The sequence below is a fragment of the Granulicella arctica genome, assembly GCF_025685605.1.
Lineage (GTDB): Bacteria > Acidobacteriota > Terriglobia > Terriglobales > Acidobacteriaceae > Edaphobacter > Edaphobacter arcticus.
Genome location: NZ_JAGTUT010000001.1, coordinates 1,094,914 through 1,152,584 on the forward strand (window position 1 = coordinate 1,094,914; position 57,671 = coordinate 1,152,584).

Consider the following 57,671-nt stretch of genomic DNA (forward strand, 5'->3'; position numbering starts at 1 on the left):
CCGGGGAGATGGTTTACAAGCCCCTTGCGGAGGAAGTGGCTCTGGTTCAGGGTTATGGCTGGCTAGGCCCGGTCTTAATAAGATATCTCGTCGCCGTCGAAGCGTTGGGAATGTGGGAATCCCGAAGGGATTTCCAAGAGGAGTGGGAAGGGTGGAAAACCGGCTTTATGGTTTTCCATGCTTTCCACTCCTCGGCATTTCCAACGCTTGCTTTCATGGGCGAAGCCCGGGCCGAAATCGCATGTCGTCGACATTGAACTCACCGACTTCCAAAGAGCAGAAATACACTCGGTAGAAGTTCTCCTCTACTTTTTCAAGCGCAATATCTTCACCACGGAAGACCTCGCTGATAAAGACCCTGCTCTTATGCCAACTGATGTCTCCCGCATCGTTCACACGCCGTGTCTGGAAGTGAACTGGGTACTGATGAGCCTTCGTGTACCGTGGCAGGAGCCGCGAGCTCGGGACGTAAATGCTGCCTGGAGTCTCGTTCCCCAAAGCTTCATGAGGACGCTCATGGTTGTAGACGCGAACGAACTCATCGAAGCGCTTCTGCTGCGCATGGAGTGTTTTCGCCGACGGGTTGGTCGTATCCTGCTTGAGCGTGCGGTGCATGCGCTCATGGCGGCCGTTCTGTTGCGGCTTGCCTGGCTGAATGCGCTCATGCACGATCCCAAGCCGCACCCAACTCAGCGACAACCGCGAAAGCCCCATCACACCAAGTCCAGAGAACGGATTTCCGTTGTCCGTGCGAATCCGTTCGGGAACACCGTACTCGCGCATGGCGGCCTCGCAGATCGCAAGGACGTGCGCAGTATCCATGCGAGCCACTGCCTGACAACGGATCAGATAGCGACTGTAGGCATCGGTGATCGTGAAGGGATCACATCGGTTCCCGTCGCCAGTGCGGAACCATCCCTTGAAGTCCATGCACCATAGCTGGTTCGGAGCGGTGACCTCGGCGAAGGGCTCTGAGTACGGGGTCGTTCTACGTCTCTTGCGAACAGGGTTGGTGAGTCCCGCCCGGCGCAGAATCTGACCTACGGTGCTTGCCGCCGGCCACACGACGTTCGGGTTCATCTTCTCCAGACGAGCCTTCAGCTTCCGCGCTCCCCACGATGGAAAGCGCTTGCGCAATGCAAGGATCTCGTTCTCGACCTCCAACGACGTTGCGTGAGCACAGCCGTGGGGCTTGCGTGAAATATCCAGCAAGCCTTCCGGCCCGACTTCGTTATATCTCTTGATCCACTTATATGCGGTTGGGCGAGAGATGCCGTACTCGTGGCACAGGTCCGTAACAGACATCTCTTCCTTCTGATAACTCGATAAGAACTGCAAGCGCTGATCCACAATACGACTCTCTTTCCAAGGCATGAACGTATCTTCTTGCGTTCAACCAATGCTTAAGAGCCCTCAGACCTCCGTATCTGTAAACGATGTCTCCGGTCTTTCGTGTAAACCATGTCCTCGGTACCTACTGAGGGCTCTGCCCTGGCGCAGCGCAAGGGGTTTCCCAACAGTCTTCCGCGCTGCGCTTGTGCAGACCTTCGCTTCGCTCGTCCTCCGCTTTGCTCCGGATGGGAGATACCCCTCCCCTTGCGCTTTGCCGCCCCGCCTTCGCCAGGAGGCGTTCGGCATGTAGGTACATGCCACGCATGGCATGAAAAGCAAAAGCAACCGCAAAGGAGAGACACCATGAGCAACGCAGCCACCATCCCCACCGTCACCCCGTCCACGCAAAACCCCAAACAGCCGCAGCCACGGCAGACAGCGAAAGAGATGATCGCCGCCAACGTCCAGAGCCTCATCGAGCAGTTAGAGGCCGGACACTCGGACGCACTCACTGCGTACCTGAATGCGATGAGCCGCTTTCATTCGTATTCCTTCGGGAATGTCTTGGAGATCGCGAGACAGCGCCCGACAGCCACAAAAGTCGCGGGCATGTATGCGTGGAACCAGTTAGGACGCCGCGTGAAGAAGGGCGAGAAAGGCATTCGCATTCTCGCTCCCATCATCGGTCTCAAGCGCAAATCCGATGAAGAGGCAGAGAAGGACATCACCAAGCAGAACACCCGCGTCCTTGTTGGCTTCCGCAATGCCTATGTCTTCGATGTGGAGCAGACCGAAGGCGTCGAGCTTCCCGCGATGCGCGAAGTGTACGGCGACGTAGGCGAGAACCACGACCGTCTTGTTTCGTTCATCGAACGTCAGGGCATCGAGCTTGTCTATACCGAGAAGATCGCCCCCGCGCTTGGCATGAGCTACGGCGGACGCATCGCCATTCTTCCCGGACAATCGGAGGCCGAAACCTTCGCGACTTTGCTCCATGAGCTGGCGCATGAGATGTTGCACAAGGCCGAGCGGCGCACTACCACAACCAAGGTTGTGCGCGAGACAGAGGCCGAAGCTATCGCGTTTGTTGTCGGCAAAGCCGTAGGGCTTGAGGTTGGAACCGCGAGCGCCGATTACATCGCTCTCTATCATGGCAACGCATCATTGCTGATTGAATCGCTGGAAGTCATTCAGCAGACCTCCGCTGTCATCCTTGCCGCCTTGGAATCGTCCGCAGCCGAAGAGACGATGCCCGATGCAGAACTGGCGAAGGTGGCCTAATGCAGACCATCCTTCAAATCCTCAAGATGGCCGGAGGGTGGCACCCCGGCCTCTATCTCAAGATCGACAACGCCCCGTATATGGAGGTTGTCATTGAGGCGATGGACGAGTCCGGCCCGATGGGACTTCCCGCGCTTTCCGTCGCGCACTATGGCGAACAGAACGGCGACCTCATGCGCGACCCGGAGATGTGCTTCGAGCTAGGCATGGCCGGAGGCCCGCACCTGTCCGCATTCTATTTTCGTAACGATTATCTCGGCGTGGAGCAGTGGAGCCGGAACATCGTGCGTGGCCACTATGTCCACCTGATCGCTTTGCATGAGCAGCACCAGCGATTCGCAAAGACATGGGATAACAACCTGCGCTTGCAGGGATTCGCAGAGGCTTTCACGGACAAGTGCATTCGTGGCTAGTCCGCTCCCTTGGGGCGGAACAGCCAGCGTGTCTCCGCTCCGCACCTTTCACCCTCAGCCGCTCGAAAGGAGCACACCATCATGGAAACGCAAATCGTCAATGCCACGGAATACCTCAACGTAACACTTGCTTTGCTGAGTGAGTCCAAGACCAATCCACGCCGCACCTTCGAAGAAGTTTCCTTGAAAGAACTTGCATCGTCCATCCGTACCCAGGGCGTACTCTCGCCCTTGCTGGTTCGTCCTCTCACTGAGAATGGCTTCGAGATCATCGCTGGAGCACGACGTTACCGCGCCGCACAGATGGCCGAAGTCCCGACCGTGCCCGTCCGCATCGTTCATCTCTCCGATGCAGCCGCGTTAGAAGCTCAATTGGTGGAGAACCTTGTCAGGTCCGAAATCCACCCAATGGAAGAGGCGCAGGGGTTCCGCGCCTTGCTGGACTTGGAAGACCCCAAGTACAGCATCGAGCAGATCGCGGCGAAGGTGGGCAAATCTCCCGTCTTCGTGGCTTCGAGGTTGAAATTGAGCGACCTCGTACCCGCAGCGGTCGATGCCTTCTATGCCGATGAGATCGGCGTCGGTCATGCGTTGCTGTTGGCAAAGCTGCCCGCCGACCAGCAGGAAGCCGCACTCTCGGCTTGCTTCAAAGAGGTCTACAACGGCGGATCGAAACCCGCTCGTATCCTGCTGCCCGTCCGCAACCTGCAATTCTGGATTGACTCGAACATTCTGTTAGTTCTGAAAGACGCGCCGTTCAACAAGCGGGACGCACCACTTGTCCCGACCGCTGGTAGTTGTGCCGATTGCCCCAAGCGGACAGGCCACAACAAGCTGCTGTTTGGCGACGACCTCGGAAGGCAGGGCGACCGCTGTACCGATCCAAATTGCTACGCTGCCAAAGTCTCAGCGCACGTCGCGCAGACCATCGCCGCGAAGCCGGAGTTGGTACAGATCAGCTCAGCCTATGGCGCACAGAGAGAGGGCAGCACAGTATTGCCACGCAACAAGTACACCGCCATACGGGACGACAAGCCGAAATCGAAAGACGATGCGAAGCGGCCCGAGTTCAAAGTGTGCAAGTTCACCACCGAGGCAATCATTACCGAAGGTGGCGACGTTGGCTCCATCCACAAGGTATGTGCCAATCCATCCTGCCCCGTCCATCATCCGAAGCAGCCAACCAGCCGCAACGATGAGAAGTGGAAGGCCGAGCAGGACAAGCAGCGCAAGGAACAGGCCATCGCTAGCGCGACTGGCCTCCGCGTCCTCGCCGCTGTTCCCGTTCGTCTCTTGAAGCGTGACCTGCTCTTCATTCTCGAAAAGCTGGTAAGCATCATGGATGAGAACCGCGTCGAGATGCTGGCACGGCAGCATGGCATCCGGCAGAAGCGGGACGATGGAGGCATCGGCAAGACTCTGACTGCCTTTGTTCGTCGAGCCGATGAAGGCACGCTCTCCCGTCTGATGGTTGAGGCAAGCATTCTTCTGGCGTCCTTGCGGGGGAATCCCGCTACGATCCTCAAGGAAGCTGCCACCGCCTACAAGGTAGACACCGAAGCCATCGCCGCAAAGGTGAAGCAGGAGTTCGCAGTGAAGGACAAGGCGAAGAAGGCAGCGCAACCAGAGGCCAAGGTCGCGAAGAAAGCTGCTTAGTTGCGACAGGCAGACGGGCGGCGAACCTGCCGCCCTTGCTTGCGTTGTATCCGCCACAAAACGGCGGCAGGGAGACACCTCGACGGTTTCTCCCTGCACCCACTTCCATCTTCCTTCCGGCCTTCCGCCCGCCGGCTCCGCGGCAGAAGACGTTCCCCCTTCTGCACTTTCGCCTTTCGGCTTGCGACGCCGACCCCATATTAGAGAGAGCAACCAACCTATTACAGGAGCATTGATGCACCCTGCATATCTATCCAGCTCGATCCCGTCACTTGTGAGACAACTCCTCGGTCATCCAAATCTCGAGGTGAGCACGCAGCTCCCGAAGCGGAACAACTCCCTCCTCGAGTACCGCCTGATTAAAGCGACGCAGATCGAAGCGAGCTCTTAATCTTCTCTGTGCCTCGACTCGAAGTGCCCTGATCTCCAATCCGCCAGTATCGTAGGAAGTAAGTTGACCGGGCATTACAGCCGTACGGTCTACGTAATCGTTGGCTACGTCCGCCGAGAAGTGGCCCGAAGACACCATGTAGTCCACCGCCTGCTGTCGCGTCCAGTGGAACGCGTGAAGGCCCGGGTCCACGACCATGCCGCGTGCCCGCCACAATCTTCGCATCACCTTAGCGTCTTCCGAACCGTAGACCTTAGCCTCTTCGGCCATTGCTTCCGCGTAGCGCGCCCACCTTCTGCGTACGCGTCGTTATCGATCAGCTTCGATAAGCATGTTGGTGGTTGCAGTTCGCGTGCCAAGCCCTTTTGTAGATAATGCCCAGGCACTCCTTCGTGTACTGTATTGATTTCAGCATCGGACCGCGTCTCACTACGCCAATCACCGAGCCTGATCAGAAAAAACCGCAGGTTTGTTGGGATCGGGTTGTCCTTGGAAGCGAGACCCGACACCCGCACTCTCTTCAAAGGGATATAACGGCTCGGCAACTCATCACCCGGATGCCACAACAGGGCATTGTCATTCAGCCGCCGTCAACCTGTTCCGGGGGGCGTCCCGAGCCGAAGAGATCTGTGTAGAACGAGTGAAGGATTTTCGGTTCGCTCAGTCAGTCGAAACATTTGAGCGAAGTTCAAAGGCCTTCAGGGTGCGCGCTAAGGAGCGCGCCAAGGTCACAATGTCCTTTAGGAACTCCTTGATTGAGCCCACGTCTGTAGCGCCTGGAGCACTGGGCGAAGTGCGAGACCGTCCTTAGTCAATCCGTACTCCACCTTGGGGGGCACGACAGGATAGACCTTCCGAGAGATCACCCCGTTCTCTTCTAAATCTCGCAATTGCTGAATGAGCATTTTCTGTGAAATTCCCTCAACGGCCCGGCGAAGATCGGAGAACCTCAGAACGGGCGCCGTGAAGAGGTGGTAGATGATCAGTGTTTTCCAGCGGCCTTCGAGAACTCGAAGAGCATCTTCGAGTTCTTGGGCGGAGCAGGTATGAGAGAGGAGCACTGGGCCTTTACGTTTTACGGTAACCATTTGGTTAGTATTACACTTTTTAGTACGTTCTTGTATTAGGTATACCAATGACCTAACCTAATACGTAACAGGTGACCCGCTCTGCTGTCGATCTGTCGGCTCGGCGCATTATTCTTTGGAATGGGTCGTTAGCAAAAACCTGATTACAGGAAGGAAGCAAGAATGACAAACAACACCTCGAACACAGAATTACTCGTGCGGCAACTTCTGGATCGGCAAGACATTCAAGACACCATCTCGCGGTACTCGCAGGGACAGGATAGCCACCAGGGAGCGGACTCCAACATCCTTGAGCAGTGGGACAACACGTTCGCGAAGGACGGAACGGTCGATTACAGCGTTGCAGGCGGAACCAAGGGCTCGTATCGGGATCTCGCCAAGTGGATGCGGGGAGAGGGCGCTACGTCGGGTAGCATGAGCGGCTTCTCCAACTGGCAACACATGCTGAGCCTGCCAGTCGTCTCTCTCACTGGCGACACCGCGAAAGCACGGACCGACTTCTTCGCAACCCACCGTGGCAAGAAAGAAAACGAGTTCAACGTTCACTACAACGCTGCAGGTGCCTTCCACGACGAACTCGTACGCACGACTGATGGCTGGCGTATCAAATTTCGTCGCCTTGAGGTGTACTTTGGCGATCCGTTACAGATCGCAAAAAACGGCTAAGACTAACTGTAAGGGTGCGCTTCGGCCTCTTGGAAGGGCCGAAGCTTTTCTTTAGCCATCGTGTTCGAGCAATGACGGGCTGCGAATGCGCGTTTCACGTCGCAGACATGCGCCGTTCGTTCAGCGTGTGACGCTTCAACACAATCAATGCACGCTACACGGTCATGTCGTATGGACCTCGCGTATAGGAGCAATACGGGCCATGGATCAAGATTGTGTATTGTATGCAAGAGGAATTACCCCGGTTCTAGAGCTTCTCAGTGGTAAATGGACGCTGCAAATACTGTGTGCGTTGCGATTTGGCCCCGTACGCCTGAGCCAGCTCACGCGGCTCACGCCAACGGCTTCCAAGAAAGCATTGCGGGCCGCACTGAGAGCTCTTGAAGCTTCTGGATTTGTCATTCGCCATGATCTAAGCAAGACGGTTCTCCACGTTGAGTATGATCTCAGCGAAAACGATAGACCGGTCATCAGTGGCCTGCTGGATCACTTAGCGGTGTGGGGTCATGTACTGGAAAAGCGAGAGTCGGCGCGAATGGCCCCTTTGTCGCCCACCTAAGAACGCCTATTCAGTATAGATGACATGAATACGTGTCTCGTCTTTACTAAGGTTTCTTTTATCGCAGCTGAGCTACGACTCCGGCGGTTCGTAATCAATTTTGCCGTTATCCGTTTTGTAGTTGTAGTTATGGGCGCGGCAACTTCCATAGGGAAGGCACTCGACCTTCGGCTGCATACCTGCCAATGGAGGTAGCCCTCGTTCGTAAGGTTAAAGATCTCATTCGGAGCAGAAGGCGTTCGCCTGCCACTCTTTAGCTTTGGCAAGAATGTCAGCGGATGTCACTGGCTACACGGCACGATGAAAGACCTCTGATCCAGAAAACGGAGTGAAAGCGCCATCTCCTTCGAGAGGGCGGCATTGAATCCAATCATCATGGTCAGGTTTATAGAATTTTCAACGGAGTATCGGCATCAGCTCTTTGAACTCGTGAATTCAGTGCTTCTGCTATATGGCTTCAAGAAGAGAAAGCAATAGGCTATTTCGCGGTGTCGGTATGTTGTGCTGTCGTCCGTGGCGGACTATGGCACCGATGCGAGCGTCCGTCTCCATCGAGCGGCCAGCAAGGCGGTCGGCTAAAAGCGAGTTCACCAAGTCAACGGGGTAGTTGCGGTATTGCGCGAGCACTTTCTGTGGGAGGTCCTCATCGAGGATTGCTCCTACCGCCCGGCCGACGTCTACGCACTCACGGACTACCTCGAGCGTTGCGTCTCCGATCGCCACATCCCAGAAGACACCAGCCGGTTTGCCCAAAAGCGCCGAGATCGAGCCGGCAGAGTTGACACAAAGCTTGCGCCATGCGGCAGAGACAAAGTCAGCAGTCAGGGTTATCTGTGCGGCTGAGCCCTGAAGCAGGGCTGCGAAAGAACGGCCCAGTACATCTGACTGTATGAAAAGCTCAACTGGCCCACGTTGGTGGACGCTCTCGGGTGCACGGCGCTCGGCTGGGCAATCGATGATGACAGGGACGATCAGCTCCGCTGGTGAATAGGGGGCAAAGCGTTCACGATGCTCCACTCCATTCTGAATCACTGCAACGGGAACACCTTGTTTGCAGAGATGTTTGACCCACGCCCCGGCACCGCGAGCATCATAAGTCTTGGTGGCCACGATGACCCAATCCACAGGCTCCACCTGTGACGGGTCGGTATGGTTCGTGTAAGAAATGTTGTTTCTACCTTCAGGAGTCTCGACATTGAGGTATGCGAGAGGCCGACGCGTGCAGAGTACAAGATCGTGCCGTTCGATGGATTCCAGTAAAGCCGCGATCACAGATCCGATTGCGCCCACTCCCACGATTGCGATCCGCGCCATAGCACCATTATGCCAGGAGAAACGCTCGGTTTGATAGGACGCAAGCAAGCATCGACTGAGATTTCTCTCTCCAAATCCGAAGAGGTATTACGTCGCTCCATCATCGATTTTGATTGCCTTGATCCTCGAGCCGCTCTGATGAAATGAGGTCATAGTCTCTGGTCTCTCGAATTGAGAGCAGCCCGAAGAAGGTAACCACTGCCGCGGCGGAAAGATAGTAGCCAACGTACTGGAGCCCGTACGACCTAGCCAACCAAGTGGCAATGTAAGGCGCTAGCGAGGCTCCCACAATACCGGCAAGACTAAAAGCCAGAGAACTTCCGGTATAGCGGATCGAAGTTGGAAAAAGTTCAGAGATCACCGTTCCGAGTGGACCCCATGTGAGACCCATCAGCGATAGCCCTAAACCCATCATCAGAACCGCGCCGGTCGTACCGGCTGTAAACATCGGAGCCATTACTAAACCGAAGATGCCGATTAGCAGAGTGACCCACAACATCACTCGGCGCCGTCCATGTTCTGCCAACAGAGCTGAAATCGGGATCGTTGCCGCGAAGAACGAGACATCAAACAATTGCATCAGCAGAAACTTGCCTCGGCTATAGCCAAGTATTGTCGTACCCCAGGACAGAGCAAAGATCGTCATGAGATAGAAGAGAACAAATGTCGCAAGACACACGGTGATTCCGGCAATGAGCGACTTAGCATGCTGGCGAAACAGTGACAGCATCGGCAACTTAACCTGTCTCTTCTGCTCAAGAGCCTTCTGGAAGACAAATGTTTCTGTGATGGTGAGCCGCACATAGAGACCGAGAAACACCAGAACAGCACTTGCCAAGAACGGAAGTCGCCAGCCAAAGCTAAAGAATTGGCGATTGGTAAGGCATCTGGAGAGCAACAGGAAGACCCCGCCTGAGAGAAGAAATCCTATGGGCGCACCAAGCTGTGGGAACATGCCGTACCACGCACGCTTATTAGGTGGCGCATTCTCAATAGCCAACAGCACCGCCCCACCCCACTCTCCACCGAGGCCGAGACCTTGTCCGAAGCGGCATAGAGCCAGAAGTAGTGACGCTACAAAACCGATAGTGTGGTAGGTGGGTAAGGTACCAATGGCGACGGTCGACAGCCCCATTGTGGAAAGCGCGACGACCAGGGTCTTCTTACGGCCAAAGCGATCACCAAAGTGACCGAACATCGCTGAGCCGAGAGGTCGTGCCAAGAATGCAATCGCGAAAGTGGCAAGCGAGGCCAGCATAGAGGACGCTGGATCGGAAGCCGGAAAGAACAGCTTGGGGAAGACGAGCACGGATGCCGTTCCATAGATATAGAAATCGAAAAACTCGATCGTGCTGCCGATCAGGCTGGCAAATAGAATCTGGTGCGGAGAATTAGTCAACTTACGCGATGAAGCAACAGCATTGAACATGAGTTTCAGATGCGGACACATTCAGCTTGGATGAGCCTTGGCACGTCGCCGGACACAAGAAGCCCAAAGATTGGGCCCATCACCGAAATTCTGTATCCTTCTCGCATCGCCTGGACTGTCTGGCGAGATGAAGAGTGCCTCGTATCTGTGTTTACAACCCGTTTGCGTAGATCGCGAGGTACGAAGCCAAAGCCATCATCTGAACGAGTCTGCTGGCCCTTCGTTGATGACCCTGTTGACCACCGCTCTAGATATCAACGGGAGATGGTCGCAATGTCTTTGCGCTCATGACATACCATGCGCTGGCCCAGTCTTCTTGATCTGGGTGTGTGGTTCGTCTTTTGCGCCACCGGTCATGACGCAGACGACGACGAACTTTTGCCGACATCGATACCGGCGCATCGCTCTAGGATCGCTTCAATCACCTACTCCTCCAATGCGGACAAGCAGCCGGCGCCGAGTTGGGCATATTGTTCTACGGGCTCAGAAGAGGCACCAGTCAGGTGCACGTGAGCCGCCGACGGGTCAGATTATCATTCGGGTTCGAACCACCAATAAGTCCGCGATCCTCTTCCTGTTCGCCGCTGAAGTCTCCACCACACCCACGCTTCATGTCAAAGGGAACCCTTCTCATCCTTAGGTGCGGCTGCATCGCGGTCATCGATGATTATCATGCGTGAAACGATGATGTCTCCTTTAAACTTCTCGTTGGTTGAACGGGTTTAGGTATGCTCTCTGTAGGAGACGGCGGGCTGATCGCAGCGAGCGCGAAGGCTGACAGCATGAAAAGGTAACTGTGCGCAGGGATAGTCGTTTTTAGGGTCAATGTTTAGCCTCCAGTTTTGCGGCTTCCAGGAGACCTAAGATCGCAGCATGATCGAAGTATTGGCCATGCAGCCACACTGCCTCAATCTGAGTTGTGTTGTGAATGTCGGCAAGCGGATCGGCACGGAGCAGGACCAGATCGGCGCTTTTGCCCGCTTCAACGCTTCCCAACTCAGATGTCCGATGCAGAAAGCGAGCAGGATTGATCGTTGCGGTTTGCAGGGCGGCGAGCGGCGAGAGGCCTGAATCGACCATGAGCGCTAGCTCGTCATGAAGGCTGAAACCCGGTAAGCAATAGGGATTCATCGCATCCGTCCCAGCCAGGAGCGGAACGCCAGCCCTGTACAGGCCGCCCACAATCTTCTCGTCCACCCCGAAGATGCCTCGTGCCATTTGGTAGTCCGAGTTGTTCCAGCGCCTGATCTGCGGCTGTGTTCTCTCGTCCCATCTGCTTCTTGATTTACGACCAACGTAAACCAAGCGGGGATCTGAGGTCATCTTGGAATCGTCCAGCCTTCCCCACATGCGATTTACAGTCAGAGTCGGTACCTGCCAAGTATCGTTTTGACGAAACTCGGCAAAGAGAGTCTGGCACTTTGCCTGATTGAAGCTGCGGTAGCCCTCAGCCTCAACCCTGAGCCGATCGAGGAAGAATCGTGCATGTTCGATTGCGGCGTTCAAGCTCTCCTGTTTGCTCGAACAGGCCAGGGCAATCCCTGTAAGGTGTTCGATCGAGCGCTGACCGGCCGCTGATGCCTCCTGTGCGGTTATGGCCTCCGGAACATGGCCTTCAAAGTCGATATGCTGCAGCTTCGCCTCATCTGCTAGGGCGAAGTAGGCGTCGCGTGGAACGCCGTCATATACCTTGATGAAATCAGCGCCGCCAGCTTTGATGTCATCGACTGTGTGGCGCGCATCCGCAGGCTTCTTAACGACGATCGAGCCGGGCCACATTGGAGAGCTGCCGTCGACGATTGCGCTTGCCAAATAAATAAAGGGCGAGGGTTTCTTTTCGGAGAGCTCAACTCGTAGAGCTGCCGTGTCCCGCTCCCCGGCCATCATGCGGACTCCCGTTACGCCATTCGCAATGTAAAGGGGAAGCTCGCCCGTCTCATGAATGTGGACATGCATGTCCCATAAGCCAGGAATGAGAAAGCCTCCGTGGGCATCGACCGCGCCCGGAGATGCACCATCTGAAGGCTCTGTCGACGCGACAGAGAGGATCCGGCCTCCTTGAAGTTTGACCGTCTGCTCCTTGGCCTCTTCGCCCGTCACTACGTTTATGACGGTGACGTGATGGATCAGGGTCACAGGCGAGGAGGCGTCCTGGGCAAGAATTCCAGAAGCTGAGATGGCCAGCGTCAGTAGTAGTCGCTTCACCCGTCCTCCTAAAGTGTCCTTCATCAACAGAATTAGAACGACGCCCCTGATAATCGCACACTGTTCTGTGCCTTTTGGCTATGAAAAAGGTGTCTTATATAGAGGCATTTACTAGAGTGGATTATTCTCCAGGAATTCCCAAGGGCGCACGAAAAGTACGAGCTCTCCTGGAACAGAGGTGCCAGTAGTCTTCCTGCATCGGTTTGGCTTTGCGACCGGCTGCACTATCCCCCTTAATAAAATTTCGCTCACCTTGAAGTCATTGTGAACCAATCCGCCTGGCTCATCGGCGCAGGCGACGTAGAGCTTTGTGTTGTGAGTTAAGATCGTGGAGTCTTTCGAGATGCTTATAGCTGCAACGCCGTTTTGATCGGTTTGGACGTCAATCTCCCGATAGCCGGGGGAAACTTCAAGTCCAACTTTAGTGAGCTTTAAAGGGTTTCCATTCAGGCCGTTGAGCAGTTTAATGCGAATCACGGATTGTGGTTGTTGAGCAACGGTGACAGAGACGCCCAAAGCAAACGCAGCTATGCTGAACAGCAAGTTCCGAATCACGGTGCCCCCATTTCTACCATCGTCTGCCAGATGCATGCGCAACATGCAAAACATCAAACTAAAGCAATTGTCTCGGCCACTCTTACCTAAGTCAAACCCTTCGAATCGATTCACAAGCCTCTGGGACAGACCTCAGCAGCAGCTGCGCTCTGGCGTCGTCACGCTTTCTTGTCGATGAGCTCCATCTCCCCCGATACTTCGCGCGGATCCGGCTCGTCCCAAAGCACAATTGCCTTTGGAAGCGTAATCGCCATGACGATGAGCTGAAGCAGCAGCGCCACTACGTCCTGCGTCTTCGTCAGGGGATCCGGATGAATTGAATAGACTCCTGCCATGCTCGTCATATACGTGCCCAGCAGCATCAGTGTTCTCCGCGACGCACGGTCTCGCTCGCCGGCCTCGCGTTCATCTGGAAGCCAAGGACGATGCTCCCGGCTTCCGCTTCGCGGCATCAGGTATGTCCCGACGCGGTATCTTTTTAAAAGATCCTCTTGTTGTTGCGCCGAGCTTTCCTCAAATCCTGTTGTCCCATACCTGTATCGTGCCCACTCATCCAGGCTGCCAACCATTAACATTTCTGCAGGCGCCTGCTTCGGCACAAAGAAACTTTTGACGAGGGCGCCGTCACGAAAAACACCTAAAAAGACTAAGACAAACGACATCACCCACATCACCCAGTATGGATGTCCGAAGGCATCCCATATTTGTGCTTGTATCGACAGCATCGCCACACCAAAGACTGTATATGACGCCACCACAGCGACTCGCCGCCGCCAACGTGCCTGCATGTCAATCCCTAGAATCCGAAGGTTCGCTGTATTGGTGTTCAGCATGGCTACACCTCCTTTGGCCCACCCATCACCAAATGCGGTTCACCGAGAACGTTCGGCATCATCCACACTCGAATCAGCTCGGGCAATGACAGCACCGCGATGACGATTCCAGTAGAAGCGAGCGCGCCGAACAGCAGTTCAATCCGTGCTTGCCCAATCGGCATGGACAAACCTACTGCCCACCAGACCAAGACCAGCCCCGGCAAGCCGGGTCGAAGTAGCCGATACGCATGTTCCTCCGCGTCCCGCTGCATTGCTGCTTCTCGCTCATCCTGCACTTTTCCTTCGGACTGGAGTTCGTGACGCATCTGGTGCTTCACTCGGTCCTTCTCCATCTCGGTAAGTTCCCCAAACGTCTTCCCGTAAGACCATCTTGCCCGGTCCTCTTCCGTTGCGATCGAAGACATGCGACGTATGAGTCGCAACAGGAATAGTCCCAGACCCAAGGCCAGCAGGCAGTCAAGCGCTGCCCCCATTCCGTAAAGGCGGCTGCTGTCCCTTAGCGAAGAGAGATTGAAGATTCCAATTAGGAAGAAGCCCACTGGGCCAACAGTCGAAAGGACCACCAGCCAGCGCCATTGTCTTCGAGTTCGCGTCTTCCTCGGCTGCCTTGAAATGAAGCCTGCCTTCGGTTCAGTCATAGCTACGCCTCCTTTTTCTCCATCATGTACACCTGTTCGCTCAGCGGCCGAAATGGATCCGGAGAAAACACCGCCTCCACCGGGAGTTTGAAGAACCGACTGATTTTGAACGCCAGTTCCAGGGACGGCGTGTAGTCGCCTCGCTCCAGAAATCCGATCGTTTGGGTATTGACGCTCACTGCCTGTGCCAGTGCCTGACGGCTCAACGAACGTTCGGAACGAAGTACGGCAATGCGGTTATAAAGCATGAGTTCCTTAGGAACAATACTATATTGCTTATACGCAACACGCAAGCTGCTTTTAATCATCTGCTGATCCCACAGCTCGATTCACTGCACCGGCAGGCAGTCCCAAGCGCGCCCGGCCATCCAGGCACTGTGTACCCGTAGAAGGCGTGCTCGCAACCGCTACATGAGAAGAGAAGAGGACGAGTTGTACAGACAGATTGCCTCATGTGAGTTTTGTGGCGCTCTCCAGGAAAAGAAAGTCTGCCTCTTCGCATGTCGAGAGAACGGTGAGGATCGCAAGCGTGCCAACCATAAACCTAGCTTAGGTGCTCACTCATGTGACGATGACGAACGAAATAGAATTGCGCCATGCGAGATGATCTTTTGGGTCAATCCTCAGCGCGTAAGCCGAAGAAGATGGAATCACCTAGAGTGTTGTGTCGTGGAATATATTTGAGGGCAGCGATGAACAAGAAGACCACTTCTGTGATGATCGTGATTGCCTCAACCATTCTTCTTTTCAGGAGCGCGGCATCTCAGGGTGCCAGCAGCGCGAGATCGGAAACCCCGAACGATCTCGCATGGGCTCGTGCATTTGCCTCGCCGGAAAAGAAGGATGGGGATAACAAGTGGGATCCACATTTTCGCGCGTTGATGCGAGGTTCGTTTCCTCAACGACAAAGCTTCTGGCGGGATCATGGGAAATTTCCATCCGTACCGGAGTTGGTGGAGGAGTTTATCGGCGTCCCCGGAGGCGTGTCGGTCGATGAGGACCGTTACGTGACAATGGATGGATGCGTACCCCATGCGTGCAGTGCGCGCGGCATGGTTTGGATTGATACGCGTGGAAGCGGTAAGCCCCTTGTGATCTTCGTCGCGCCCGAAGATGTGAGCACAGCGAATTCAGAAAAACGCGCCCCTCAGCATCTTTGGCTTTATGCCAGTGATCAACTGAATTGGCAGAAGATGCCCCCCGAGTTTGTGAAGAGTCTGGCACGCTGGTACGGAGCCTATCAGGCGACCTGGGCCAGGTATTACCGGATGAATGTGCTCATGCTGACACTGGTCGAGCCAAACGGTCTGACTTACGATCTTTCGCCTACCCTATTCGCGCTCGATAGCCAAACGGACTGACCGACGCGTTGACGAGTTTGCCGCTCGTGTCGTTCGATGCGCGCGGCATCTTCAACCACATCGCCGGCGGCCCTTCGACGGCAACATTTGTAGGTTTGTCGCGCATGATAATGCGCATTATCAGGCGTGAAAAGCACAAAGAAATCTTGGTGGAGCCTTCACGCTAGCGTGAACAAAACCAAGATGGACGCACCTATCGCGAGCGGCACGAGGAGAGCGGAAACAGCGGCCTTGGTCCCCGAGACCCATTGGTCGCGTACTGCTCGGAGCAGGAGGATGGTCATGATGGGGAGATTGATCAACACTGCCGTAACCACTCCGGGAGTGTACGATCTCAAAATCAGCGTTGCCGGAATGTGGGGGACAAAAACATTGACTAACATCGCGACTATATAGCCAAAGAGCAAATAGGCCCAAATGCTCCTCCTGCCGCCTTTTGCGCTCAACGTCGTGATCGCAAACGCACCCAAAGTGAGGAAAAGCAATCCGCCCCGGATAGCGTCTGCCGACGGGTGCAGTGGAATTTGGCACGTGTGATGAGAAACCCATGAAGGCATGAACACAGCTTCTTCGCTGTTATGGATAGCGACCGCGAAAGGGAACAGCCGCTGCATCCTGCGAAAAGACATGTATCCCATTCGATCACAAAGACCATTAATTCGCCTCTTTGGTTTCATAAACCAAAGAGCACCCCAGATCGCATTAGAAGACGTATGGAATCAATCTCCAGGGTGCGTCGCATGTAGTCCCGGTAGGGCATCCCCAAACCTTGAGCGTCTGCCTGTTCTTCAATGTGAATGAGGTTGGTTAGCTGCTCAATCGCCCGTCGACACTTCGGTGGGCTCGTCGCTTAGCCATCTCCAGAGGTTATGTTCGCGCGGCCGACCTCCCATCATGTACATACCCGCCGCCAAGCCGAGCGCCTGGAAGATGGGGCGGACGGCGTCGAAGGACGCTACGATCTGGGGAAGCGCTGAAGAATGAGCCCAGAAGACGAACTCGCAAAATCCCTGTGCGATCATAACCAGGATTGTAGGCAGGAAGAAGGCCAGGACAAGCCAAATGAAGCCAGGGTCGTGTGTCTGGCGGTGTTTGCGCGCAGCTACGAGACCGACCAATACGTAAGCGAATACTGTCAACCAAGAGAAAAGATCGTGCAGCATAATCCACCCCGCGTGTAGAGGTTACTCCAAACCGATCTCCCTACGGCAGTGGGCGAGCGGTGCTCCCATCATACTGACTAATTCGATCGTTTCCTTTGCACCGTTAGAGCCTGGAAAGTCCATATAGGCGACGTCGAGGTTTCCGAATCAACGGAAAGCTGTCGTATTCGGCTGAAACGGAGGTTTCAGAGAAACAGCCCATAGATCCGGCCAAGAGAACTTGGTTGCCATGAGGACAAACATGCAACCATTTACAAACGGTACCGTACTGGTGTACTAATACGGTTATGTTGTCGTTGCACATCTCGGCAAGCTCCGGTGTACCCGTCTATTTGCAGCTGGAGCAGCAAATTAAACATAGCATTTCTTCAGGACTTCTCCAGCCGGGCGATCAGCTCCCATCCACGCGCCGAACTGCTGCCGAACTTCGCATCAACCCGAATACCGTAGCGCGCGCTTTTCAGAACCTGGAACGGGACGGAGTGATTCGCACGGTTCCCGGAGGCGGCACTTTCGTGGGGGAAGCAGCCGCAGCAGGCCAAGGTCTTCTCAAGTCTGAGAAACTGCGCCGCTTACGTCCTCTTGCGAACCAGCTTGCTGTCGAGGCAGCGCAGCTTCGTGTTGTTCGCGAGGATGTTGCGAGATTACTGAACGAAGCTTTTGATGCCCTGCATTCTTCAACTGATAGAAGCCGAAAGCCAAAATCAAGCGCTACTGCGGAGACGGATTCATGACCAGCTTTGCTATTCAGACTCGATCCCTAACCAAGACCTACGGACACGGCACCCGCAAAGTTTGTGCCGTCGATGACTTGTCTCTTAATGTGCCAAGCGGTTCTATCTACGGGCTATTAGGCCGCAATAGTGCGGGCAAAACTTCTACCATCCGCATGGCTCTCGGACTCGCCCGCCCCACCTCCGGGTCGCTTGAGGTCTTCGGCCTGCAGCCGTTTGACGACCCCGATCGAGTGACAGTGCTCCAACAGGTCGGCTATGTGCCTGAAGATAAGGGACTGTCTGTGGGAACTCCACGTCGACTGTTTGAGACCAATCGCGCCTACTATCCTAATACCTGGTCCGACGCGCTGGCTCGCACCCTTATTGAGCGGCTGGAGCTTCCACTTGATACGCCGGGGTTAAAACTCTCTCTGGGAAACAAGACCAAGGCCGCACTGATATGCGCTATTGCTCAGCGCTCTCCGCTCCTGATCCTTGACGAACCCACGATCGGCCTTGATCCCGTCGTCCTTGACACTTTGCTCAGTATCCTTGTGGAAGAATGTACGAGTGAAGGTCGTACGATCTTCCTTTCCAGTCATCAACTGCACGAAATAGAACGGATCGCGGACTGGATTGGCATCATGGATTGCGGCCATCTTATGCTGGAAGGCCGGCTTGACGATATTCGCGCTCGCTTCCGGCGCCTTACAGTCTCCGGCAGTTCTTTGCCACAGAGCGGCCCATCCATTGTCTCCGTCCGTCCGTCCGGACGTGGCATCGAATACATCCTTCAGCAAGATCCTGAAGCATTTGCTGCCGATCTCGCGAGCAATGGTGCCACCATCCTCGACAGCGCCCCACTCTCCTTGAATGACATCTTTCTCGAGCTATGCCGTACACGAGACGGTAACGAGGTTGAGGCATGAGCCTTTCGCCACATTTGTTCACCGCAATCGCGCTCTTCAGTCCCATGTACCTATTCATTTTCATCCGCCGCGTGCAGCTGCGGCGGGCCATCCGCATGCAGGAGCTACAGGGCGATAAAGAAACACGTCCATTTACGCCAGGGCGCACCACATCTTCTAGTCGTCTGCTTCACCGATTTACTTTGCCGGAACGCGCTTATCTATCCGCACAGCGCAATCTGCTGCTTTGGGTCTATGGAGTCATGGCCTACGCATCCTTTGTAGTCCTAGCTAGCGGTCTGTTGCCTGGGAATGTCGATCGTTATGGCCTGCAGCAAAGTCTTCCCGAGCGCGTCTGGTACAGCTATCTCACCGCCTATGGGAGCGCAAGCACTTACCTGTGGATTTTTTCGTTTATCGCGGCAATCGTGGCAATCTTTGGTTTCGTCACGAGCGGACCAGCCTTTCTGCGCACACGCCCTGTATCGCTACGCTTTTTGTTTTGGGGTCGAGTGGGCGGCATTTATGTAGCTTTACTCTTCGGCATCGCAACTGGAGCTTTGGGCTCTTTACTAACTCTGCTTGTTGTTCACGGGCCCGTTTGGAAGCATCTTTTCGACGCTGCCCGCGATATGGCTCCGAACAGTCAGCATTTACCCGCTGCCGTCCACCTCAATGGGCTTCCCGGCACGATGTATATGACGGTCGAGCAAAGCCATCACCTGATGCTTTCGCTTCAGACCTCGGCTCTGTGCCTCGGTCTCGCTCTCATTACGGGGAGTGCGGTGATGTTCAGTTTTATCGTTGCGGCCTTCGCGCTGCCGCCTCGCTTGTTTGGCACAGCGGCTTTGCGCTCTTTCATCCTTATCATTGCAGTGATCGGTGTACAAGTTGCCGCGATTCTCTCGCCACGTTTGGCTCGTGTGACTCGCACTTTGTTCCTTTCCACACAGCTCGGCCATCCTCCACCATACTTAGGTTTCGTCTTCGCGATCACGCTCTCGTTTATGTTTCTCGTTCTTGCGCAGCAAGCAGCCAAACGTCGTGAATTGTGACTGATCGATGCCTATAGCGGCGTGAAGCTCGCACGCATCGTGCTTCACCAAACTTCCTATCGAGGCCTTCCATGCGGATTTCTCCATTTCTGCTTCCCGCTTACAAACCGTTTCTGGTGGCAGCCGTCGTCTGCCTTGCATGCGCACTTTTTGGCATACTCAGCACCTCTGCAGGCAGCTTCTGGGATCTTGGCGTGCTCTGGCATACCGCATCTCATCGCAGGGTCTCCCCGGCCGACACCCATCTTCTACTTGGATCATTGTTTGGAATGGAAGTTCTGGCTGCCCTTATCCTTGGAGGCAGTTCTAGCATCGGTGTCACTAATCTTCCAGCGGATACCGCCCGAGCACGCTTTTTGCTCACGCGTCCGAAAAGCCGTTCGAGTGTGTTCTTTGCTCCATGGCTCCTAGCAATGGCAGGCCTCTTCTGCATTCCCGCCTTGATCGCGTTCGTCACCATTGGTTGGCTCGCGCTCGTGCATGCTCCCGTGCTGGATCACCTGGTCGCTATTGCCCAGATCATCCCGCCCTATGTAGCTCTGAGTGGCGCGCATCCAGGCCTTATCGCCCTGCTTGCCTCATTACACATGGGGGCACGTTACCTCGCTGGCTTTTCACTCGGCATATGCATTGTTTCGCTCCTTCATGCTAAACGCTGGCTCATCTTTAGTAATAACGCGGCGATCAGATCGTGTGCTTCCTTCAGCACCTCACTTATCTACTTCATTCCGGCGTTGATTATGTTTTCTAAACCTATAGCTTCCGTGCTTCTACTCTTGCCGGGCAGCTTCACTTTACCCTCAGTCCTGAACATTACCCTGCATCTTGGCTTTGCCGTCGTCTTGTGTGTCTTCACGCTACGCTTCATCCACAAGGTTGAGATTTGAGCACTGCGATGTTTGAATGCTCGTTACCATCGGTACCAGGAATTCCGGAGCGGCAGTGGGTTGGGCTCGTCCGAGGGCCGACCTCGCCAGGGTGAGGTCGAAGCTGCCGGTCATGCACTGCCCAACTGCGTCCTCACAGCTACATCCAGCAGATCGGCCTGATCCTTCAGGCCCCAGGCACGAAACTGCTCCCCTGCTGTTTTGCCTTGCCGGTTCCGCAGCGTCGGGTCGGCACCAGCATTTAGCACAACTTCATCTCTAAGCGATCAATATCGACATACCGCATTTGGCCGTTTGGCGCCTACCCTGGATGGTAGATCGCTCATCATGCTGTGGCATATCGCGCGTGTCTATTGCGGCCTGATCACCATGACTACGTTTTGCTGCGCACATGACCGCCGATGACGAAGGCGACATTCGGGATGCCGGTACGTTATGCCGGACAGGAGGCCGCAAAATAGTCCTGTCTCCAGTTCAAGCACATTGGCCTATCTCGCCGCTGTCGCAACTTCGGCACACCCGTGCGTCGCGCACATCGCCAGCTGCACCCAGATCTACGAGGAGAGGAACCGCATGCGGACCACCAGAAGTGAAACTCGAAATCGTGCGGGCTGCATCGCGCGCCGCTATGCGTTCAAGCTGAAGAGACAGAGAGGAGTCGCGAAGAAGCAGTACAGATTTAGCTCTTACCGCTGAAGAAAATCCTGGGCTTCCAGCCAGCGGCGATACATCTCTGGCCAGTCTTCTTCACCAAGAATTCCTTGCGCAAGACCGGCACCATGCTCTCCATGAGGGAAGAGGTGAGCATCCACCGGAACATTTTTCTGGCGGAGCGCTGAGACGAACAGAACGCTGTTCTGCGGGCTGATGCGTGCGTCATCCATGCTCTCGAAAAGGAAAACCGGTGGGGTGCGGTCGGTGACATTCTTTTCGCCTGAAAGGTAAATCTGCAGATGGCGCAGCTCACCGCCATCGAAGTCTCGCAGAAGATTGTTATAGGAACCAGAGGGCGGAACATCCGCCGGGTCCATCGATATGACCGGGTAGCCCAGGCCAAGCAAGTCAGGGCGGCCTCGCTGCTCGTCGACGGTGTCATGAATTGGAAGATCAAAGTCGCTGGCTGAGTGAAGCGCAAGGGTACTGGCTAGATGTCCTCCGGCGGAGAAGCCGAAAACTGCGACATGAGAAGGATCGATACCCAATTGGGCAGCTCGGGCTCGGATAAGCTTTACCGCGCGTTGCCCATCCCACATCGGTGTCGGATACCGATAAGTCCCGTCAGACTGAACTAGACGGTAGTACAGTACGAAGGCCTCCACGCCTATCGTCTGCGAGAAGTACTCCGCGACAGGAGCCTGCTCTTTCGTGTCGGTCAAGCGGTCATACCCGCCACCACCGATCACAATAATTGCAGCTTTTGGCTTTTGCGAGCCGGACCACGTACGAAAGACCTTCAGATAGGGAACATCTCTGCACGGATCGTCGCCCCTAGCGCCGGGCGCCGGACCGTCCCAGAGGCGAATGTCCCTGGGGTCGTTTGGTTCAAAACAATTTGTGGAGCTCACGCTTGCTGGTCGTAGAGGTTTGCTTTCATGCCGGCGGCCTTGCGCGGAGAGACCGAGACTGGCTATAAGAAGTGATGCAATTACTGAAATAGGGTGACTATTCCTGGGCATACTCAAGGCCTCTGTACTTTCTTCAGAAAAGGTAGATTCACGGCCTTCTCAAACGCTCTCCGGATTGACGAACGTGTACAGCGCGGTCAACTTACCGCCTTCCACCACACCGACATCGATCCCTGAAATCTGTTGTGGCTTACCGGTCGGGCCGTAGGCCCATGGGAGATAACCTATGCCATGCTGGGATTAACAGGCCCAGAAACCGAGAAGGAGAAGCCTGGAAAGGAATCAAAAAGCCTTTCGACGGCTTGGTCGATCTTTTCCCGGCCTTGATGGGCTCCTTCCGGATCAATAAAGACCGCGTTCTCCGACCACAGCTCGCTCAACAGCTTGCGACGAGTGATGCCATTCCTCTCGTTGAAAAGCTCCAGTAAGTTCCGGATTAGAAGATCCCCTTCGAAACCATTAGCTGCGGTCATAATCTCTCTTCTCCCTTGCTTCCTGTGATGAGCCATACCTGCGACATTGAGAATCACTCCCTTCATGAAATTTAGATCAACCGCGTAGCAACTTCCGTTTGAAATGAGGCTGAGCTTCAGCCTTTCTGGGTTGGCCGCAGCACTTCAAAACCGCAACTAATGCTCCTGGACGGACGCGGTATTAGACAAGAAAACGTGTGTGAGTTGCTTCTCGAGATTGGGAAGTAAGTCTGGGAACGGGTTTGGGCTCACCAATACAATCGACATGACGTCCGAAGTTGTCGCAACCATCACCGTTTGAGCATTTGCGTCGCCGCTGTCCACGATGGGTGTGACTGCTCTCAGACGGATAGAACCGAACTCCGTGGGGCCAGGAAAGTTGCCGAAGTTGGAGATCATCAGATCGTGTGAGTGAGCACTCGCAAGCGAGACGGCTTCCGCAATGGAGCGCTCCGCGGCGAGGAAGTCGTGTAGCGGCGTCAGGTTTGCCACAAGACCTTTGACCGTGCGGATTTCTTTGACTCCTTCACTACAAACACGGGCGATATCCCAAAAATCATTCGGTTGCCGTAAGTCAAAGACGAATCGCTTCTGTCCAAAGATGATTCCTTCCGCTCGCTCTTGGCGAAACAGAGACCGAACATTGACCGGTACAACGCATGTTACATCTTTCTTTCGCCACCGTTCGCTCACAGCACGTCCAATTTCCAAGACAGACGCCATCAATATCCCGTTGGCGGTGGTGCCCTGGAGTCGGCCGCATTCCACAATGGCCTTCGTCAACTCCCGTGAAAGCTGAATCCTGGATACTTTGGGCGGAACAGACAAACCATGGGATGTATCTTTCTCGGCGGACTTCGAGAGTAGGTCTTCGTCGGCGTCACGCCTAGAGATATAGTCTTCGGGAACGGGAATCCCTACAAGCGCATCGATAGACGGAGCTGGTGCCAGTGGCAAAGGTTCTGATTGCTCCGCAAAAGAAGAAAGCATATCCCGAATGAGGTTCATCAATCCGATGCCGTCAAAGAAAGCGTGATGAGCGGAGAGGATAACCACCGCTCTTCTCTTTCCAAGAAGAAGAGTGACCCGCAGGGGGGGGCCGCTTCCATCCTGGAAACTATGCTCCATATCGTGCCGGCATTCTTCCAAGACATCCGTTTCGTCTGTAAGCGGTAGATGTCGAAGCGGAATTCCCTCATCGAAGGATTTGAAAAAGAACGGCCGTTCTCTGTGATCCTTGCCAACGCGTAATGAAATGTTGGCATACTTCCTCTGAAGAAAGTGGAGCGCCGTCTCCCACTGCGAGAGGGTGGTCACCCCATCGATTTCTATACAGGTGAGAGCCATGCGAGTCGAATGCTGCTCTAGTAGCCATACATACTCCTCCATACATCCGAGCGTTCGGACCGGAACATTGGTTTCCATGGCTCCCTCCTTTTTAGGCAAGTTGTTTGGGCCGAATACGTTGGGCTTAGAACTAGACAAGCGAGAAGCCGCCATCCACAACAAGATTCTCAGCATTGACAAAGCTGCTTTCATCCGAGGCGAGGAATAAGACAGCCTTCGCTATCTCCTCCGGTTCGCCAGTCCTTCCAGACGGTGTCTTCGCGGCTGACGCGGCGGCATATTCCTTGATCTGGTCGTCGTTCATGCCAATCGCACTATAGCCAGGGGTGATGACAACGCCTGGACTGACCGCATTTACCCGAATCCGTCTAGGCTTGAGGTCGGCTGCCCAGCCTCGGGCGAAATTGCGCACAGCAGCCTTCGCACCCGAATACATACTGAATGAGTCCATACCTTTGCTTTCAGTGATCGAAGAGTTGAGGATGATGGACCCGCCGTCCTTCATCAATGGAAGAAGTTTCTGGACCGTGAAGACGACGCCCTTGACGTTGGTGTCAAAAATCTTGTGATAATGTTCTTCGCTGACATCTGCAATGGGCGCAAAAGTCCCGGAGCCCGCGTTTGCGAAGATGATATCCAACACCACTCCCTTTGCCTTCAGTCCTTCCGCGAGTCGTGCGAGATCTCCAAGATTGGAAACGTCCCCTTGGATGCCCGTAGCGGCGTGTCCAATTTCCTTGACAGCAGCGTTTAGCGCCTCCTGTCGGCGTCCTGTGATAAAGACCTGCGCTCCCTCTTGAGCAAAGAGCTTCGCTGTTGCTAAACCAATACCGCTATTGCCGCCCGTAACCACTGCTGTCTTCCCGGTGAGTTTGCCCATTGTTTGTTCCTTTCGTAAAGCCGAACTCCGCAAAGTGATCTCAAGTCCTGTTCTATGTCTTCGCGTTTTGAAGCCGTCTTATTTAGCCTCGTTATGGGATGAAGAAGAACATCCATCGACGTGTCCAAAACTCTGGTGTTTGTAACCGGCGCGATTTTTTATCGAGCTAGAAGCCCAACTCGTGATTCGCCGTGAGGCTTGCGTAGGTGGAAGCGAGCGTCAAACGCTGCCGCTCTCGCCTGCACTCTATCGGCGTCTTGGTTGTCAACCGGCCAAAGATCCGGGCAAAGTGCTGCTGCGTCTGAAAACCGCATTCGGCGGCGATGTCGATGACCGGAGCCTCGGACTCGTCCAGGAGTGTCTTCGCCTTGCAAACCCGAAGTCGAAGCAAGTATTGGTGCGGCGAAGTGCCGGTGGCTGACTTGAACCGCTGAGAGAAGTACGCCGCGCTCAAGCCTGCCTCGCGTGCCAACTCGGCGAGAGTCAGAGTGCTCGAGAGACGTTCGCTGATCATAGAGAGCACTCGACGAAACTGGGACGGGGATAGGCCGTCATCCGCGGCACTCATGGGTGGAAGACAACTCACGTTCGAGACTAGAGAATCCGACATCACTCCATTAGGGCTGGTAGCGGATTCAGACTCTAATAGACTTATGCGTACGCGTTGTCCGTCCTGCTCGACCCAGGCGAGGCCCGGGATAAGCTTGAGCGATGCGCTCTCATCAGCCGTTGCGAACTGCATCTGGATTCGCGCAGCATCATGCACCAAGAACGGCTTTCTTGGTGGAATCAAGTCCGATAGGGGAGAAACCCGGCGACGTCTGTACTCAGTCATGCCTGCCTCACTTTTCGGTTCACCGTCCCCATTGGGGCTCGATGCCTTTAGTGACGGTAGAACAGCAAGCCTGCGTCGGAAACCCCACAAACTTGAGGTTTCACCTCTGGATTTCTCTAGGCACCTTCGGGGAATCTAGCCGCCGCGCACAAATCTCTGCAGGCGCGACCACTTGGACGGCCGCGCATTCTCCATGAGTACGGAATTGGGCACCGTTAAACTCACCTCAGTGCCGATGCCCTGTGAAGAAGTGAAGGCTAGCTCTGCATTAAGGAAGCGAGCTCGTTCGCGCATCCCAGCAAGACCAAAATGACCGGAACGTCCCTCCTTAAGAGTCTTTGTATCGACACCGTTACCGTCATCCGAGATGCGAAGCTGGAAGTCTTCCGCATAAACGATTTGCACTTTCAGGTTTGTCCCCCCCGAATGCAAGCATCCGTTGTTGATTGCTTCGAAGCCGATACGGTAAATTTCTTCGCGGACACATACCGACATCGCGATTGGCTCGCCGATAAGCTCGAAACTTGTCTCCATTGTGCCGGAAAGCGCGCAATCGTCGACAGCATCTTGCAAGAGAGATTCAATTGTTTGTTGCTCAATCACCGGAGCGCGAAGCGACCGGAGAGCGGCCCGCCCCTCCTCCATCGCATTTCCTAACCACGTTGAGAGCATCTGAAGCCGCGGTTTAACCTCGTCCTGTTCGTTCAATTGAGCGAGAGCGGTATCGGCAAGCATCTTACTTCCCTGTATGGTCTGCAGCAATGTGTCGTGCATGTCCCGTGCGATTCTAGTCCGTTCCGCGAGACGCTCGTCGTAGCGAGCTTGCGCGTCTCGTCGGACCGTGCGAATCCTGAGCCGGTAAGCCATAACGATCGCAAGCGAGCATGCTGCGATACAGCCGAGGATGAAAGACTTCGTCTGGTACCAGGCCGGAAGGATCGTGAACGAGAGTGTAGCTTCCTTAGTGCTCCACACTCCATCGGCATTGCTCGCTACAACGCGAAACATGTAGTGGCCTGGTCCTAGATCGGTATAGAAGGCATCTCTCAGCTTGGTGATGTCTTGCCACTCCTTGTCATGCCCATCTAGGCGATAGCGAAATTGGAGTCGCTCCGGGACGCTCAGCGAAGGTGCTGTGTAACGAAGGTCTACATCCTCTGTCAGCGGGGCAAGATCTATTCCTTGCACTGCTTTGTGCTCGACGTGGCGGGCCACGATCGCTTCTATTTGCACCGGCGGTGGAGGAATTTCCGTTCTGGAATGCGTCGGATCTACAACCTGTACCTCTGTGCCATTCGCAAACCAGAGATCGCCGTCTGTCGATATCGCTACAAGCGAAGAGAAATCTGCGATATTCGGCAGAGCGCCATCGAGGACATCGAAAAGACGAGATGTTACAGAATACTTCGGGTCCGCCTTGAACCTCGATAGCTCTGCACTGGCAACAAATACCAGCCCACATGAGGCGTAGGCCCAAAGGTTCTCGTTATGATCGAGGATGATGGAGTGAATGTGAGCGCACGGAAGGCCATTCGTCGTATCGAGGAACCAGGAATCCCGCTGGTTGAAATACTCAATGCCGCGAGCGGTGGAGGCCCACTTCGATCCATCTCTGGAGAAGGCGAAATTGTTCCGCCTGATGATAGTGTGAGGACTCCACGGTTCAATCCGACCTTGGTCGTCGAGAATTAGGGCATTACGGGAGTTTCCCAGATCCAGGAAGAGTCCACCATCCGGATTCGCGGCCATAACATTAGGGTCAGAGTGCAGACTCACAGATTCGAGAGATTCTGAGGCGGAATCGAAGCGCAAGAGTCTGTAAGGCCGGCCACTCACGAGTACGAAAATATTCTGCTGCGTATCCTCCACGATTCCAACCACCACTCCACTGGACCTCTTATGATGGTCGAGGATTCGGGTAAAGCGGCCTTGTGAAAAGACATAGAGATCAGTATCGACCCCGACCCAAAGCCGTCCGGTGTGATCCTCCATGATGGAAGTCACGCGCTGGCCTGGAAGGCCGTCCTTTTTTAGGTAATTGGTTACCTGCCCATTCTTCAGGAAGCTGAGGCTGCCGCGGTTTCCGATCCAAACTCCACCATTCTTCGACGACGCGACGGAATCGACGTAGTCGCCAGCGAGTCCCTCGCTGGTGGAGAATGTCCTGACGATGAGGTTTCGAAAACGGTCCAATCCTCTCTTCGTACCAACCCAGACATCGCCCTCGCGGTCTTCGTAGAGGCTAGACACAGAGTTTCCCGATAGTCCCTCTGTCTCCCCAAAGTGATCAATCCCGTCCGGTCGGATTCGAAAGATTCCTTGATCGGCTGTACCGACCCAGACCGTACCGTCACGATCAATCAGTGTAGCCGTAACACTCCAAAAGCTATTTGATGAAGGCGAGGTATAGGCATCACGCCAAATATTGTCGCTAAGGCTTTGTAAGCCAAGACCGGGCCCCGTTCTTGCGATACCGACGAGAAGGGAGCCATCGGGGCGCGGCGTGAGGGATTCGATCCCAGTGGACGCCTCCGCGGAATCGAGTTCTGGGTGGGGGTAGGTTCGGAAAGCCCCAGGTCGACCGTGCAGAAGATGCGTTGAGTCTGCGACCCAGATGTCTCCATTCTTGTCGACGGCGAGGGCCTCGGCATACGGTAATGGGATACCGTCTACTGCCGTGAAACAATGCATTGCCTTTCCGAGGACTTCGCAGAGGGCACCTTCACCTGGAGAAATCCGGGATCTCGTGAACCAGACTGTGCCTTGGTTATCCAATCGGATCGCATTAACGTGCGAGCGCGGCCCCTCGATGCGTTCCGACTGACCATGCTTCATGTGGCGGATAGATTGCGAAGTCCCAACCCATAGGCTTCCGTCAGGAGAAGCCTCCAGTGTAGTGATCATCCCGTCGCCGGCTGGAAGGAACCGCACACCGTCATATCTGAGCAGCCCGTTATCGGTTCCAATCCAAAGGTATCCGTCTGCTGTCTGACTCACAGCGTTCACTGCCCCGCTGAAGGCACCGTCGCGGATACGCCAAGCGGTGTGGCCCAATTGAGATACACGCGAGTCCGGTTCAAGGGCGCAACAAGGACCGCTTGCCGTTAGCAGAAGACCAAGCGCGACGAGTTGAACGACACCTCTCATAGATGCGGTCAAATCTCCAATAGACCGCGGCGGAGCGCGATCATGACGGCATGTGTTCGATCATTTGCTTGCAGCTTTTGGGAAAGGTTCTTAATATGAAAATTTACCGTGGCTTCTGCTATGTTCAAGTCGGACGCGATTTGTTTGTTTCGTCTTCCATCCCGGATAAGTCTCAAGACACTCAGTTCTCGCTCTGTCAGCTTCTCGTCCGCCATTCGTTCCGCGACGCGGGTCGCGAATCTGTGTGGAACATGCTTGCTACCCTCATGCACCGACTGGATAATGGCAACGAGATCTTGCATCGGTAGGCTCTTAAGCACGTAGGCCGAGGCACCTCCGCGCATGGCACGGCGTATATCCGCGTCGTCCTCGGATGTTGTTAGGATGACCACGCGTGCATCTGAATTCATCTTTCTGATTTCTGCCAGAGCGGCGAACCCGTCGGTTCCAGGCAAACGCAAATCCAGAAGCGTGACATCTGGAGCATGACGGCGATATTGCTCCAGCGCTTCCAAGGAGTTTGACGCCGTGGCAATAAGTTCCATGTCAGGCCGCAGGCTGAGCACTGCTCGCAAGCCCTCGCGAAAGACCGGATGATCTTCTACGCTGAGGATACGAATTGTCGGTACTTTGCTCATTGTGAACAAACCAAGTCGCATAGGTCGCTGTTGTCAGTTTATCGCTGCCATTCCTTCCTTGCTGCGTCGATTGCCCCAGCGGACGCGCGAAGTTCCGCGATCTCCGCGGATGTGGGTTGACTTTGTGAGCTTACCTGCCACCCGTTGAGTCGGACTTCGAGAGGAATACCGCAAACTCCGTGAATATCGTGGAACTGGCCGCTCAATTGAACTTGCCCATGCACCCTTCGTCCGTCCGCGACCACCGCGGCGGAAAGGATCTCTAGCGTTGCGTTGGCCGTGGCATTGGGCGTCGAGTGAATCTGCGATTGTGTGATGAACGGTTCGACCATGATTCTTGTGCTGGGGGCAATCTCTTCCATGAGTTCGTACGCCTCCGCAAGCTGATGAGTTGAGATGAGTTCCTCAAGCCTTTTGCGTGTCATGGCAGCCTCTTCCTTGATATTGGTATGCTCATACCGCGCCTTGAGTGCATCCAGGCGAGAGGTACTCTCAGGATCGTCGACGGTTAGATGAACGGAGCTCCACATAGGAACCATTGCCTCCCCGTGTTCTCCGAGCACGCTTGCCCGGACGAGCGAGCGATGAACGCCGAGTTGCGAGGCAATTGCACGGGCAAAACGAAGCGAATCCTGTTGCGCACCGATGCCAATGACCTTCTCTGGGCCTAAATGGGCTGCAAAGATCGCGACGGCAAGTTCCACGGGATTGCTGACGACGAGAAAGAGGGGGCAGCCCGCTGACTTACGGAATCGCTCTGCCAGTCTTTCGAAAAGAGGGAGATTGGCGTGGGCAAGATCGCGGCGAGTTCGTCGATTCTTTGAAATTGTTTGGCCCGCCGCAATCACGACAATGTCAGTGCAAAGATGTTCGATCGATGCACAAATTATGAGGCGGACCGCAGCTTCGTCAAAGGCATCCAGTAGGTCCATACGTGTTGCGTAGAGCCGACCGTTACTTTCAGGGGTACCTCGACCAAGAAGGATGATTTCGTCACCTGGATTGAGCACAGAGCTTTTCAGCATGTGCATGAGAAGCGTCGAGCCTACGGCGCCTCCTGCTCCGACAATTGCTACCCGCAGTGCCACTCGCTCTTCTCCTTTTGTAGCTTCCAGGACATTTCAATCGCCCGTCACATCAAATATTGACGATCTGTTTGCAGCCAGCACAAAAGCTCGCCTGCGTGTCTTTTCTCACACTCATTTTGGAGAGTACTGATAGCCGTTGCCTTACCCTCCAACATTCAGCTTCCGCACAAGTAGTTCTTCCGATGTGCGCCATAGCCGTTCCGCCATGACGAGATCGGTAAGATACTTACTGCCTCCAGTAATTTGGCAGTCGGCCCAATACTGTCCTGAGACCCCTTCCACCAGTGGGCTGGCCGCAAGCAGGCATTGTGTCGCGGCCCCCTGTGACGCGGTTTTGAAAAACAGCTCAGCAATGGAGAGAACAAGAGAAACGGGAAACTGGATGCTGCGATTGAGATCTGTTCCTCTAACCGCTCCGGGATGAAGGGAGTTCACCACAATTCCACGGGGTGCCAGGCGGCGTGATAGCTCGCCTGCGAATATCGAAAGAGCAAGCTTTGACTGGCCGTAAAACTTCGACGCACTATAGTCACGGTGACCATCAAGATCATCAAACCGGATGCCTTCCTTCGGAGCTTGATTCTTGCCGGCACTGCTACTGACTATCACTACCCTACCCTTCTTATCTGGAAGCTTAGGAAGCAGCTTATTTACTAAGAGAAAGTGTGACAGGTAATTCACGAGGAACTGCATCTCGATTCCATCGCGCGTTGTTGCTTGCTTCGATCCCGTGATGCCTGCATTGGCGACGATCACATCAATCTTCTCGAAGCGTTCGGATATAAAGTCCGCAGCATGTATCACCGATTGGAGGTCCGACTGGTCGCACCCCACGGCCGTTGCTTGAGTGTCCGTCCGCAAGCATGCGTTTTGAGCCTTATTAAGTGAGCGAGCAATACCGATGACCCGTGCGCCCTTCGCACTCAGAGCCCGCATCGTCTCGAATCCTATGCCGCCACTGCAACCTGTAACCACGACCGTTCTATCTGAAAGGTCGAGACCGGCAAGCACTTCATCCGCAGTCGATTTGGACCCAAATGGCGTCTTGATCATGAGTTTTCTCCAAAAACGTCCCGATTTTGGAAGATACGGGATCGTCTATTCATTTGATTACCTGCCACTTCGTCCCATGTGCTCAATCCTAAGGTTTTCGAGTCCGATCTTGCTGTGGAGACGTGAGGAGTGCGGCTCGCGGCTGGACGCCGCCGAGCCGCATCCGTGCACAGACCAATGATCCTGTGTCTATTCCTTCGCTGAATGCATCGCCATGAGCGCTTATGGGCGTTGTGACTGTCCATTTCCAAAAATGCGTGCTAGCGTAGCCAACATGACAGACTTGCGCCTTGCGTCGAAAGGGCACGTCTGTGCAACAGGTTCGGAGACTTGCTGCACAGCCTGAAGTTTGGGCCTTGGAGAAAACTCATGTGTTTCTTGATATATCGAGGCAACGTCCGTCCATTGCTGATTCGAGTGGCCAGCTCCCGAGCCGACGCGAGATGATCTTCGGCGCCCTAGCAACAGTCGGAGTTGGTTATATAAAACAGGAGAAATCGATGGCGAACAAACTAACCCTTGTTGTACGATTCCGCATTCCCGAACCGCAGAAGCAGATGTTTCTGGCCAAGCTCCGCGACGTGTTCACGCATATCGTGAAGGAGGAAAACTTCGTTGAGGCATCTCTCGTAGAGGACATGCGAGATCCTGAGAGCATCCTGAATTATGAGGTTTGGGATGAAACTCCTGATTCGTTTATGAAGAGCCAAATGACCAGACCTTATCGGGCTGACTTCGAACAGATGATTGCTGACCTGAAAATCGAGCGGACTCCGGCCTTGTATTCAACGATCGAGGACTGGAAGAGGGCTTAGCGGGAGGGCATCAAGGTGAGCAACGGGACTAGAATCATGTGGAACGGCACCGTCTGGGCTCTTCCATTTCCTGAGCAGCTGAAGGCCGCAAGGATTGCCGGCTGTACTTCCATCGCTATCACTCCGTCGGACTACAACAAGTGGCTCGGCACAAGTACGCCAACCTCAGATCTCAAGTCTATGGCGAGGGATGAAGGTGTGGAAATTACTCATCTCGATTAGTTCGTTCGCTGGACAAACGATTGGAAGCCAAACCTGCGCGGCCTGAACTTTCCTATCGACATTGTGGGTTTCGACGCCGACGACTTTTTCCGTATGGCAAGCGCTCTCCAGGTCAACTCCTTCACTGCGTGGAGTGGGTTCGCTTCTGGGCGCTATTCTCTAGCCGAAATTGAGGACGCATTCGGCCAGCTTTGTGCACGCGCATCTCAGGAAGGGCTTCGTTGCGACCTTGAGTTCATCCCAGTTTTAGGTGTTCATTCATTGAAAATGGCATGGGATATCCTACGACATGTCAATGCCGAAAATAGCGGCATTGTCTTTGACTTCTGGCACTATATGCGAAGCGGACCCGATGAGGCATTATTGCGCAGCATTCCTGGCGAGAAGATCACAGCAGTCCAGCTATGCGACGCGACCGCCTACGTTCCTGAAGGGATGTCGCTCGCCTATGACGGTTTGAATAACCGTCTAGCTCCAGGCGATGGAGCATTCCCAATTGTCAGCCTCGTCAAGACGCTCCGAGAAATGGGTGCCCTTAACAATGTCGGAGTCGAGGTGTTCTCGCCACGTTTTGATCGCTTGGATGCACAAACAATTGGGAATCTCACGCGCGAAGTGTTTGATCGCTTTCTTGCATCAGATTGGTCCTAGATTCCCGATACGGTTTACAGCAGTTTAGTCTCCGTTTGCTCACGCTACCTGACTCCAGCCTTTGAGCTGGAGTTTGTGCATGTGCACTTAGGAAACACGTGATGTTGCCGCTGCCTCGAAGCCTTGAGCGAGTGCATCGATCCAAAGCCGAGCTTCTGGACACATGGGTACGAGTCATACCCAGTACAACAAAAGAGAGCGGGCCAAGGGCCTTAGACGTCCGAATTGCAGAACCCGCGGGCAGCGTCCAGTTATTTGCGCGGCCCACCCATATGAAAGCGAGTGACGACAAGCTATGAAGGACATTCTCAACCTTATTCCGGCGCAGGAAGGTGTTCGCGAGATCAAGCCAAACGAAGGAAAGCCTTTTGATCTGGGCCCAGTACACTTTCGCTGGAAGGTTCGCAGCGAAGATAGCGCACATACCTACACGATGTTCGAGCTGCATTTGGCGCCGGGCGGCGGAGTCGACCTTCACAGCCACGCCTCTCCCGAGACTTTCTACGTACTCGAAGGCGAAGCGACCTTCTTCCGTATCACAAAGGGCGTGCAGGAAGCAGTCCTCTGCGGTCCCGGGACGACTATCGTCATCCCGCCCAATGCTCTTCACGCGCTCTTCAACAAGAGCGACAAGGATTGCCGGTTACTCGATGTTTCCACAGGTTCTCATCAAGACTTCTTTGATTCGGTGCAGAAAGCCGACCGGGCGGAAAACTTTGCTGCTATGAAGCCGAAAGTCGCAGCACATCGCCTGTCCGAGATCGCCCGCGAGAACGAGATGTACCTGGCCGCCTACGACGTGAATACGGAGAGAGAGGTGTAGTCCATGACCAAGCCTGAACATACGACAACAGCTTTTAACCGCACCGCGACTCTCGATTCAACGGTTGCCTATATGGGAAGCCTGATGACATTTCTTGCGAAAGCGTCGGAAACCGATGGGCGCTTCGCCCTGATGGAGTATTACACCAAGCCCGGGAACGAACCACCACCACACATTCATGATCGTGAGCACGAGATGTATTTCGTGCTTGATGGCTCAATGCGCTTTTACTGTGAAGACAAAACGATAGATATCCACGCGGGTGACGTTGTTTTTCTTCCTCAAGGGAAGGCGCATGCCTTCAACTGCACTTCGGCTCAAGTACGCACATTGATTCTTGTAGCGGCGTCGGGCGAAGGTTCCGTAGGGCTTGACAACTACTTTCAGACGATGGGGGAGGCCACGCGAAGCATGTCTCTTCCGGAGCATGCCACAACGTACGTGGAGGACACTCCTGAGCGAGCCATCAAGGCGTGCCATGACAATGGCATTTATGTGATGTCCGAAGAGGAGACAAGGCTCGCATTACCACAGTATCCGGGCTTCGGCGTGCCTGTTCGCTGACATCGAAAACTCAGAATAGGAGGTCGAGTATGACAACAGTTGGTGACGTAACAGAAATTGAACGCTTCGAAGATATGCGTTACACGGCAATGCTTCACAAGGATCTCACCACCCTGAACCGGCTTCTGCACGACAACATGATTCATGTTCACTCCACAGGAAATCAGCACACGAAAGCTGACTATCTCAAAGGACTCGAAGAAGGCCAATTCGTGTACCGGCAGATTGATCGTTCTCACCAGGAGGTCCTATTGCAGGGTCCGGTAGCCTTGGTTTTCAACCATTTGTTCTTGCGCCTGACTCTAATGGGGAAAGACATCGAACTGCACAACCGAGCTCTCACCGTCTGGGTTCTTGAGAAGGGATCTTGGCAAATGCTCGCTATGCAGTCGACTCTAGAACCTTCAGCCGCACAAAAATAGCTCTCGACACAGACGAAAGACCAAGAGGAAATCTAGACCTATGCCGACCATCCTCGATCCGATACAAATCGGTGAACTTACACTGCCGAACCGAGTACTGATGGCGCCGATGACTCGTCTCCGCGCGACGGTTGACAACGTTCCGACGCCGATGATGACGGAATACTACACGCAGAGAGCTTCCGCAGGGCTCATCATTGCCGAAGCCACGCCGATCTCGCCCGGGGCTCTCGGGTACGCGCAGGTGCCTGGCATATGGTCAGGGGCACAAGTTCAAGCCTGGAGGAGCATTACAACTTCGGTGCACTCGCATGACGGCCGGATCTATTTGCAACTATGGCATGTCGGCCGTATCTCCGATCCGATTTTTCTGAATGGCGAGCTTCCAGTCGCGCCGTCTGCCATCGCCGCTGCCGGGCACGTCTCGCTTGTTCGACCTCAGAAGGCATTCGTCACTCCCCGCGCGCTGGAAACCCATGAGGTGCACGAAGTTATCGAGGAGTTTCGGCTAGCAGCTCAGAATGCGGAGCGTGCCGGCTTCGATGGCGTAGAGATTCATGGTGCAACCGGTTATCTGCTCGACCAATTTCTTGAATCAGGAACGAATGTCCGCACGGATGAATTCGGCGGTTCAGTTGAGAATCGTGCCCGCCTGCTGCTCGAAGTAGCTGACGCATGTGTTTCCGTATTTGGCGCCGGGCGCGTTGCGATGCGCATCTCTCCCCGCGCCGATAGACATGATATGTCCGATGCGAGTCCTGCCGAGACCTTTAGTTACGTAGCGCGCGAGGCTGGCAAACGAAACTTAGCTTACCTCCACGCTCGCGAATATAGGGCGGACGATTCGCTTGGCCCCCGCCTAAAGCAAGAGTTTGGCGGTATCTATGTCGCTAATGAAAACTTCACCTTCGCGAGTGCGAACGAGAGTTTGGCCAAGGGGGAGGCCGACGCCGTTTCATTTGGCCGACTCTTCATCGCGAATCCCGAGCTTCCACGGAGTTTCGCGGAAGGTATCGATCTAGACCAACCTGACCCAACGACCTTCTATGCTCATGGCCCTGAGGGATATGTTGACAAAGTCGTTCGCTGAAGAGCCACTACTGCATGCGTTTCGTTGGAATTGAAAGCTCGATGATGACGATGAAATGAAGTCGGTGTTGGCATCAAAAACGCATGTTCTGTCGTAAACCAAAAGGAAAACTTGTGAAAATGATGAAGTGTGACATTCGAGCCGAACGTGAAAGCGCCATCCAAGGCGGCGCTACATGGACTATTCCCGCTGCGAAGCTTTTGCTGTGGGGATTCATTGCTGTAGCGACAACGAGCCAGGCACAGTCTCGCAGTAATGAACAGAAGGCCCTATTCCAAAAAGCAACTGCAGTGTGGACGGCCTTCCAAAACAAAGATATGAAAACGATGCAGACCCTCATGTCACCCAATTTCGTCTTCATCGGGAAAGAGGGGATTCTGTCGGGAGCGGAAGTGGGGGCGCAAAATTGCACGCTTCACTCCTTCGCTTTGAAATCTGATCAAATGCGCCCTTTAGGGTCGCGTGCCGCTGTCCTGACGTACCGAGCAGAGCAGGATTACGAATGTAACGGCCAAACGGAGTCCAAAGAACTACTCGTGAGCGATAGCTTCTCCTTCATCGACGGCAAGTGGCTACTCGTTGCTCATGCAGAGGTGGCTCCTGTAGGCCCCGCAATGCCCTAATCAATGCCCGCGCCACCTCATCGAATGAATGGAGGCGAGATCTACCAGTCTACACAAACCCTCCGGTGCTTCCATCCCGTGCGACATAGTCGCCGTGCGCGTCTAGCGGCAGTTTTCCGAAGAGAATGACCCAATTTTCGGACTTTTGGACACACGTCGCTGGCCCGCTCCACCTAAAACAGAATAGGCGCGCCGCAGAAAAGCTTTCAATGTCGGGAGTTTCTGAATAGCGGCCTGCATACCCTGCTATATGCGATGACTTGGTTAGGGCCACCGACAGCAGCGAAGAGTGAGGCAAATTGAATGACAAGTACTGATAAACAAGTAACACCGAGCGCTTATTCCCGTGAAGTTAATGTGGCCTCAACAATCAAGTACATGGGGCAAGTGATTACTCTGCTTGCGAAGGGGTCCGAAACCAACGGACGGTTAGCCTTTATGGAAGTCAAGGTTCGTCCAGGGCTAGAGCCGCCCGTTCATATCCACGAGCGGGAGCACGAGCTCTTTTTCGTGCTTGAAGGTTCTGTTCGCTTCTACACTCCAGATAAAACCTTCGATGCGCACGCCGGTGGTGTGGGCTTTCTGCCTCAGGGAAAGGCTCACACGTTCGCGTGTCTCACGGATGAGGTGCGAGCTCTTATCCTGGTAGGCGCCACCGGACCGGAGACCGTGGGCATGGATGGCTACCTGCTCCAGATGGGCGAAGCGGCACGCGACCTTTCAGTCCCGGACCCCTCCACTATCGCACCGATTGAGGATCCAACAGAGACGATTCAGGTCGGAGCCTCTTGGGGTATTCGTTTCCTTTCGCCGGAAGACACGAAGAAAGCCCTACCCGAATATCCGGGTTTCGGCGTACGCGTATCCTAGTTCGTCCGAAGATTACAGACGGGTCAGATCACTCATAGCGGGCTTCGGCCGTCTGTAGTTTCACTATATAGAAGGAGGTTTTATCCATGGCTCATAAACCTGAATTCATCCTTGCCGGTGTGCTCATGAAGCAGCAGCTATCGGGTAAAGACACGAGCGGCACGTTTTCGCTGTTTGAGAACCGGAGCGGTGGACAATCAAAGACCCCGATTCATGTGCATGCAAACGACGACGAGACGCTCTTCATCATGGAGGGCGAGATGAAAGCCCTGATCGCCGGGGAGGAGCAGACCATCAAGGCGGGAGAGTCGGTCTTTCTGCCTCGAGGCATCCCACATCAGCTTATGAATACAAGCGGTCTGCCAGCGCATTACATGCTGCTTTGCACGCCAAGCGGTTTTGAAGGTTTTCTTGCAGAGGGTGGCCGTCTAAGGGTTGAAAACGAAGAAGTTGGTCCACCCTGGCCGGAGGACATCGATAGATTGAAGGCCGCAGCTCCGAAGTTCGGAATTACGTTGCTTTCCGGCTGGTAGACGCTTGTTGAACGAAGTCTCACTAACTCTGCAGGGAGGTTGTGATGAATCGACGTGCGTTTACTTCCCACGGGGTCGGGGCAGCATTAGCCGCTCTGATCCCGTCTTCAGCAAGTGCGCAGTCAAGACCTGCCCCTAGCCCATCCGATCTAGCCCAGGAACTGCCGAGTGCCCTCCCGGTGCCCGCAGCTTTTGCCGCTTTGCGCGAGCTTCCTGACCCGCCGTCAGAAGCTGTGTCGCAGAAGCTCTTGCCTGGCTTCAAATCCCATCGTATCCAAACGTCGGGTGCGGAGATCAATGTTCTCACCAAGGGTAGTGGGCGTCCACTGCTCCTAATCCACGGACATCCGGAGACCCATCTGACTTGGCACAAGATAGCACCAGCCTTGGCCGAAGAATACACCGTCGTCATTCCGGATCTTCGAGGCTATGGTGATTCCAGCAAACCAGGGTATAGCCCTGATCACATCAATTACTCGTTCCGCGCCATGGCTCTGGATCAAGTGGAGGTTATGAAGCAATTGGGGCATCAGCGCTTCATGGTGGCGGGACATGATCGCGGCGGCCGTGTTGCCCATCGGCTTTGCCTGGACCATTCTGAGGTAGTCGACAAGGTGGCAGTTCTTGACGTAGCACCGACTCTAACCATGTATCAACAGACGAGCAAGGAATTTGCCACGAAGTACGTATGGTGGTTTTTACAGATTCAGCCTTCGCCTATGCCCGAACACTTGATTGGTCTCGATTCCGTCTTCTACCTTCGGGATCATCTTGCGATGCAAGGCAAGACGCCGGGAGCGATCTCTCCCGAGGTCATGGCGGAATACATCCGCTGCTACTGCTGCGTCGGCACAATACGCGCCGTCTGCGAAGACTATCGTGCTGCCGCCGGCATCGACCTCGAGCATGATCGCGACGATGACAGCCGAAACAATTACATTCAAGCTCCTCTGCTTGCCCTCTGGGGCGCCAAGGGAACTGTGGGTCACTTGTGGGATGTTCTTGCCACATGGAGAGCCAAGAGCAACAACGTAGTGTCTGGGAAACCACTTCCGTGCGGTCATTTGTTGCCGGAAGAAGATGCCGACGGCGTGTTAGCGGAGTTTCGGGCATTCTTCCGTGCATGAGGCGACTCATAAGGTATTTGCTAGCCATCTGCGTAGATTCTTCGGCTGCTCACGCCGCAGCACAGCGGACGGCCTCTCCCAATGGCGGGACAAGCCCTAGCGCCTGGTTCAGCTACTTCGGAGATCAACCGGTTTCAGACCACTGGGCGGTGCATTTGGAGGGTTCCTATCGCAGGACTCTGGATTTATCCCAATTCGAACAGGTTGAATTACGTCCTGGCCTTTCTCTTAGCGAAAGCGACGCGAATTAAAGCTTCCTGGCGTATACATTTATCGATTCCCACACCACGAGCGGCGGGACCTTCGCTACCGCTCCTGCTGTTGTCCGGCAGATTGAGAACCGACTGTTCGAACAGCACCAAATCACAATGAAGCTCTCGCACCGCAGTGGATCGGTTCCTGCGATAGTCCAGCGTTTTCGCTTGGAGCAGCGATGGAAAGAGACAGCGCAAGCTGTGCAGAGATACGGCCCCATCGAATTCAGTGAGCGCGCGCGTTATCGTCTCACAACAAAGCTACCGCTTAGCAATTCGACAACCTCCACGCATTAGAACGAGGTTTACACCGACGCCAGCGTGAAGAAGACTCACTTCAATGCTGACGTCACCTATGGCGCTCTAGGTTCGCGACTGAGCGACTATTGGGCAATCGAAGTCGGTTATCAGTTCCGCTACGCGTCTAACATTGTCATGCTCGCGGCCTATGCGACCATCGGCAACTGGAATCGGGCGATGCGACATTTCCCTCCTATCGTTACCTTCATTGTGGGCGTCGCTTTCGCCAAGTTTGTCATCTCTCGTAAAAGTAGAATCAAATTCATGCCGAGGCTCTGCTGCCAGGTCTTAGAACTCTCAGCGCTCGTGACCCTGACAGCTTTCGCTTCCCGCTTACCAAACGTTCTCGTCGTGCCATTCATCTCCTGTATGGCTGGCCTTCAGGTTGGCACCTTCGACTCCGTGACGGGGTGGAAATTCAATAGTGCGATGACCACGGGGAATATCAAGAGCATGACGACAGGGTTCGTGCGCTGGTTCCAGGGTGAGGATGTGGACCGAAGCAAGGGACAAGCCTTGGTTTCTGCATGTGCATGTGCCTCCTTCTTCGTAGGAGCGCTTTTCGGAGCCTACTGCACGAGAAGGTTCAGGACCTACGCCTTGGCACCCTGTGTCCTGCTGGTCTTGATGGGATCACTGCTGACTTGGACACAGCACTCCACGATTGGCGACGACGCCTAGTCCACCTTTCCGATGGAACGTGCAAGGAGTCGGGCATTTAGACAAGACGACTCCCTGTCGACCAAGGCAGAGTGAATTATCACACCTTGTCTTCAGCGCGCGCTGAAGACGTTACTCAGTGGCCTAGAGTGCTAAGAAGGAAGAGGAGTTCAGCGACATGGCAAACGTTGAAGATACACAGCTTAAAAATGGTACCTTCAAGCCCGGAACGCTTTTGGAGGACGGACGCTGGCGGATCGAGTTCGACTCCACGGGGCAGGTGAAGGTTCCAGCGGACCGCCTGTGGGGAGCACAGACGCAACGCTCTTTGATCCACTTTTCCATCGGAAATGACCACATGCCGGTTGAGGTGTATCACGCCTATGGCTATGTGAAGAAAGCTGCAGCCATTGTGAACGAGCGACTTGGCAGGCTCCCGAAGGAAAAAGCCGACCTCATCGTCAAGAGCGCTAGCGAAGTAATCGCCGGCAAGCTCGACGAAAACTTCCCGCTCTTCGTTTGGCAAACCGGCAGCGGCACTCAAAGCAACATGAACGTGAACGAGGTGATTTCCAACCGCTCCATTCAGATGGTGAACGGGACTCTCGGGGCTCAGGAACCCGTGCACCCAAACGACCATGTGAATATGTCGCAAAGTTCCAACGACACGTTTCCGACAGCCATGCACATCGCGGCGGTTATGGAGATCAAGGACACACTCCTTCCCAAAGCAACCGCGCTGTTGACGGCTATTGAGAACAAGGCGAATCAATGGCAGCACATCGTAAAGATTGGGCGGACACATTTGGAGGATGCGACTCCTCTGACGGTGGGGCAGGAATGGTCGGGATACGCTGTCCAAATCCGATACGCTCTCCGTCGCGTCGAAGCTTCGCTGGCGGGACTCTACCAACTTGCGGCCGGTGGGACCGCTGTGGGCACCGGTATCAATGCGCCGGAACGCTTCGGCGAAGAGATCGCAAAAGAGATTTCAGAATTGACAGGGCATCCGTTCATCACCGCGCCCAATAAGTTCGAAGCGCAAGGCTCGCTCGACGGCATCGTAGCCGCCCATGCTGCCCTTCGCGGTCTTGCCGTCTCGCTGATGAAGATAGCAAATGATATTCGCTGGCTGGCTTCAGGGCCCCGCTGTGGCATTGCGGAGTTGAACCTGCCGGCGAATGAGCCAGGTTCGTCGATCATGCCCGGTAAAGTAAACCCCACCCAGTGTGAAGCCATCGTGATGATTTGCATTCAGGTCATCGGAGACGATACCGCAGTTGCTTTTGCCGGCTCACAAGGGAACTTCGAGCTGAACGCAATGCGCCCCATTATCATCAACAACTTTCTGCATTCTGCAAGGATTCTTGCGGACGGATGCGAGAAGTTTCGGATCTTCTCCATCGAGGGAACCGAAGTGAACGAAAAGAGGGTTGCTGGGTATGTACAGAGCTCGCTCATGCTGGTGACCGCTCTTAGTCCGGTGATCGGATATGACAATGCCTCCAAGATCGCGCACACGGCCCAAGATGATGGGTCTACCTTGCGAGAGGCCGCAATCAAGACTGGGCTGATCGACGCCAAAAAGTTCGATGAGGTCGTGAATCCCCAAAAAATGGTCGGAGACACGACCCTGAATTTTGACGCTTAAACGGGGTAACGATAGCAAAACTCACGGAAAGAGCGTACCGGGTTGAAAACCAACCAAGTAAAGTCCGCCGAACGCCGCTCGACACTGATCGTCGTCTTCGTCTTGCTCTCTTTTAGCTGTGTGTGTCGCAGCCAGACGCAGAACGACGGCTTGAGTGGAGCAGACGCACATGAAGATGCCGGTTCCTCCCACGAACATCTATTCGGAGATTGGCGAGGAAAGCGGACGGAACTGGAGAACAAAGGAGTGAGTTGTGATTTGCAATATATTGCGGATCACCTCTGGAACGTACGATCCGCTCAGAAGACACGCCTCGCCGATTGGAACCGTGTGCGAGGCACGGTCAACATCGACCTCGGAACTCTCGCCGGTGCGCGCGGCCTCTACTTCCACATCACCGGACTCTGGCAGGGCGGAGGCATTCTTGGTGCTTACCTCGGTGCGATCGCAAGTCCGAGCGGAATGTCGAGCGCCAACACGTTTCGACTTGACTCGTATTGGCTTGAGCGACGGTTTCTCCATGAGTCGCTGGTGGTGCGACTAGGCCAATTCGCTGGACAGGACTTCTATGGGGCCCAACATGATGCGACCAGCTTCATTGTCGAGCCGCTCGATTATGCCATGGGCAATCTCAGTGTGAACTACGAGAGCTTTGATCCACCCTCGACACCTGCTGCTGAAGTTCGTGTAATTCCGCGTGAGCACTTCTATGTGAAGTCAATGGTCTTTGCAGCGGATCGAGTGCCGTATGCGCACAACCCAACCGGGTTTGTGCCTCAATTCCGTGGTGCGGCGATGACAGCTTCCGAGATCGGATGGACGCCGGGCCAGTCTGCACGTGATGTTCGGGCTTTCGATACGGTTCGATCGCGAACGGGCTACTCTGGGCTGTATCAGTTCGGCGGCACGTACAACCCTGGGAAGTTTACCTCAACGTCAAGTTCCACGCCTGTAAGCGGGAATTACCTGATCTACGGGATGGCGAGCCAGGCTCTTTGGCGGACAGCGGAGCGCTCCAGCACCGGCGTGGACATCACCGCCTCAGTGAACTGGTCCCCAGCAGATCGGAGCCGCCGTAATCAGGAGACTACCGCGGGACTCCGCTACAACGAGCTTTTGCCCATCCATTGGCACAACACCTTGAGTTTGGGTTACGTGCGGAGCGGTGTGAACTATCTCGGCAATGCTAGCAACGTAGCGATTATCCAAAGGCGCGACGCAGAGCATGTCCTCGAACTGAACGCGTTATTCAAGCCCACCGGTTGGTTGTTGCTCCAGCCGGTGGTGCAGCATTTCTTCAACGTCGGCGGGAAGACGGGTGACGCTACTGTTGTCGGCTTCCGCTCGAAGGTGGAGTTCTGATGATCAGAGCCCCCAGACAATGACAACGTTCTCATCGATTCGTGAGGAGACAGATATGGAAACGAACCTGACCGGCTTTGCTTTGTTGGAAGATCCCAAACATAACCGTGGTACCGCATTCAGTCGAGAAAAGCGGCAGGAGAAGCATCTTATTGGACTCCTCCCACCCACCGTGGAAACACTTGAGAATCAGGTCAAGCGTTGCCTCTTCCAGCTCAGCAAGAAAAACAATGATCTAGAGCAATACATCTACCTCGCACAACTGGCAGACGATAATCAAACGCTCTTCTACGCTGTGCTCGCGACTGATCCGGAACGCTTTTTGAAGATCGTCTACGATCCAACCGTCGGAACCGCTTGCCTCGAGTTTGGTCACATTTACCGCAAGCCGAAAGGAATGTATGTCTCCATTGAGCAGAAGGGGAAGCTCAGAGAGGTTTTGAAGAATTGGCCGGTCGAGGATGTGAGGGTGATCTGTGTGTCGACAGGCGGCCGCATCCTCGGCCTGGGCGACCTGGGAACCAACGGCATGGGCATCCCCATAGGAAAGCTGCAACTGTACACTGCATGCGCTGCAGTGCAGCCGGATGTGCTGCTGCCGGTTCTTCTCGATTGTGGGACCGACAACGAGAAGTTGCTATACGACCCGCTATATCTGGGCCTGAAGCAAAAGCGCCCGAGCACGGACGAATTGGACGCATTCGTGCAAGAGTTCGTCGATGCCGTGCAAGATCGCTTTCCGAAATGCTGTATCCACTTCGAAGATTGGAAAGGCACGGACGCGATCCGCTTGCTTGCGCGTTACGTCAACCAGATTAGCTGCTACAACGACGACATCCAAGGTACTGGCAGTGTGACCGTGGCGGGCCTATATAACGCCATGAAAATCTCCAATAGCAGTCTAAAAGACCAGCGCGTGTTGTTCTTAGGAGCCGGCTCAGCGGGGATCGGCATCGCGAATATGATCACGTCCGCGATGAAGTTGGAGGGACTGAGTGAGAAGGATGCAAGGGCACGAATCTCGCTCTTCGATGTGAACGGTCTCTTGGAGCCATCCCGGAAGGACCTTTCTCCCGATCAGCAGCCTTACGCTCACACGGCCAAATCCGCGAAGGACTTGGTCGCTGCCATCAATGAACTCAAGCCTACGATCCTGATTGGGGTCAGCACCGTCGGTGGCACGTTTACCAAACAGGTGATCGAAGCTATGTCGAAGCTCAACGACCGTCCTGTGATCTTTGCACTCTCCAACCCCACGGAGCACGCGGAGTGCACAGCTGAAGAGGCGTACAAGTTCTCAAAGGGCAACGCGATCTTCGCGGCGGGGGTGCAGTTCGATCGTGTCACGATCGACGGCAAAAGTTACGAGCCTAGCCAGGCGAACAACTTCTACATCTTCCCAGCGGTGGGCATGGCGATTGTCGCCACCGAGGCAAAGCACGTCCCCGATGAGATCTTCATCACTGCCGCCCGGGCAACCGCTGATCAGGTCACCGACGAACAACTCGCAAAAGGAATGCTCTTTCCACCGCAGGCGGATGTGCAGAAGGCTTCGCATGTCACCGCGGTGATGTCCGCCGAACGCATCTTCGAACTTAACCTTGCGCGAGTTGAAAAGCCGAAATCGATTGATAAGTTGATCACATCGCTCGAATACAAACCAATCTACGAGACTAGCTAAAACACAGGGAGCCCTGAACGACTCCCTGTGTTATTCATGCCTTTATTTGCAGCGGGAGAAAGACAAACAGACCTAACCGCGAATGAGATTGGTTTTGGCAAGGTCGATGACCTCATCTCCGCGTCCGTCCAGCACCGCACGAACCATATAGAGACTGAATCCGAGAGCCTGCTCCGCAGTGATCGTGGGCGGCATCGACAGCTCTTGCCGATTGACGATCACTTCGACAAGCGCGGGACCCTCATGTTCGAAGGCGTGTAAGAGAGCGGAGCGCAGGTCCTCCGGCTTCTCGACACGCACACCGAAGACGCCTGCAGACTCAGCCAATTTGGCAAAGTTCGGATTGACGAGCTCAGTGCCATAGTCAATCAGGCCAGCGGCTTTCATCTCCAACTCCACAAAACCAAGCGAACTATTATTGAACACAACGAGCTTCACGGGGAGCCTGAGCTGGCGGAGTGTCAACACTTCTCCCAGCAACATAGCCAGGCCACCGTCACCGGAGAGACTAATAATCTGCCTGCCTGGATGGGAGGCTTGCGCACCAATGGCCTGCGGCAAAGCATTTGCCATAGAGCCATGGATGAAGGAACCGAACAAGCGGCGCTTGCCGTTCATACGAAGATAGCGTGCGGCCCAGATGGTGGGTGTGCCTACGTCACAGGTGAAGACTGCATCGTCGGCAGCGAGTTCATCGATACTCTTAGCGACGTACTGCGGGTGTATTGGCGTACGGCCAGGCTCCCCTGTTGCGAGATCATCGAGTCCCTTTCTAGCTCCCTTGTAAAGCTCGAGGCAAATATCCAGAAAAGAGCGGTCCTTCTTCTCCTGCAGTATCGGCGTAAGCGCGTCCAGCGTGTCCTTCACACTGCCGACCAAGCCAAGATCGACTGGGGTGCGTCGTCCGATCTGCTCACCGCGCAAGTCAACCTGCAAGATCTTCGCCCTTTTAGGAAAGAACTGTTGGTAGGGAAAGTCGGTACCAAGCATAAGCAGTGCATCGCAATTCATCATCGCGTGGTAACCGGACGAGAAACCGAGCAGGCCCGTCATCCCCACGTCATAAGGATTGTCGTATTCGATGAATTCCTTACCGCGTAAGGCATGCACGATGGGAGCTTTGAGTTTAGCGGCAAGCGTAACTAATTCGTCATGCGCCCCTTCACATCCAGCGCCCCCAAGAATCGTAATTCTTTGAGCGCCGTTGAGTATCTCTGCCGCCTGGTTCAGTTCCTTACCCGATGGCCGGCTTACTGACGCAGAATCATGGATGCCAAGAGCAAGCGCTGGCGAGGAACACTCACGTGCCAGAACGTCTCCAGGGATCACGACGACAGCCACTCCCCGTTTTGCGATTGCGGTACGCATGGCTATCCCCAGCACGCGCGGCATCTGGTCTGCCTGTGACACCAGTTCGCAATAGTAGCTACAATCTCTGAACAGATGTTCAGGGTGAGTCTCCTGAAAGTACCCGCTGCCAATCTCCTGGCTTGGGATTTGAGCCGCGATTGCCAGAACAGGAACACGGCTGCGATGACAATCATATAGGCCGTTGATGAGGTGCATGTTGCCAGGGCCGCAGCTTCCTGCACAGACCGCGATCTCCCCGGTAAGGTGAGCTTCCGCACCTGCGGCGAAAGCCCCTGCCTCCTCATTGCGCACGTGGAGCCATTCGATCTCTTTATGCTGCCGAATGGCATTCGTAAATCCATTGAGTGAGTCGCCCACCACGCCATAGACACGGGTTACGCCAGCCTGCACCAGTGTTTCGACAAATACCTCAGCTACTTTCTTCGCCATCCGTACACCTCGAGGAGAGACCTTCCCTGTCATTCATCTTCCGTGCAAGTGAACTAGTGCTCGTGGTAAATGTTCCTAGAGCATAGAGCCGCATGGAGACGAATCGATGAATTAGTTGTCCAAGCGTTCATAGGGCAGATAAACCGGCTCCCACACATAAGCATGGAGCGCTTCTTCGAAGGCCTTCTCATCGGTCACTTGAGCAACCCCATCGGCGATCGCCTGCTTGCCTACAGCCTCACCCACCAACAGACCTACCTTGCGAGAATCCGCGATGGGAGGTAGCAGATTTGCGTGCTTGTCCTTTTGCGTCGGAGATAAGTCTGCAAGCTTCTTTGCGGAGGCCATAATCATGCCGTCCGTCACCCGCTTTGCCTTAGAAACAAGGATGCCGAGAGCAAGGCCAGGGAAGATGTAAGAGTTGTTGGTCTGAGTAATGTGGACGGACTTGCCATTGACGTTAACGGGGGCGAAAGGGCTGCCTGTGCCGATCAGCGCCTTTCCGTCTGTCCACTTCAGCAGATCCTCATGCGTAGCCTCTTCCCGAGAGGTGGGATTCGACAGGGGGAAGATAACCGGGCGGTCCGTGTGCTTCGCCATCTCACGCACGACATCTTCCGTGAAAGCTCCTGGCTGACCGGAAACACCGACCAGGACAGTAGCTTTGGCATTGCGAACGACATCAAGCAAAGAAATCTTATCCCCTTCGGACAACATCCACCCCTCCAGGTCGGCCTTCTTCCGCACAAATGGCTGCTGGTTGGGACGATTGTCTTTTCCGCCATCTACCAAAAGGCCATAACGACCGACTGCGTAAAAGCGATTGAGAGCTTGCTCTTCGCTCAGGCCCGCCTGTTTCATGGCGGTGAGCATCAGGTTCGCTATGCCGACTCCGGCGGAGCCAAAGCCGAGAAACACAACCGTCTGTTGCTCAAGCGGAATGCCGGTTGCATTCACCGCCGCCAGCAGAGTCGCGGTAGTCACGGCGGCAGTTCCCTGAATATCGTCATTGAAGGTGCAGAGTTGGTCGCGGTAGCGCTCCAGGAGACGAGCTGCATTCGAGCCCGCAAAGTCCTCCCATTGCAGAAGGACATGCGGCCAGCGGCGCTTAACGGCCAAAACAAAGGCTTCAACGAAGTCGTCATACTCCTGGCCGCCGACTCGCTTATTCCGCCAGCCTACGTAGATAGGATCGTTGAGACGGTCTTCATTGTCCGTCCCGACATCGAGCAGCACCGGCAAGCAGTGCTCCGGATGGATGCCGGCAAGAGCGGTATAGAGCGCCATCTTGCCGATGGGAATTCCCATGCCTCCAGCGCCCTGGTCCCCTAATCCGAGGATGCGCTCTCCATCGCTGACGACGATGCATCGTACGTCGTCATAGCGAGGATCGGAGAGCATCTGCTCAATCCGATTCCTGTTGGGATAGCTGATGAACAGGCCTCGCGGCTTGCGCCAGATCTCACTGAAACGCTGACACCCTTCGCCAACACCTGGCGTGTAGACGACTGGGAGTAGCTCTTCTACATGATGTTCTATCAAGGAATAGAACAAAGTCTCATTCGTATCCTGGAGATCACGCATGAAACTGTACTTGCCAAAGACGGTCAGCTCAGTTTCCAGGGCCTTCTTCCGACGTTCCAGCTGTTGCTCCAAAGTCCCTTCGTCTAGAGGTAGCAACCCATGGAGGGCGAAGGTATCTCTTTCTTCTTCTGTAAAAGCCGTTCCCTTATTGAGTCGAGAGTTATTCAATAGATCGTAACCAGAAAGCCTGGTCCGAATTACGCCCCTCTTCGTATCGCTCTTTGTCTGCGCTGTTATCTTCATCCAATCTTCTCCTTGAAACGCCGTTTCACTGGCTTCTAGTCAGAACACGCTCATCTCTATCGAAACGCAATCTGTCCCACTACGTTGAGAGCTATCGGCACTCGCATCAACTGATTCGGCAACCATTAACAAACAGATACACGCCAAACAAATGTTCTGCATTCGACTTCCTTCGTTAGCGGGTCAAATAAAGCAGTGTCGGTATAGTCGCGGCCAGTAGCAGTGTCGAGAAAAGAAGAACCGAAGCAGACTCTGCCTCTGAAGATTGATACTTTGCAGCAAGCAATGTAACGGTCGTCGCGGGGGGGAAACCGCAACAGACAATTGCTTCACGATAGACAGGCCCGGTGATATGAAGCAACATTGCCAAACCAAACAAGAACATAGACTGGATGCTGACGCGCCCCAGGGTACCAAGTAAGACTGCCCTCGAGAACATCATGCGATGAGCGGCTAGTATTAGTCCGACAGCGAAGACGGCAACGCCAGACGTAGCTGATCCTATAAAAGTGAATGAGCTACTCACGATGGTAGGCATATGCTTACCGCTCATAGCTAGAGCACAGCCGAGGATGGGGGCCCACAAGAGGGGGGAGCTTAACCCAGCCTTGAGCCCGTCGATTGCTGGATTTCTCGGCGGGTTCGCTGAAGCCTTGCCTTGCGCCGTCTCTCCCGCGTGCGCTATCTTCCCAGCCGCATCGATCTCAAACAATATGACAGCCACAGGAACTGCAAAATTGATTGCCAGTGCAACAAGGCCTACAGCCCCAATCGCTGTGCTCCCTAGTAGGGGTGACAGGACTGCAACACCAAATACGGGCGTCGCCGAGGTGGAAAGCATCAACGAGAAGACTAAACTGCGCGTCGTCTGCACGTGACAGAGCTTGTGCAGCACGAAATGAGCGAGAAGCAAAAGACCGAGATGAACTCCGAGAAGGCAAAGCGCCAGTTTGACTTGAGCGACAAGTAGATCACGGGGCAGAGCTGCCATCCCAACAAAGAGCGACGCAGGAAGAGCAAAGCCGAGCGCCAACTTGCTAAGCCCGGACGCCTGATCCCCATTGAAGGAGTGGGCCTTACCGGCAAGGTAACCGAGAAGTAAGACAAGGAATACAGGGACAAGAGCACCACATAACTCGGCAATATTCATGACGTCTCCTTCAGGGCAACACCTTCGTAGCTGGCCGGGAGATCATGATATCGACGGCCTGTCCATAGCACTGTTCGTGCTGAGTGCAGCAGTAATGGGCTCAGCTTTGAGCCCATTGCGGGTCTCCTAGCCTCTTTGGCTATCGCATAAACGAGACATCATGCAATTTCAGAACTAGCAGCATCGCCGATCTCCTAGATCATTGTGGTGCCGAAAGAGTCAGTTCCTTTGTCGCATCACACTCTTCTGTGTCTATTCGTTGGGTTACTCCAATACACAGTGCGGCCCTGGAGATCAGTTCAACAGTATGCTTAACAGCATGACGTTCAGATCCGTTGTGGTGTTCCTTTGTGTCGCTAGCATCTCTTCTTTATCCTTAGCACAGCATCACCACAACGGTGGTGAAGGCGTTCCGTCAGAAGCCCTCATAAAGGTCGGCACGGTGCATTTTCCAATCTCGTGCAGTGCCGACGTGCAGGTTCCATTTGAACGTGGCGTCGCTATGCTTCACTCCTTCTGGTACGAAGAAGCTCGCAAGCAGTTTGCTTCCGTGGCCCACTACGATCCCTCATGCGCCATGGCACAGTGGGGCCTCGCTATGACCGAATGGCGCCCCTTCTGGGACGGCATGCCGGAGGAAAGGCGGAGGGCAGGAATCGCGGAGATTGACGAAGCAGCTGCGCTCCACCCCAAGACCGACCGCGAACGCCTCTATATCGCCGCATTGAGCACTTACCTGCACTCTGACCCCGCACAGAACGCGGTGGCGGTTGGTATATATGCAAATGCGATGGCCAGTCTGCACACTGCCTATCCCAGCGATGTTGAAGCCTTGGCCTTCTACGGTCTGGGTCTCTCAGCCGCCGCGGCTCTGGATCCGAAAGATCCTATTGCGGCAGATCGTAAAGCCTTGGCGGTACTGATGCCTGGCTTCGATGCGCACCCAAACCACCCCGGTTTTGCACACTACATCATCCATACATGCGACAACCCTCAACTTGCCCGTGAAGCGCTGCCGGCGGCAGAGAAGTACGCAGCCATCGCGCCCGCCTCGGCCCATGCCCTTCATATGCCTGGCCACATTTTCGCGCGGCTAGGCATGTGGCAGGAAGATATCGCAGCCAATCTCGCGTCGGTCCGCGCTTCGGAACTGGCCGCGAAAGAGCACCTCGACGGAGTCGCCCATGAGATGCACGCCTATGAGTTCCTGCTTTACGCCTACCTGCAGGACGGTGATGATGCGCATGCTCGAGAGATTTATCAAAATACCAATCCGCTGATTCAGCATCTGGCAGCGATCCCCGGCATCCAGAATGACGGCATGTACTTGTATACCTCGTACATGCAGGTTGAATTTCCTTCTATTTACCATCTGGAGCGCCACGAGTGGAAAGACGTTCTTGCGATCTCGGAACCACCCCCTCCGCTCATCTCGTCGCGTTATTTTCGTCTATGGGCACAAACAATTGCCGCTGGCCACTTACGTGATGCCGACGTAGCCGATCAGGCCGTAGCGAGCGCGCAGTCAATTTACAGGACTGTCGCAGCCGAGGGTTCGCCGATCTCGGCAGAAATCCACGTGACTCTTCTGACGATGCAGGCGTGGCAGAGCTACGCGCATCATCGTGACGCCGAAGCTCTTGCGCAACTCTCAGCTTCCGCTGATGAACAAGATCGGGTAGGACAGGGCGAGGTTGATATCCCAGCGCGAGAAATGTACGCTGACATGCTTCTTGCGGAGGGGCGCCCTGCTGAGGCCCTGGCCCAGTATGAGATCGATTTGAAGCTGAGTCCCAACCGCTTCAACGGACTCGCAGGCGCGGCTCAAGCCGCAGTGGGCGCTGGCCGAAAGGACGAGGCTGGCCGCCTCTACGGCCAGCTACTACAAGTCACCCACGGTGGACGGCAGTCACAACGCCCGGAAATCAGTAGAGCACGCGCATTTCTGCAACAGACGAAAAATTAGGCAGGATAATCTCACGCGAGCTTGTAACTGTATTTTCCATGACATCCGACAGCAGATCGTTGCATAGTTGATTAGGCAGAACGTGGGTAGAAGGGTGGCCCTTACTGCAATTCATCTCTCTTAGCTCAACGAAACCTCCGGTTCGGTCGCGACTCCGCGCCCGAACACTGCACTTGTCGAAGGGGTTCAGGAAGCCTGATCTGATTCTATTCGCTCCTCCGCGACCGAAGTAAGCACAGTCAAGGTTGAAAGCCGAAGTCGATTGATGTTCTGATCACATCCCTCGAATACAAGCCAATCTAGGAGTACTCGCGAGAACAAAGCGAGCCCGAGCGGCCCCTTTGTTGTTCATTCACGCATTTGCTCAATGAGAAAGGCACCCAGACTTAATCGCTGATGAAATGTGGGTCCGCTCCCGGTGCGAAAATCACATAGGCCCGCTTCCACGGATCGTCATTTAACAAACGCCAAGAGTGACCAGTTCCACTGTTATCCTCTGCCAGAAGAACGTCACCCGGCCGAACGATGAAGGACTCACCCGTCCGGGTGGTGAACTCCAAGACGCCTGCCAATGTGATGACATATTGCAGTGTTGGAGCGTTATGCCACTCTAAGGCGGAATGCGATGGTGTCTCTTTGAACTCGATTGACCTTGCATCAACGAGTTGTTTTGCCTTTATACTCCCGCGCACAACATGGGAGTCTCCATCGGTCCCAGTAAATAATCGAAATGCTCGAATCATGGATCTCCTTCAAGCTAAATAGCTGGTGCAGCAATATCGCTTTTGGGGCTATTGATTTTTAAAACTGTTGCTGTTTCTGCTCGAACCCGATCACAGAGCGACTTATTCTCGATAAGCGATTCTCCATAGGACGGGATCAGCTTCTTAAGTTTGACTTGCCACCCAGTTTGCATTTGCTGCGGGAAGCATTTTTCCAAAACGTTAAGCATGATTGCTACAGCAGTGGACGCCCCTGGCGAAGCTCCCAGCAGGGCTGCTAGCGAGTGATCTGCGGAGCTGACAATCTCTGTCCCGAACTCCAGGATGGCGCCTCGTTGAGGATCTTTCTTGATAATCTGAACACGCTGGCCCGCAATCTGTTCTCGCCAATGCTTCTCATCCATCTTTGGGAAAAAGGTCCGGAGCATATCGAAGCGCTGCTCGTGGGTTTCGAGGACTTGTCCGATCAAGTACTTCTCCAAGCTGAAGTTTTCAAGACCGACTGTCAGCATAGGGAGAATATTCTCTGGATCGATGGAAGCGAACAGGTCGAAGTAGGAGCCATGCTTCAGAAACTTGCTAGAGAAGCCGGCATAGGGACCAAAAAGGAGTGAAATCTTTCCATCCACATGGCGGGTGTCAAGATGAGGCACAGACATTGGCGGAGAACCGCTGGCAGCTTTGCCGTACACCTTTGCACAGTGACGTGAAACGATCTCGGGACTATCCGATCGAAGCCAGATGCCACTCACTGGAAATCCTCCATAGCCCTTGCCTTCGGGAATGTCGGATTTCTGTAGAAGGGGAAGCGCACCTCCGCCCGCGCCGAGGAAAACGAACCTCGCTCGCACCTGTTGTTTTTCACCTGTCTCTGTGTCGCGGATATGGATATCCCATCCTGCCTCGGAACGTTTCAGATCCTCTACGTGGCTGTTGAAGACGCATCGAAAGCGGGGCAAGGGCTTCAGCGACGCAAGCAGAATCTGAGTCAGGGCTCCGTAGTCGACATCGGTCCCAGTGATCATGCGAGTTGCGGCAGAGGGCTGGGAGGAGTCGCGCCCTTCCATCACCAGGGGAAACCACTCCTGCATCACAGCCCGATCCTCGGTGTATTCCATGCCTGCATAGCAGTGATGCGAGGACAAGGCTTGATACCGTTTCTTCAAGAACGCGACGTTCTCCGCGCCCGAGACGAAGCTACAGTGCGGCACTGGACGGATGAAGGCAGCCGGATCAGCAATCGAGCCGTCATGAACTAAACTTGCCCAGAATTGCCGCGAAAGATCAAATTCAGTATTCACGTCTAGAGCTTTTGATATGTTGATCGAGCCGTCACTCGTTTCAGGCGTGTAGTTTAGCTCGCAGAGAGCTGCGTGTCCGGTACCCGCGTTGTTCCAAGCGTTCGAGCTCTCTTGGGCTTCTGCGTCTAGCGCTTCGTGCAGTTCTATGCTGAGATCAGGGTCAAGCCCCTTGAGGAGCGCGGCTAGAGTCACGCTCATAATCCCTGCGCCTACTAGAAATACATCAACGGACGGTGTTGTTGACTCCATCTTTTAGCCCCTGCGTCAATTCCTGTGTACGCTCGCAACTCGCAAATGCTGAATCGAATCAGATCGCGATTAATAGTAAGCGCGACTGAGCATCAAGCCTTCTCCGCAGATGTGCAGGAGCCTCTTGAAGGAAAAGCTCGCACGTCGGATGGACGATCGCTTCCAATAAGTGACCGCCGCGGGTGCTACCGTCTCGCAGAGCAACTACCACGTGTGCGTGAAGTGCTGGCTTTTCCTCATAGATCGCAATGTAACCGAGCAGCGAAAGCAATTCCACCTGCTCATGAAGATCGACAGACGTATCGTAAGCTTTGGTCTCAGGGTTATACCAAGCGAGCTTCACACTTGAAAGTGCGCCTACCGCTTTGAAGCTTGCTCCGCTGATTCCGTTTCCTAATGCAAAATGCTTCAATCCGGCTCTGACCTCATCGCCACTATTGAAGATAAGCACGTAGATTGCCAGGGACCCCTCGATCTTCTTGAACTTCATGTTGAACTCCTGGAGGGTTGAAGAAGATCGACCGGAGTATGCAGATCTGCATACTCCAATTAATTTGATAAATAGAGAAAATACGTGACGTCATGCGTGATTGAGAGGACGTCTCATAAGACCCAGCTCTAAGTATATTTTCGTACCGAAGGAGTGGAGTCTTGTGCTGAATCGCGCGCTTCTGTGTCTGTTCGTTCGGTTTCTCCAGCAGGCAGCAAAAGCTACGAGCCTAAGTCCGCTCGACAGTCACTACTACATCAGTAAGAATCGGAAAGCTAGAAACTTGATCTCTCGTGCAGCAGCGGCGCGCCTCATTCAGTGAAGCATTGCTCGATGATTCATGAACCTATTGCATGACGTTCAGATCCCTTGCAATGTCCTCTTGCGGCGCGAGTACTCTGCGCACTGCGGGAAGAGGTGCTAAGCAAAGCGTGTGCGCATCTGGCCTTTTGGCGATTCACCAGAGTTGGACAACACGGACGACACGTAGAATTGGGTTCAGTGACACGGGTTGTAGTTGGCCGGGGGCAGCGTCGACCCTTCAAGGGTGACTGCAATCCATGCCACATTTTGCAGGTCTACTGCAACTTCTGGCGCAATGCCTAGGAGTGCCGCAGCCTGTTCAGCGCCGCCCAAAGTCCGTACGTCGGTGTCGGAAATTCGCTGAAACAGCACGAGCGCGTTCAGATAGGCTCCATAGATGCTGGGGTGGTGAAAGCCCGCATCGGTCGGCGTGTTGCGCGTGGATGGTGAACTCCCGCTCTGATAGTTGAAGGTGAGCGAGACTCCTGAAGCATTGCCGCCATAGGGATCAGGATTAGCGACACCGAGCGACCAAGCTAACGACCACGCGTCGCCTGTTGGCGCTATCCCTGCGATTCTCTGATTCTGTGATGCAGCGCTGACGTAGGCGTCGTGGTACGCGGAGGTTAGGGTTCCCAGGGAAAGAAGATAGGCAGAGTCGGAAAACGGCGCCGCTGCAGTGCTCAGACGATAAGCGGTATCGGCAGGGGCTCCGGTTTCATACAAAAAGATCGTTGCATTGGGTGCGGTCGTGTGCACGGCTGCTTCTATGGCGTTGACTGCTGTGCAGAATGATGCAGGATTGCTTTTACTGTCTAGCGAAATGCTCGACGGGATCGGTTGGAATGTAGCCTCCTGTAATACTACGGTGTCCCAATTGGGTCGCGTGATGACGTCGCTCCCTGCTGAGTAGTTCTGCGCGAGTGATGTTGCCGATATCGCCTCGATATGAACATCGTAGGGTAGCCCTGTCTCGTTTGCGAACTCGGCAAAGATTCCAGGAATCCCGCCCCATGGGCCCGTCTCTCCAGCGCCTGTCTCTTGTCGAGCGGCGATTGTCGTGTTGAAGTTCTCATCCACAACTTCTGCGGAGGCGACGGTCGAACCAATGCCGCCCGTTCCGGGGGTGTTGTTGTACGTGCGTACCGGCAGGTAACGGCCGTGAGTAAAACTGTCGCCCACAAAGAGCACATGCCGAAGAGCGGGCGGCCTCGTCGTTTGATTTGGAGGAGTTGTGGTGGACGTCGAGCAGCCGATTAGACCAGACAGCAAAGCTGCAGAAGAGATGTATCGCGTAATGTTCATGTTCACTATCTTCATCGTCGTGTTTTTCAACAGATCATGGGCCGTATCCGTCGCTCTTGCACCTGCCAGCGACATCGTTATCGCTTGAATTCACCTTCGAACGCGATCTGCGCGAGAGGCAGGCGATCATTCGGATGTTCCAGCTTTCTTAGCCCCTCGGGAAGTTTCTCGGGGTTACTTAGCCGACCTATCGCGTAGGCCGCCTCAACTTTGAAACCTTCTGGAACGTTGAGTTCCTTCACCGCACGCTCCCGGTCAATGCCCCCCATTCCATGCGCGAACCAACCAAGTTTGCGTGCTTGCAAAGCCATGTAGCCCGATGCTGTGCCTGCGTCGAATGAGTGAGTGACGGATGGACTATCGGTTTCAGCCCCTGGCATCCTCATGATCGAGTTGGAAACAAAGAACACAAGGGCTGAAGCATCTTTCGCCCATAGTTGATTGAAAGGCACGAGTAGATCGAGATGTTTGGTCCACGCCGGGGAGTCTCGCAGAGCGTAGATAAAACGCCAGGGCTGGATGTTGTAGCAAGACGCCGCCCAACGCGCGGCATCCAGCATAGTGAGCAGTTCAGCCTCGGCAATTGCTTCCCCGGTGAAGGAGCGCGGTGACCAGCGGTCCAAGAACATCGGATCGATCGGATACTCTGTGCTGCGTCCGTTTTCAGCGGGCATCTTCACTCCTGACAACCTGTTGCTGAGATTGAGGCCTTCACTCCAAGGCCCAGACAGGCAAGTGGGCTTGCGTTTGTTACGCCTAGTTGCTGGAAGTAACCACAGTCAATTCCAGGCTGCCCGCTTTGCCCGCGTACTCCATTGCGGGTTCCAGGTCGGGCAACGAGAAGACTTTTGGTTGGATCGGCTTGAGGTCTAGTTGGCCGGATCGAACCAACGACAGAAGGGGCAGGTACGCCCCTTGGGGGTGCATGAAGTTTCCGATGATCTCCCAGTTGTTAAACATCATCTGGAGATAGTTGATCGGAATAGGAACGGCGCTGCTGCCCATGAGGACGATGCGCCCCCAGCGATAAAGTGAACCAAGGGCCGCTAGCGTTGAATTAGGGTCCTTGGCGTTTCCTACTTGATCGAAAGCTAAATGGGCGCCGCCGTTGGCAGCGCTTCGCAAAGCCTCGGTGTCATTCGTCACATCGCCAGTGAGGACAACGGGAATCACTCGTTCGCCTCCAGCCTTGGCTAGCTTATCGAGCGTTTCCTTGCTGCGGCCAGCCGCGACCACGCGACTCGCCCCCATTGCAAGGGCGACGAGAGTTGCCGCGCTCCCGTAAGCACCACTGGCACCGTTCACCACCACCGTCTCTCCCGCTTGGAGTCTTCCCCGTGTCAATCCTCCAAACGGAACGATGCAGCGGGT

The 57,671-nt window shown here is 54.7% G+C and carries 55 protein-coding genes and 3 pseudogenes (1 of these 58 running past the window's edge); 26 read left to right on the plus strand and 32 right to left on the minus strand.

The features are described 5' to 3' along the window. Positions 1-213 precede the first annotated feature (213 nt). Positions 214-1,374: an IS481 family transposase gene (locus OHL20_RS04520; protein WP_263382019.1), complete on the minus strand. Its 1,161-nt coding sequence runs from the start codon at positions 1,372-1,374 to the stop codon at positions 214-216. 321 nt (positions 1,375-1,695) lie between these two features. On the opposite strand from OHL20_RS04520, the gene OHL20_RS04525 reads away from it, so the two are divergent. The 3 genes from OHL20_RS04525 (at position 1,696) to OHL20_RS04535 (ending at position 4,682) form a co-directional block, all read left to right on the plus strand. After that, positions 1,696-2,613, plus strand: coding sequence for an ArdC-like ssDNA-binding domain-containing protein (locus OHL20_RS04525; protein WP_263382020.1), 918 nt, complete (start codon positions 1,696-1,698; stop codon positions 2,611-2,613). Further along, positions 2,613-3,026 carry a DUF6908 domain-containing protein gene (locus OHL20_RS04530; RefSeq protein ID WP_263382021.1) on the plus strand — a complete coding sequence of 138 codons (414 nt, stop codon included), beginning with the start codon at positions 2,613-2,615 and terminating at the stop codon, positions 3,024-3,026. The genes OHL20_RS04525 and OHL20_RS04530 overlap by 1 nt, the downstream gene beginning before the upstream one ends. A gap of 81 nt (positions 3,027-3,107) precedes the next feature. Continuing rightward, the gene (locus OHL20_RS04535) at positions 3,108-4,682 is read left to right on the plus strand and encodes a ParB/RepB/Spo0J family partition protein (RefSeq protein ID WP_263382022.1); all 1,575 of its coding nucleotides are present in this window, start codon (positions 3,108-3,110) and stop codon (positions 4,680-4,682) included. A gap of 268 nt (positions 4,683-4,950) precedes the next feature. On the opposite strand, the pseudogene OHL20_RS04540 reads toward OHL20_RS04535, so the two are convergent. Both OHL20_RS04540 and OHL20_RS04545 read right to left on the minus strand, forming a co-directional pair. Further along, positions 4,951-5,352 (minus strand): annotated as a pseudogene (locus tag OHL20_RS04540) (DUF885 family protein); the annotation flags it as partial. Positions 5,353-5,813: 461 nt separating this feature from the next. Next, positions 5,814-6,161 (minus strand): winged helix-turn-helix transcriptional regulator, encoded by a 348-nt coding sequence (locus OHL20_RS04545; protein WP_114205770.1) that lies wholly within the window; start codon positions 6,159-6,161, stop codon positions 5,814-5,816. Between the two features lie 162 nt (positions 6,162-6,323). Here OHL20_RS04545 and OHL20_RS04550 point away from each other — a divergent pair, with 162 nt between their 5' ends. Both OHL20_RS04550 and OHL20_RS04555 read left to right on the plus strand, forming a co-directional pair. Next, positions 6,324-6,827 carry a nuclear transport factor 2 family protein gene (locus tag OHL20_RS04550; RefSeq protein ID WP_263382023.1) on the plus strand — a complete coding sequence of 168 codons (504 nt, stop codon included), beginning with the start codon at positions 6,324-6,326 and terminating at the stop codon, positions 6,825-6,827. Positions 6,828-7,029: 202 nt separating this feature from the next. Continuing rightward, on the plus strand, positions 7,030-7,386 hold the full coding sequence (locus OHL20_RS04555) for a winged helix-turn-helix transcriptional regulator (protein ID WP_161557171.1): 357 nt from the start codon (positions 7,030-7,032) through the stop codon (positions 7,384-7,386). A gap of 447 nt (positions 7,387-7,833) precedes the next feature. Here OHL20_RS04555 and OHL20_RS04560 read toward each other — a convergent pair whose 3' ends face one another. The 7 genes from OHL20_RS04560 to OHL20_RS04590 all read right to left on the minus strand — a co-directional run bounded on the left by OHL20_RS04560 (position 7,834) and on the right by OHL20_RS04590 (position 14,671). Next, entirely contained in the window at positions 7,834-8,700 is an 867-nt protein-coding gene (locus OHL20_RS04560; RefSeq protein WP_263382024.1) for a 2-dehydropantoate 2-reductase, read from the minus strand. A gap of 100 nt (positions 8,701-8,800) precedes the next feature. Further along, a complete protein-coding gene (locus OHL20_RS04565) occupies positions 8,801-10,129 on the minus strand; it encodes an MFS transporter (protein ID WP_263382025.1) in 1,329 nt (442 codons plus the stop codon). An 822-nt stretch (positions 10,130-10,951) separates the two neighbouring features. Continuing rightward, the gene (locus tag OHL20_RS04570) at positions 10,952-12,334 is read right to left on the minus strand and encodes an amidohydrolase family protein (RefSeq protein WP_263382026.1); all 1,383 of its coding nucleotides are present in this window, start codon (positions 12,332-12,334) and stop codon (positions 10,952-10,954) included. A gap of 111 nt (positions 12,335-12,445) precedes the next feature. After that, the gene (locus OHL20_RS04575; protein WP_263382027.1) at positions 12,446-13,003 is read right to left on the minus strand and encodes a hypothetical protein; all 558 of its coding nucleotides are present in this window, start codon (positions 13,001-13,003) and stop codon (positions 12,446-12,448) included. Positions 13,004-13,047: 44 nt separating this feature from the next. Further along, entirely contained in the window at positions 13,048-13,722 is a 675-nt protein-coding gene (locus OHL20_RS04580) for a hypothetical protein (RefSeq protein WP_263382028.1), read from the minus strand. A gap of 2 nt (positions 13,723-13,724) precedes the next feature. Further along, on the minus strand, positions 13,725-14,363 hold the full coding sequence (locus tag OHL20_RS04585) for a hypothetical protein (protein ID WP_263382029.1): 639 nt from the start codon (positions 14,361-14,363) through the stop codon (positions 13,725-13,727). A gap of 2 nt (positions 14,364-14,365) precedes the next feature. Continuing rightward, on the minus strand, positions 14,366-14,671 hold the full coding sequence (locus tag OHL20_RS04590; protein ID WP_263382030.1) for a helix-turn-helix transcriptional regulator: 306 nt from the start codon (positions 14,669-14,671) through the stop codon (positions 14,366-14,368). A gap of 405 nt (positions 14,672-15,076) precedes the next feature. Here OHL20_RS04590 and OHL20_RS04595 point away from each other — a divergent pair, with 405 nt between their 5' ends. Then, on the plus strand, positions 15,077-15,724 hold the full coding sequence (locus tag OHL20_RS04595; protein ID WP_263382031.1) for a hypothetical protein: 648 nt from the start codon (positions 15,077-15,079) through the stop codon (positions 15,722-15,724). 158 nt (positions 15,725-15,882) lie between these two features. Here the strand turns inward: OHL20_RS04595 and OHL20_RS25145 are convergent, their stop codons facing one another. Both OHL20_RS25145 and OHL20_RS04600 read right to left on the minus strand, forming a co-directional pair. Further along, positions 15,883-16,401, minus strand: coding sequence for an HXXEE domain-containing protein (locus tag OHL20_RS25145; protein ID WP_396271622.1), 519 nt, complete (start codon positions 16,399-16,401; stop codon positions 15,883-15,885). A gap of 138 nt (positions 16,402-16,539) precedes the next feature. Then, positions 16,540-16,863: a hypothetical protein gene (locus OHL20_RS04600; RefSeq protein ID WP_263382032.1), complete on the minus strand. Its 324-nt coding sequence runs from the start codon at positions 16,861-16,863 to the stop codon at positions 16,540-16,542. A 311-nt stretch (positions 16,864-17,174) separates the two neighbouring features. Between OHL20_RS04600 and OHL20_RS04605 the strand changes: the two genes are divergently transcribed. From OHL20_RS04605 to OHL20_RS04620, 4 genes are all read left to right on the plus strand, one after another. After that, positions 17,175-17,621 carry a GntR family transcriptional regulator gene (locus OHL20_RS04605; protein WP_128915487.1) on the plus strand — a complete coding sequence of 149 codons (447 nt, stop codon included), beginning with the start codon at positions 17,175-17,177 and terminating at the stop codon, positions 17,619-17,621. Then, the gene (locus tag OHL20_RS04610) at positions 17,618-18,532 is read left to right on the plus strand and encodes an ABC transporter ATP-binding protein (RefSeq protein WP_263382033.1); all 915 of its coding nucleotides are present in this window, start codon (positions 17,618-17,620) and stop codon (positions 18,530-18,532) included. The genes OHL20_RS04605 and OHL20_RS04610 overlap by 4 nt, the downstream gene beginning before the upstream one ends. Before the next feature lie 14 nt (positions 18,533-18,546). Next, positions 18,547-19,566, plus strand: coding sequence for a hypothetical protein (locus tag OHL20_RS04615; RefSeq protein WP_263382034.1), 1,020 nt, complete (start codon positions 18,547-18,549; stop codon positions 19,564-19,566). Positions 19,567-19,637: 71 nt separating this feature from the next. Continuing rightward, positions 19,638-20,453, plus strand: coding sequence for a hypothetical protein (locus OHL20_RS04620; protein WP_263382035.1), 816 nt, complete (start codon positions 19,638-19,640; stop codon positions 20,451-20,453). Positions 20,454-20,563: 110 nt separating this feature from the next. Here the strand turns inward: OHL20_RS04620 and OHL20_RS04625 are convergent, their stop codons facing one another. The 11 genes and pseudogenes from OHL20_RS04625 to OHL20_RS04670 form a co-directional block, all read right to left on the minus strand. Further along, positions 20,564-20,701 (minus strand): hypothetical protein, encoded by a 138-nt coding sequence (locus tag OHL20_RS04625; RefSeq protein WP_263382036.1) that lies wholly within the window; start codon positions 20,699-20,701, stop codon positions 20,564-20,566. A gap of 438 nt (positions 20,702-21,139) precedes the next feature. Beyond that, positions 21,140-22,018, minus strand: coding sequence for an alpha/beta hydrolase (locus tag OHL20_RS04630; RefSeq protein ID WP_263382037.1), 879 nt, complete (start codon positions 22,016-22,018; stop codon positions 21,140-21,142). Positions 22,019-22,302: 284 nt separating this feature from the next. Then, positions 22,303-22,551, minus strand: coding sequence for a nuclear transport factor 2 family protein (locus OHL20_RS04635; RefSeq protein WP_263382038.1), 249 nt, complete (start codon positions 22,549-22,551; stop codon positions 22,303-22,305). 156 nt (positions 22,552-22,707) lie between these two features. Further along, entirely contained in the window at positions 22,708-23,976 is a 1,269-nt protein-coding gene (locus OHL20_RS04640; RefSeq protein WP_263382039.1) for a phthiocerol/phthiodiolone dimycocerosyl transferase family protein, read from the minus strand. Positions 23,977-24,028: 52 nt separating this feature from the next. Then, positions 24,029-24,778: an SDR family oxidoreductase gene (locus tag OHL20_RS04645; protein ID WP_263382040.1), complete on the minus strand. Its 750-nt coding sequence runs from the start codon at positions 24,776-24,778 to the stop codon at positions 24,029-24,031. A 166-nt stretch (positions 24,779-24,944) separates the two neighbouring features. After that, positions 24,945-25,292: a helix-turn-helix domain-containing protein gene (locus OHL20_RS04650; RefSeq protein ID WP_263382041.1), complete on the minus strand. Its 348-nt coding sequence runs from the start codon at positions 25,290-25,292 to the stop codon at positions 24,945-24,947. Between the two features lie 456 nt (positions 25,293-25,748). After that, complete coding sequence (locus OHL20_RS04655) at positions 25,749-28,304, minus strand: ligand-binding sensor domain-containing protein (protein WP_263382042.1); 2,556 nt, start codon at positions 28,302-28,304, stop codon at positions 25,749-25,751. Positions 28,305-28,568: 264 nt separating this feature from the next. Then, a pseudogene (locus OHL20_RS25150) lies at positions 28,569-28,760 on the minus strand (hypothetical protein); the annotation flags it as partial. 8 nt (positions 28,761-28,768) lie between these two features. Beyond that, positions 28,769-29,398: a response regulator gene (locus OHL20_RS04660; protein ID WP_263382043.1), complete on the minus strand. Its 630-nt coding sequence runs from the start codon at positions 29,396-29,398 to the stop codon at positions 28,769-28,771. A 38-nt stretch (positions 29,399-29,436) separates the two neighbouring features. After that, positions 29,437-30,486 (minus strand): lactate/malate family dehydrogenase, encoded by a 1,050-nt coding sequence (locus tag OHL20_RS04665; protein ID WP_263382044.1) that lies wholly within the window; start codon positions 30,484-30,486, stop codon positions 29,437-29,439. Positions 30,487-30,627: 141 nt separating this feature from the next. Continuing rightward, positions 30,628-31,539, minus strand: a complete 912-nt coding sequence (locus tag OHL20_RS04670) for an SDR family NAD(P)-dependent oxidoreductase (protein ID WP_263382045.1) — start codon at positions 31,537-31,539, stop codon at positions 30,628-30,630. 371 nt (positions 31,540-31,910) lie between these two features. On the opposite strand from OHL20_RS04670, the gene OHL20_RS04675 reads away from it, so the two are divergent. The 15 genes and pseudogenes from OHL20_RS04675 (at position 31,911) to OHL20_RS04740 (ending at position 45,187) form a co-directional block, all read left to right on the plus strand. Beyond that, positions 31,911-32,354: an antibiotic biosynthesis monooxygenase family protein gene (locus OHL20_RS04675; protein ID WP_263382046.1), complete on the plus strand. Its 444-nt coding sequence runs from the start codon at positions 31,911-31,913 to the stop codon at positions 32,352-32,354. Between the two features lie 315 nt (positions 32,355-32,669). After that, positions 32,670-33,227 carry a sugar phosphate isomerase/epimerase family protein gene (locus OHL20_RS04680; protein ID WP_263382047.1) on the plus strand — a complete coding sequence of 186 codons (558 nt, stop codon included), beginning with the start codon at positions 32,670-32,672 and terminating at the stop codon, positions 33,225-33,227. A gap of 295 nt (positions 33,228-33,522) precedes the next feature. Then, positions 33,523-34,050, plus strand: coding sequence for a cupin domain-containing protein (locus tag OHL20_RS04685; protein WP_114205786.1), 528 nt, complete (start codon positions 33,523-33,525; stop codon positions 34,048-34,050). Between the two features lie 3 nt (positions 34,051-34,053). Beyond that, a complete protein-coding gene (locus OHL20_RS04690) occupies positions 34,054-34,614 on the plus strand; it encodes a cupin domain-containing protein (RefSeq protein ID WP_263382048.1) in 561 nt (186 codons plus the stop codon). A gap of 29 nt (positions 34,615-34,643) precedes the next feature. Continuing rightward, positions 34,644-35,036 (plus strand): nuclear transport factor 2 family protein, encoded by a 393-nt coding sequence (locus OHL20_RS04695; RefSeq protein ID WP_263382049.1) that lies wholly within the window; start codon positions 34,644-34,646, stop codon positions 35,034-35,036. Between the two features lie 40 nt (positions 35,037-35,076). After that, positions 35,077-36,126 (plus strand): alkene reductase, encoded by a 1,050-nt coding sequence (locus OHL20_RS04700; RefSeq protein WP_263382050.1) that lies wholly within the window; start codon positions 35,077-35,079, stop codon positions 36,124-36,126. Positions 36,127-36,245: 119 nt separating this feature from the next. Then, on the plus strand, positions 36,246-36,749 hold the full coding sequence (locus OHL20_RS04705; RefSeq protein ID WP_236657502.1) for a nuclear transport factor 2 family protein: 504 nt from the start codon (positions 36,246-36,248) through the stop codon (positions 36,747-36,749). 357 nt (positions 36,750-37,106) lie between these two features. Then, complete coding sequence (locus OHL20_RS04710) at positions 37,107-37,619, plus strand: cupin domain-containing protein (protein ID WP_263382051.1); 513 nt, start codon at positions 37,107-37,109, stop codon at positions 37,617-37,619. Positions 37,620-37,705: 86 nt separating this feature from the next. Beyond that, on the plus strand, positions 37,706-38,152 hold the full coding sequence (locus OHL20_RS04715; RefSeq protein WP_263382052.1) for a cupin domain-containing protein: 447 nt from the start codon (positions 37,706-37,708) through the stop codon (positions 38,150-38,152). A gap of 44 nt (positions 38,153-38,196) precedes the next feature. After that, complete coding sequence (locus OHL20_RS04720) at positions 38,197-39,279, plus strand: alpha/beta fold hydrolase (protein ID WP_263382053.1); 1,083 nt, start codon at positions 38,197-38,199, stop codon at positions 39,277-39,279. Next, a pseudogene (locus tag OHL20_RS25155) lies at positions 39,276-39,830 on the plus strand (DUF2490 domain-containing protein). The gene OHL20_RS04720 and the pseudogene OHL20_RS25155 overlap by 4 nt, the downstream one beginning before the upstream one ends. 24 nt (positions 39,831-39,854) lie before the next feature. After that, a complete protein-coding gene (locus OHL20_RS04725) occupies positions 39,855-40,514 on the plus strand; it encodes a YoaK family protein (protein ID WP_263382054.1) in 660 nt (219 codons plus the stop codon). Positions 40,515-40,671: 157 nt separating this feature from the next. Beyond that, positions 40,672-42,144 (plus strand): class II fumarate hydratase, encoded by a 1,473-nt coding sequence (gene fumC, locus OHL20_RS04730; RefSeq protein ID WP_263382055.1) that lies wholly within the window; start codon positions 40,672-40,674, stop codon positions 42,142-42,144. A 42-nt stretch (positions 42,145-42,186) separates the two neighbouring features. Next, positions 42,187-43,506, plus strand: coding sequence for a carbohydrate porin (locus OHL20_RS04735; protein WP_263382056.1), 1,320 nt, complete (start codon positions 42,187-42,189; stop codon positions 43,504-43,506). Between the two features lie 19 nt (positions 43,507-43,525). Next, positions 43,526-45,187: an NAD-dependent malic enzyme gene (locus tag OHL20_RS04740; RefSeq protein ID WP_263382057.1), complete on the plus strand. Its 1,662-nt coding sequence runs from the start codon at positions 43,526-43,528 to the stop codon at positions 45,185-45,187. Positions 45,188-45,259: 72 nt separating this feature from the next. Here the strand turns inward: OHL20_RS04740 and poxB are convergent, their stop codons facing one another. From poxB to OHL20_RS04755, 3 genes are all read right to left on the minus strand, one after another. Further along, positions 45,260-46,987, minus strand: a complete 1,728-nt coding sequence (poxB, locus tag OHL20_RS04745) for a ubiquinone-dependent pyruvate dehydrogenase (protein WP_263382058.1) — start codon at positions 46,985-46,987, stop codon at positions 45,260-45,262. Positions 46,988-47,098: 111 nt separating this feature from the next. Next, positions 47,099-48,814, minus strand: a complete 1,716-nt coding sequence (locus OHL20_RS04750) for an NAD-dependent malic enzyme (RefSeq protein ID WP_263382059.1) — start codon at positions 48,812-48,814, stop codon at positions 47,099-47,101. Between the two features lie 175 nt (positions 48,815-48,989). After that, entirely contained in the window at positions 48,990-49,964 is a 975-nt protein-coding gene (locus OHL20_RS04755) for an AEC family transporter (RefSeq protein WP_263382060.1), read from the minus strand. A 502-nt stretch (positions 49,965-50,466) separates the two neighbouring features. On the opposite strand from OHL20_RS04755, the gene OHL20_RS04760 reads away from it, so the two are divergent. Next, positions 50,467-51,930 (plus strand): hypothetical protein, encoded by a 1,464-nt coding sequence (locus tag OHL20_RS04760; protein WP_263382061.1) that lies wholly within the window; start codon positions 50,467-50,469, stop codon positions 51,928-51,930. A 386-nt stretch (positions 51,931-52,316) separates the two neighbouring features. Here the strand turns inward: OHL20_RS04760 and OHL20_RS04765 are convergent, their stop codons facing one another. The 6 genes from OHL20_RS04765 to OHL20_RS04790 form a co-directional block, all read right to left on the minus strand. Further along, positions 52,317-52,673: a cupin domain-containing protein gene (locus OHL20_RS04765; protein WP_263382062.1), complete on the minus strand. Its 357-nt coding sequence runs from the start codon at positions 52,671-52,673 to the stop codon at positions 52,317-52,319. Positions 52,674-52,687: 14 nt separating this feature from the next. After that, positions 52,688-54,202 carry a malate dehydrogenase (quinone) gene (gene mqo / locus OHL20_RS04770; protein ID WP_263382063.1) on the minus strand — a complete coding sequence of 505 codons (1,515 nt, stop codon included), beginning with the start codon at positions 54,200-54,202 and terminating at the stop codon, positions 52,688-52,690. Between the two features lie 58 nt (positions 54,203-54,260). Continuing rightward, on the minus strand, positions 54,261-54,692 hold the full coding sequence (locus OHL20_RS04775) for a PPC domain-containing DNA-binding protein (RefSeq protein ID WP_263382064.1): 432 nt from the start codon (positions 54,690-54,692) through the stop codon (positions 54,261-54,263). A 498-nt stretch (positions 54,693-55,190) separates the two neighbouring features. Then, a complete protein-coding gene (locus OHL20_RS04780; protein WP_263382065.1) occupies positions 55,191-56,300 on the minus strand; it encodes a hypothetical protein in 1,110 nt (369 codons plus the stop codon). A 77-nt stretch (positions 56,301-56,377) separates the two neighbouring features. After that, positions 56,378-56,974, minus strand: a complete 597-nt coding sequence (locus OHL20_RS04785) for a nitroreductase family protein (protein WP_263382066.1) — start codon at positions 56,972-56,974, stop codon at positions 56,378-56,380. An 82-nt stretch (positions 56,975-57,056) separates the two neighbouring features. Further along, positions 57,057-57,671, minus strand: the 3' portion of a protein-coding gene (locus OHL20_RS04790; protein WP_263382067.1) for a zinc-binding dehydrogenase. Its footprint extends 459 nt past the window's final position; the window shows 615 of its 1,074 coding nt (coding positions 460-1,074); the start codon falls outside the window, past its right edge; the stop codon is at positions 57,057-57,059.

Bases quoted from the DNA above. Each gene is read 5' to 3' on its own strand.
- OHL20_RS04520 (WP_263382019.1), bottom strand. From the start codon at position 1,374: ATGCCTTGGAAAGAGAGTCGTATTGTGGATCAGCGCTTGCAGTTCTTA.
- OHL20_RS04525 (WP_263382020.1), top strand. From the start codon at position 1,696: ATGAGCAACGCAGCCACCATCCCCACCGTCACCCCGTCCACGCAAAAC.
- OHL20_RS04530 (WP_263382021.1), top strand. From the start codon at position 2,613: ATGCAGACCATCCTTCAAATCCTCAAGATGGCCGGAGGGTGGCACCCC.
- OHL20_RS04535 (WP_263382022.1), top strand. From the start codon at position 3,108: ATGGAAACGCAAATCGTCAATGCCACGGAATACCTCAACGTAACACTT.
- OHL20_RS04545 (WP_114205770.1), bottom strand. From the start codon at position 6,161: ATGGTTACCGTAAAACGTAAAGGCCCAGTGCTCCTCTCTCATACCTGC.
- OHL20_RS04550 (WP_263382023.1), top strand. From the start codon at position 6,324: ATGACAAACAACACCTCGAACACAGAATTACTCGTGCGGCAACTTCTG.
- OHL20_RS04555 (WP_161557171.1), top strand. From the start codon at position 7,030: ATGGATCAAGATTGTGTATTGTATGCAAGAGGAATTACCCCGGTTCTA.
- OHL20_RS04560 (WP_263382024.1), bottom strand. From the start codon at position 8,700: ATGGCGCGGATCGCAATCGTGGGAGTGGGCGCAATCGGATCTGTGATC.
- OHL20_RS04565 (WP_263382025.1), bottom strand. From the start codon at position 10,129: ATGTTCAATGCTGTTGCTTCATCGCGTAAGTTGACTAATTCTCCGCAC.
- OHL20_RS04580 (WP_263382028.1), bottom strand. From the start codon at position 13,722: ATGCTGAACACCAATACAGCGAACCTTCGGATTCTAGGGATTGACATG.
- OHL20_RS04585 (WP_263382029.1), bottom strand. From the start codon at position 14,363: ATGACTGAACCGAAGGCAGGCTTCATTTCAAGGCAGCCGAGGAAGACG.
- OHL20_RS04590 (WP_263382030.1), bottom strand. From the start codon at position 14,671: ATGATTAAAAGCAGCTTGCGTGTTGCGTATAAGCAATATAGTATTGTT.
- OHL20_RS25145 (WP_396271622.1), bottom strand. From the start codon at position 16,401: ATGAAACCAAAGAGGCGAATTAATGGTCTTTGTGATCGAATGGGATAC.
- OHL20_RS04605 (WP_128915487.1), top strand. From the start codon at position 17,175: ATGTTGTCGTTGCACATCTCGGCAAGCTCCGGTGTACCCGTCTATTTG.
- OHL20_RS04610 (WP_263382033.1), top strand. From the start codon at position 17,618: ATGACCAGCTTTGCTATTCAGACTCGATCCCTAACCAAGACCTACGGA.
- OHL20_RS04620 (WP_263382035.1), top strand. From the start codon at position 19,638: ATGCGGATTTCTCCATTTCTGCTTCCCGCTTACAAACCGTTTCTGGTG.
- OHL20_RS04635 (WP_263382038.1), bottom strand. From the start codon at position 22,551: ATGACCGCAGCTAATGGTTTCGAAGGGGATCTTCTAATCCGGAACTTA.
- OHL20_RS04640 (WP_263382039.1), bottom strand. From the start codon at position 23,976: ATGGAAACCAATGTTCCGGTCCGAACGCTCGGATGTATGGAGGAGTAT.
- OHL20_RS04645 (WP_263382040.1), bottom strand. From the start codon at position 24,778: ATGGGCAAACTCACCGGGAAGACAGCAGTGGTTACGGGCGGCAATAGC.
- OHL20_RS04650 (WP_263382041.1), bottom strand. From the start codon at position 25,292: ATGATCAGCGAACGTCTCTCGAGCACTCTGACTCTCGCCGAGTTGGCA.
- OHL20_RS04655 (WP_263382042.1), bottom strand. From the start codon at position 28,304: ATGCATTGTTTCACGGCAGTAGACGGTATCCCATTACCGTATGCCGAG.
- OHL20_RS04660 (WP_263382043.1), bottom strand. From the start codon at position 29,398: ATGAGCAAAGTACCGACAATTCGTATCCTCAGCGTAGAAGATCATCCG.
- OHL20_RS04670 (WP_263382045.1), bottom strand. From the start codon at position 31,539: ATGATCAAGACGCCATTTGGGTCCAAATCGACTGCGGATGAAGTGCTT.
- OHL20_RS04680 (WP_263382047.1), top strand. From the start codon at position 32,670: ATGGCAAGCGCTCTCCAGGTCAACTCCTTCACTGCGTGGAGTGGGTTC.
- OHL20_RS04685 (WP_114205786.1), top strand. From the start codon at position 33,523: ATGAAGGACATTCTCAACCTTATTCCGGCGCAGGAAGGTGTTCGCGAG.
- OHL20_RS04690 (WP_263382048.1), top strand. From the start codon at position 34,054: ATGACCAAGCCTGAACATACGACAACAGCTTTTAACCGCACCGCGACT.
- OHL20_RS04695 (WP_263382049.1), top strand. From the start codon at position 34,644: ATGACAACAGTTGGTGACGTAACAGAAATTGAACGCTTCGAAGATATG.
- OHL20_RS04700 (WP_263382050.1), top strand. From the start codon at position 35,077: ATGCCGACCATCCTCGATCCGATACAAATCGGTGAACTTACACTGCCG.
- OHL20_RS04705 (WP_236657502.1), top strand. From the start codon at position 36,246: ATGATGAAGTGTGACATTCGAGCCGAACGTGAAAGCGCCATCCAAGGC.
- OHL20_RS04715 (WP_263382052.1), top strand. From the start codon at position 37,706: ATGGCTCATAAACCTGAATTCATCCTTGCCGGTGTGCTCATGAAGCAG.
- OHL20_RS04720 (WP_263382053.1), top strand. From the start codon at position 38,197: ATGAATCGACGTGCGTTTACTTCCCACGGGGTCGGGGCAGCATTAGCC.
- fumC (WP_263382055.1), top strand. From the start codon at position 40,672: ATGGCAAACGTTGAAGATACACAGCTTAAAAATGGTACCTTCAAGCCC.
- OHL20_RS04740 (WP_263382057.1), top strand. From the start codon at position 43,526: ATGACAACGTTCTCATCGATTCGTGAGGAGACAGATATGGAAACGAAC.
- poxB (WP_263382058.1), bottom strand. From the start codon at position 46,987: ATGGCGAAGAAAGTAGCTGAGGTATTTGTCGAAACACTGGTGCAGGCT.
- OHL20_RS04750 (WP_263382059.1), bottom strand. From the start codon at position 48,814: ATGAAGATAACAGCGCAGACAAAGAGCGATACGAAGAGGGGCGTAATT.
- OHL20_RS04755 (WP_263382060.1), bottom strand. From the start codon at position 49,964: ATGAATATTGCCGAGTTATGTGGTGCTCTTGTCCCTGTATTCCTTGTC.
- OHL20_RS04760 (WP_263382061.1), top strand. From the start codon at position 50,467: ATGCTTCACTCCTTCTGGTACGAAGAAGCTCGCAAGCAGTTTGCTTCC.
- OHL20_RS04765 (WP_263382062.1), bottom strand. From the start codon at position 52,673: ATGATTCGAGCATTTCGATTATTTACTGGGACCGATGGAGACTCCCAT.
- mqo (WP_263382063.1), bottom strand. From the start codon at position 54,202: ATGGAGTCAACAACACCGTCCGTTGATGTATTTCTAGTAGGCGCAGGG.
- OHL20_RS04775 (WP_263382064.1), bottom strand. From the start codon at position 54,692: ATGAAGTTCAAGAAGATCGAGGGGTCCCTGGCAATCTACGTGCTTATC.
- OHL20_RS04780 (WP_263382065.1), bottom strand. From the start codon at position 56,300: ATGAACATTACGCGATACATCTCTTCTGCAGCTTTGCTGTCTGGTCTA.
- OHL20_RS04785 (WP_263382066.1), bottom strand. From the start codon at position 56,974: ATGCCCGCTGAAAACGGACGCAGCACAGAGTATCCGATCGATCCGATG.